This is a genomic window from Bacillus sp. FSL H8-0545 (genome assembly GCF_038006105.1).
Classification (GTDB): domain Bacteria; phylum Bacillota; class Bacilli; order Bacillales; family Bacillaceae_G; genus Bacillus_A; species Bacillus_A cereus_U.
In genome coordinates this window covers 115,343-173,013 of sequence record NZ_JBBOUO010000002.1, presented here as the reverse complement: position 1 = coordinate 173,013, position 57,671 = coordinate 115,343, and the positions used below count along the sequence as shown (strand labels likewise).

Genomic DNA, 57,671 nt, shown 5'->3' with positions numbered 1-57,671 from the left:
TTGCACCAGAACCGATGCATTGCTATGGGATGTCAAGCTTACAGAATGGAAAAAATAATGAATTGAAATCCACTAGTTTAGATACTAGCGGATTAAATCTCTGGTTTAATACTACAAATCGTACAAACTTACCTGAGACTATAGTCTCAGGTGTTTTTTTGTTCGTTGAGTTCGTTTGTTTTGTTACCCCTTATCATCCCTTAACAACAAATAAGACGCTAAACCGATCACGGCAGCGCCTAAAATAGTCATTCCTATATACATGTATGTTATAACCTCATCAAATGTCCATTTTGTTCAGTTTCACATTCATTGTGTAATTTCTATAAAATAAAAACAAAAGCACCCGAATGGATGCTTTCATTTTTAGTACATATAACCATCACTATTGAAGTAATATTTTCCCCCGTCAATTACCCTTGATTCACTTGTTGCAAGTCCATACTTTCCAGGAATCCAATACATCCATTCCGCATTCGTAGCAGAACTTTTAAAAACAGTAATGTAAGTTCATTATTCCGAAATTGCAATTATATGTAAAAAAATATCATACAAATGATCTGTATATCAAGAAAGAATTGATGTGCAGATCATTTGTATGAGCAAACTTTAAACAAGAAAAAGAATCCCAGAAATCATAAGGGATTCTTTTTTATTTCATTCAATTTTTTTCGAATATTACATCATCCTTTGTTAAACAGATAAACAAGGAATTGCAAAAGGCTCTTATTCATTACGATTCATCGTTATATAATTAAACGAATTTATTTTACTAATAATGAATATGTTCCCTTTCCATTTTCCTCTTCAAAAAATGAAACTAAGTAATACTTCCCAGGTTTCGCTTCAAAATTCCCTTTTATATTATTTCCATCCGCTTGGCCCGTAATGACAGGATTTCCTAGATCTGATTCGTGAAATACATCCCATTGTATCCCAATTCCCTGTTCATCTATAACAGAAATATCTACTTCTTTTGGAGATGTGACATTGAATGTGTGCATATACGCCATATTAGGACGATCCATATTTCCTTTTGAAAGCTTATTAAAACGAATTACCTTTGCATTTTGATAGTTATGACCTGCTGGCTCATCTTTTTTTACGGTAACCGTTGTTTGACCTCGGCCCACTTTTCCTTTATTATCTTTCACTGTTAGCTTTGCAGTATATGTTCCCTCTTTTCCATATACATGCGTAGGATTTGCTTCTGTACTTGTTGTACCATCCCCAAAATCCCAGAGATAAGAAACAATTTTTCCACCTGTACTTTCTGTACCATCGCTATGAAACTCAACTTTTTCATTTAATATTTCATTGTACGGTCCATTCATATTTACTTTAACAGTCTGTTTTTCTTCTACTCCCGTTGCAACACCATGGAATACAACATCATATTCAAATTGATTTTTCGCATTCACACGATAATTAACAAAATACGCTGTAACTGTTTTGTAGCCGCTCCATTCTTTTTGCGCTATCTGTTCTAAAGATTGATTGATTTTCTTGCTCATCGTTTTCCAATCCTCAGATTCTCCTTTTGTTACGCCACCTGTATATGTCCCTTCTAATGTAAACGTATCAAAAAATTGAGACTTATGCTTTGTAATCGTTGCATCTTTTATCTTTGCTACATCAGTAATGTCTTTCTTTACATCAGCTAGTGGCTTTGGTGAATGGGCAGCTAAATAATCATCTGATACTTGTGGAGTATTATATGTACCCTGATTATCAATTAACTGCTTCATATAGTCTTGGTATCCTTTATTTAAATTTGGATCCTTACTTAAAGCTTCACGATATGCATCATAATTCTTCACATCATTTGCACGAATGAAATCTTGAATCTTATCGAAAGTTTCAAATTGATGAGTATATAAGTAAGACTGCAGTGCAAAAGAATAATTATAAAAGTCCCATTTTTCGTCTCCTTCTCCTTCTCCATATTTTGAAAATAATGTTCGTTCTGCTGTATAACGTTTCGCAGGATCAGATGATAATCCACTAATTATACTTTTGCGCGGAACAACATTATTCGTACGAGTAGATCCCGCAAAAAATTCTGCATTTCCTTCTTCAAACCAAGTCAAACGTTGATCTTGATACATTTCTCCTTGTCCCCATGATCCTGGAACTTCGTATCTTCCCTGTAAATAGTGTGTAAATTCATGACGGAACAATTCTTCCAAACTATAACGACTTTGCTGCGGTGTACGCTCAAATGTAAAGAACGTTCCGATTCCTTCAATGTAAATTCCACCATTATTCGTATCATATCCATATAGTTGGCTATTTCGTTTATATTCATCTGGATTATTATAAATGACGATTGTCAGTACATCATCAGCTTTCCCTGATTCTAACGCTCCATCTTTTCCAATTACACGATGATACTGCGCTTTTACTTCTTTTGCAGCCCAATATAGTTTCTTAACCTTTTCTTCCGTTACTTTATCTCCTGTTTTAAATACAATAGAGCCGTCATCGAATGTATACGTTTTTGGTAAGTACTGCTGCTGGCCTTCTTCACGTATTTTCTTAAAATCTACTGTATTTCCGTTATAATCTTTTCCACCATAGTTTGTTGAAATTTGCTCTACCGCATTAAAATAAGCCTCACTTAAACGAGGGTACATACGCATTGCATGTGTAAGTACTTCTAAAGATTTATTTGGATTACTATGGAAATTCCCTAAACGACCAGTATAATAAATACCATTATTAATTAACCATTTATTTTCTGTTGTTACATGGTTCAAAAGAGCCATTCGACTAACTTCATTTATGTAACCATCAATTTTCCCATACCATATTGTTTCATCCGCTTTTTTACGTGTCTCAAACAAGTAAGACTGTATATCATCATCAATCCCTTGTATAAGCTCATACACGGCGTCCCCTTTCTTCTTGTCACTTATATATGTGGAAATATTATCGTTATATTGCTTTAATATATTCGCCGCATATTGAACTGTTTCAGCATCACAAGAAGCGTTTCTAATTAATTTACCGTATGCAGATACCACTGCATCCTGTTTATCTGTACCAAATTTAAAATTCGGATTTTTTGCAATTGCTTTTAATGCAGGTAAACATTTATCATGAAAGCTTCGTTCATTTAAATAGCTTATCTCTTTATTATTAAAGCCTACATAAGATATGGAACGTAATACTTCAGCAAACGTCTCAATCCCTTTTGTATCATCTTTTGTAAATGTGCTTCCACGACGACCTAATTCATCAATAATAACCTGTATTCGCTCTTTATTTTGATAAAACTCTTTTGTCTCTTGATTAAATTGATCTAAATCTGTAATTTGATTCCAACTAATACTTGCCAATGTATCGATGAATTCGTCATTACTCATTCTATTCAGCTCTGCTAAAGAATACTTTTGCTGAAATTGTTTTGCCGCTGCTCGTTTCACGACCGGGGCTGGACGTTGTGAAAAATCGCCTACTTTTAAACGTTCTTCATAAGACAATGTTTCGTCTGCTTTTGTAGAATGTGCAATTTCATCTGTTGAAGTTTCTATCCCAATTGGTTTCTTTTGTAACACATTATAAGGTGTGTTTTCTTCCGCTGATACTTGTGTTTGGATACTTCCAAATGATAAGGCCATTGTACTAATACCGAGCATCATTTGGGTAAACCTTGATTTCTTGTTCATAACATTTCCCCCATTTATATATTCCATTCAATAAATAACATATTATCCCGATGAAATAATGTAAAATGTAATATTGCATATTCTTTCTTTGTACATTTCTGTACACGGTAATGTCCCTTCATCCCAAATTAAATAAACCTTCTTATTATATTCATCGTAACAACTATTCAAATATGAAATTATTCATCAATTGTATTTATTTCAATGCACTGAGTTATTTTTGACCATTCAATACGTCCCCCTTGTGTAATAGAAAAATTAGTTTCAAAATTCATAAGAACCATTTCTTTTTCTTCTTTAGATAAGATTCTTATATTCTGGCCCAAAGTTTCAATACATTCCTCTAACAATGTTCCCATACTATCACCTACTTGTTTAAATGATTTAATAATGATATATAAGTTTCTTCGTTCCCCTCAAGTCGAACCTTTTTATCTGGTTGTAAAGAGATATGAGGAAAAGGGAGTGAAATAAATAATCGTATACAAGCACTCTCTTATTATAGATATGTTCTGTTTGTGAACATATAAAAAGGGAAAAGAATTATAAAAATTCTTCTCCCTTTTTACCTACTGGAACTTTCATAATCATTAGCTTTGCAGTACATCGAGAAATGCTGTAGAATTTACCTTTTCTATTATAACAATATAAGCCGTCTTTTCATATGAAATATTGCATATTAAAATAAATTGCTATTTATATAAGCGCTTACTATAATGAGAGTATAGAAATTCATAATATCTTAATATTAAAAAGGAGGAAATGATTATGGCAATCGCAATGGCAGTTTTGAAATTTGTAGGTGGAGTACTTCCATTCGTTCAAGAACTTTTAAAAGCATTTATGTAAGCTTATCATTTAGCAATTATTTATAAGAATTATCATACAAATGATCTGTATATCAAAGATGAATTGATGTGCAGATCATTTGTGTGAGCAAACTTTAAACAAGAAAAAGAATCCTAGAAATCTGAACTGTACCCCGAATCATGGACACTTAAAAAAAGCCCCATGATTCGGGGTTTTTGTGTATTTTTATCAAAAAACCTCGTTATAATGGAACCAACGATAGAAATGAGGTACGGAGAATGAGTAAAATTATTTTTAACGAAATTCAAATGAAACAGCTAGAAAAAAATAAAAATGTATTAAAAGCGTCGGACCGTTCGATTAGCTATTGTTCAGATTTCAAAGTAAGAGCGGTAAAAGAAAATCAACAAGGAAAAGGTCCTAGCCAAATCTTTTTAGAGAATGGGTTTGACTTAGCTGTGATCGGTGAGAAGAAACCAAAACAATGCTTGAAACGTTGGCGAAGAACCTTTGAACAATTTGGTGAGGAAGGCTTTTATACAGAACGCCGTGGGAAAGGAAGCACGGGACGCCCTTCGGAAAAACCCCTCTCTTCTGATGAAAAATTAAAGAAAGCGGAAGCACGTATTGCGTTTTTAGAAGCGGAATTGACATTCCTAAAAAAGTTAGACGAACTCGAAAGGCAGGCGTTACAGAAGAAGCGTTAACACCACGAGAAACATACACACTGATTGAACAAACCATACGTCGATTCCAATTCCCACGTATGGTGCGTTACCTTTGCACACTGACTGGGGTAAGTCGGAGTGGATACTATGCGTGGCTTCATCAGACAGATAAACAGCTGGAAAAAGAACGCAATGATGAAACAGATTATGAATGGATCCAAGAAATTTTTAATCGAAAAGGGAAAACATGTGGTGGTCGTTCTATCAAAATGGTGTTGGAAAAGACAAAAGGAATTTGTATGAATCTCAAGCGTATTTACCGTATTATGCGTAAATATAACCTTGTGACAAAGATTCGCCGAGCGAATCCTTATAAACACATCGCAAAAGCGACACAAGAACATAAAACATGTCCGAACCTTTTAAAACGCCAATTCAATCAAGAAGAGCCTGAAAAAAGTATGTTAACGGATATTACCTATTTATTTTATGGAAAAGGAAAGAAGGCTTATTTATCATGTGTAAAAGACAGCGCAACACGAGAGATTTTAGCCTATCATGTCTCTTCCTCTTTACGAATGGATATCGTCTATCAAACATTAGATAACTTGAAAGAGAGATTAGGAGAAGTCATTCATCCTGAAGCGCTTCTACATTCAGACCAAGGTATTCATTATACACACCCTGAATTTCAGAAACGTGTAAGAGAAATGGGGATCAGACAATCTATGTCCCGTAGGGGCAATTGTTTAGACAATGCACCAATGGAATCCTTTTTTGGTCATATGAAAGATGAATTAGATTATAAAGATTGTCAAACCTTTGAATCCCTTGAGCTCAACATAAAGGATTATATGGAGGAGTATAATTATAATCGTTATCAGTGGACATTAAAAAAGATGGCTCCGATCGAATATCGGAACCACCTTTTAAGTGCTTGATTTTTCAGGGCTTTTTTATTAAACTGTCCATTTTATAGGGTACAGTTCAATCATAAGGGATTCTTTTTCCTTATGTAATTAAGGCTATAACATTTTTTCTATCGATAATGATGCGTTTAACTGGACTTGTATAGTATATTCACTTAAAAAATATTACCTGGGGTCCCGCCACATACCCATCAAGCTAAAATTTTATAGTACCCCCAGAACGAAATTTTGTGCTAACTTGTAACATAAAATGTCGTTCTGGGGTAATTCCGAATTCTTAAGTTGATGGGCATGTGCCCTTTACCCCTTTATACTTTATTTGTACCAATAACCCATTACTTCACCTTTTCTAAAACCATAAAGAACGTACTATCCGGTAGCGCAACCGCATTCCCAGACTCATCTTTAAACTCGATTTTCTCGCTAAGATGGCTTGTATATCCATCCTGCAAATAGTTAATAGCTTGAACAATGGTTACTTTATCCCCAAAGATACCCTTTACGAAATCATTATAGTCGTTTGGCGTAAAGATTCCAAACTGCTCCTGTACCTCATGAACGAAGGAATCCTCGCCCCAGGTATACGTATATAAGAACTCCATCGCATCGTTAACAGGCATTTTGACTGTATTGTCTGCAAGTACCTCATATTGGATTATACGACCCTTAAATTCATGGACATACTGCTCTAAGAACTTCATTCCGCCCGCATCTTTAAAATGAATCACACGCATTAACGTTTTATCTTCGGTCATGATGCCATCACGAATGATAATACGACCTCCTGGCTTTAACACCTCGTAGGCACTCTGCAGACCCTTTTTAATTACTTCATGATTGAATTTCTTACCTTCATACTCGATATAAGAGAATAGTTCATGAAGGATAGAAGAATATACAATCGTATCAACCGATCCTTTATCAAACGAGCTGCTTAAGTTGATTGCATCCCCTTTAATGACGTCCCAAGAACGACCCTCGTTCTGCTTCTTCTTTTTCAACGTATCAATCACGTTTTCGGAAATATCGATACCGTAGATTCGTTTATCCTCGGTCTCTTCTTCAATCATGTCTAGCATGACACCACCACCGGCTCCGACATCTACAACCGTATCTCCCTTTATATAATCAAGAATAATTCGTTTATCATCAGCCGAACTATTCATATGCTCCAGATATACTTCTTCGTTATGGAATCTATCATACGCATCCTTACGTAACCCGAAGAAATCAAACAGCAGCACATTTGCCCGAGCATGCATCATATCTACCTTTTCCGCCTCTACACAGAAGGTAATTAACGCCTCACCTACAGCAGAAAACTGAAACGACACATACGCAGTCTTCATATCTTCATCGACTTTAACCTCAAAGGAAACATGCGTTGTATCCGGCTTCTCGTTCTCACGGTACTCCCGTAGATACTTCTCAATAACCCGTTTACGATACAAGTTGTCCTTCTTCTCGCCTTTGAAATCATAGTGCAACTGCTGCATCAATTTCTCGAAATGGATATGCTGAACCTTTCCAGTGCCTATCTCGTTCTTTAACATAACAAAAACTGTCCAAATATCCTCGAAGCTAAGAGCATGCATAGACGGTTCTACATACCACAAATCCTTATCAGATAAAAAGGTTTGAACGCCACTCTTCTCGCTCCCCATAATTATATCTTTTTCAAATGCTGACTCCTTATGTTTTGGCGTGAGTCTATGTATGCGAGAAGTAAATGGCTCCACATAGCCATCAAACAGACCATCAATTGTAATCTTCACATCGTCCTTTACTTCACTCCACAAGGATTTTGATACGCCCTCAATAATACATTGGTTAAGATAGTATAGAATCTCCTTTAACCTACCCTCTCCGTACTCTTCTTTATACGTGTTAATCAAATCAACATGAGAGTCCAAACGAGCCTCCCCGCGGATATACTGCCCGATTAATCCATGTGTTCTAATTAAATCTCGAACAAACAAATACTCAGTAGAGTTTAAGTTTGTCTCTATACGTTCGATAAACTGAATATCACTAAAGATATCAGCAGAACCTTCGTTATGTACCAATAGGTTAATCCCGTTTTTCTTCCATTGCTCCCGCTGCTTTAAAGAGCCTACCTTTGCAAGCTCACTATACGTTAGTACCTTTTCAATAATGCGATACGCTTCTTCATCTAAAGACAACCCATCTAACACTTGCAGCGTACGGTGTACATAGTACAACACCGCATCAGTTTTTAATGCACCAAGTACCTGTACATTCTCATAGTTTTGATGTATCTCCTCTGCCTCGATTAGATGCTTTAACCACGTAGGGAGAGCATCAGAAAACCCTTCAATGTATGTATTTAGAACTTCAATGTTTTTCAACTTATTTACCCCCATATATAATCAATATCCTCGTATTACCCTAACGCCCGTAACACATTAAGTCCATTCTCTGTTAGCTTTACCGCACCTTTTGGACAACCCTCACAACCTGTACTTTGCATTTAACCGTTTATTAAGCAGCGATTGTACCGTTTGTTGGGGCCCCATAGCTCAGCAGGGAGAGCGCTACCTTGACAGGGTAAAGATCATGAGCCCGAGCCACCGGAGTCATACAACTACTTTTAAAACAGTTTATAACTTTTAAAGTATAAGTTACATTCTAATATTTTATTGTTGATAACTGAAGGTATCATTATACAGCTTATTTAGAAGAATCATGTACATTTCGAAGAAGTTCTTCAATAAGTATTGTTTTTTCATTCACCTTTGTGGCATATGTGAAATCACCATAACAATATGGATACCTAAAATTATTTTTATTTCCACCACAAGTGTACATCGCTGGGTTTTGATCAACTTTCATCTTAGAAAACTTTTTGGCCGAATCTTCCGAGTGTTGTTTAACTTCTTGACTGGCAATAAAATCAATATACCCTGGCCCCATATTATAGCTTTGAATAATTGTATCCATGCTAACATCTTTTTCCGTTCCATATTTGTACATTTTAGCAAAGTGTTTTACCCCTTGTTTAATGCTCAAGCTTGTCTCTTGAATTTCATTTGGCTTTAATCCAAGTGATTCAGATGACTGCATAGGGTCGTTTCCCTCACCTCTACTCTCTTGGTACATAATTCCTAATAAAACTGCTGTTTTCCCTCCTAAATTATATTTTTCTAATTCTTTTTTCAAGGTAGGCTCATATTGCAATACACGTTTTTCGGTAGCGAGCGCTTTATTTTGTTGAATATTAGTTTTATGATTAAAATATAGTATTCCAAGCATTGTTCCTAAACCTAAAATACTAATAAGGAATACTTTAATAATTTGTTTTTTACTCATATCCTTCATATATTTCTCCTCGTATAAGAAATTCAATTTTTCAATGACGGTTGGTTATTTACAAAATATATAATAATCATCTATTTCTCTGCCCCTTTTAGACTCAAATTTATTTCTTTTAGGTTTTAAGTTTAATATAGAAATTTAAAAATAAGATAAAGATAAGATAAAGAAAATATAAAGTGCATTTTTTAGAGTACTTTAAAAAGATATTGGTACAAACGAATATGTGGGACAAGTTGTAGATATGAATGGATATAGTGATAATCGAGAGGTTATCATACAAGTTATTAATTATGGAGATATCATTCTAGAAGAAGTTTTACCCTATCTTTTTAATATACTTTATTACCATTTCATAACTTACTTTAAATTTACTTTGCTCATTTACTGCATTCTAACAATCATCATCACACATGACTTAATATATTATTGAAAAGAAAAAAGCTCTGCACTATGCAGGCTTTCTTTATGATTTCACAGCTAAATTATTCATAAAACTTTCTATAGAATTCGCCTGAAATATACGTAAATGATGAGATTGAACGTCGTAATGTTTGTCAGTAATGATAAGGATTGAAGGAAAGAATTTAGAACCTTTCGGTTGCCAGGATTCATTGTGCCATTCTTGGCTATGGAAGTATAACTCGTATCTGTTTATCTTATCTTGCATTATTTTTTTACTGTACACTGACTTTTGAACTTCAATAAAGAATGGTGATCTACGCCATATAGTAAAAGCATCCGGCTCCATATATTCTTTCCCATACTTTGGTTCAACTTTGAATAGTTTAGGATTTTCATAATGAACGAGTTGTTTGTATACGTGCACAATACCAAGGAAATGAGGAATTTTTTGACTTGTCTTTCTGATAGAACTTGGCTGCGGAAAATAAATGTATGGGTGCTGCAATACGTTAGCATCAACATAGCCGTCTCTTCTTAATCGTTTCATAACCGTATTACAACAAGTTACCGCATTCTTTAAGCCTTGAAAATGCAAGTCAATAATATCGTCACGGGACATGCATCTAAATCGCTTCAAATCATTCAAAATTCCTTTATCTCTACTCTTCATCATCTAACACCCCAAATAACGGAATTTCTTCTTGCGATGAATTCTGGAGTATTTTCTCCTCTTTAGACATGCGATATGGTTCAACAATCTGTTTCGCCTTACTTAATTCCAAATAAGGGGCTTGCACTTTCTTTAATCCATTTCGTTTTAAAATCATTTGGCCTGATTGCTCTAAATGCTCTGAACCAGGAGTACCCATGATATTACTATTAATTGCACTATCACATTTAAAGCCAATTCTTACGGTCATATTGAGCTTTAACTTACCATCTAACACTTTCGCATCTGGCCGCTGCATACTAAGCATAAGAAACACCCCAAGTGATCGGCCGACTGCTGAAATCTTTTCAATTGTAGTCATACACTCTTTTTCATCTTTTAGCATGGCCACTTCATCGATAGCAAGTAGAATATATGATTTTTGATAATTAGGATTTAATTTGTTGTACGCATCAATATGATCAACTTCATATTCTTCCATAAGTTTTCTTCGTTCTCTGATTTCCTTCCATAACTTTTGAAGCATTATTTTCATTTCAATTTCTTCCATACAAACTTCTTTCACATGCTTCACTCTACGCAAAAAATGAAATTCAGAGTTTTTTAAGTCACCAAGGTACAAATGCAACTTTTCAGGAGACATATATTGAATAAGTGTGGATAATACAACACGTACCATACTACTTTTCCCGCTTCCCGTTTCTCCTGCTATTAATAAGTGTGGTGTATTGGAATCAACCATATCATACGTAATCGTTTTTCCGAATTGGTCCCGGCCAACCACAACAGGAAGACGGTATTCTTTTAATAATGGCTGCCATTCTTTATGACAGTAATTGTATGGTTTTAGTCCAGCATCTGAACGGAATACATGTAGTACAAACTTTTTCACATCCCCTTCAATCGTAATATTCCGTCCTAATATTTGCTGAAAACAAAACCACTTCTTTTCAATCTTCTGTGGATCTAATCCGTTTGGTATGGTAAAAACATACCTCACGCTTTCTGCTGAAGAAGAAACATTATGTACCTTTGGATAAATAGGCACTTTCCCCCCACGGGTTTGATGTTCCGTATATAAACCTGCTTTTCCGAACACCTCCATAAGCTGATTCCTTAACCTTTGCGTACGAAGCCACTCCTTTATAATCCCCATTACTCCCTTCCCTCCTTAAAACATGATTACGATACGAACAAATACATATCCAATCAAGCAAACTCCACCAATTCGCGTGCCGTGATAAATACCTTCGCTTACAAATTTAGCTGCTGATATATAGTCATGTCGCACCAAGTATTTTTCTAACATGACTGCTCCGATTAAAATCGTTCCCATAACTCCTAATGCAATGTAAGTATGTAATACCTGATCCGACATATGAAGGAATGCGAAAGGACTTAATGAATTGTATTTACGGATTTTCTTTTCTTTATCTTTGTATGACCGATCCATAAACTCTCGAAAAGGAATTGTTTCTTTCCTAACACGCATTTAAATACCCCCTTTATAAACAGAATGAATAAACTTGATGAAATATAGGGTTTATACACTTATTACCTTGATAGCATTACTTTGCTAGTTAACGTGGTAGGTACTTTACTAGTACACAGGCTAGTTGATTTGGTATCTACTTTGATAATAAGTTTGCTAGATACTTTGATAGCGACCTTGATACATCATATTGTGGACGGCTTGTACATTATTAACACTTTTGTTTAAAAAAAATGAGCCTTGGCAAAGATAGAATTACACAAGTATAAAAGAATGGGAGTGTAAAAGGTGTTCGGATTAGGAAAACCTTCATCAAAGTTTGGAAAATTTCTTAAGAGGAATGAAATTACTCAAACAGAATTAAAAGAATGGAGCGGAGTAAACCAGAATACAATTAGCCGCATTACACGTTCTAATGAGAATAGGCCATCATTAGGTAATGGCCAAAAGATAATTAGAGCTTTGAAAAGAAAAGGATACCGCGTAGACTTTGAAGATTTTTGGATGTAAGAATCAGCTCGATAAATCGGGCTGATTCTTTTTTTGAGAAATTTATCATCCTTTTTGATTTTTTCAACACTTGTTTCTCTGTTATAAATAAAAGGGAAAAACAGAGAGGATTTTTTAATACAGATTAAATTCAATACTAACGGGAAGAAAATCAAATTCCATGCAGAGGTAAACAAGCCAACGTTTAAACTTAAACAAAAACACTGGTTAATGTTACTGGGGGGTTCGAAATAGATTCCTTCTTTCAATTTATTCTCATCATGATGGTTATAATTTTTACAACTTTTATGTTTTTTACATTTTGTCATAAAATTTTCTCTCCTTTCTTCTTTGATTTGGGGTGTCGTAGTATAAATATATGAAATTAGATTCATTTTTCTTGTATGCTTGTCCAACAAAATTTATGATATATACCATATTTAAACTAAAAAAGAGTCCTAAATTAATAGGACTCTTTTTTTACTTTTCTCGAAAGTAAACTTTAAACTATTAGTTTACTTTCATTTCCTTGATTTTATTGAATTTATCTCAATTCATCCATTAATTTAAAATTCACCAAAAAGTATACATTCGAAACATGATAAATAAAGAGATTAAAATACATATGAATCCTAAAGAACATAACTTTAATGTACAATTCATAATGAAACAACATATTTATACAATGAAAGTTTATAGATTTTGTCTTATTTTCCTCAAAAGAAACTGTTTTTCAGGTTCAGGTATACCTTCAATCAGTCTTGCAGCCATCACAGGCAATAACCACTTATCTATGCTTTCTCTAGAAATATTGGTTAACTTTATATAAAAATTTAAATAATATCTTGTAAACAATTTTCTTACGATTTGGATTAATAATTTTGTTACTCTTGGCATATCTGATGGAAGATAAGAGTACCGCATAATAATTAAAGTTCGTGCGACATCAGCACATGGATTCCCTGAAGTACCAGTCATCCAATCAAGTATCTTAGCTTGACCATCCATTAGCATAATATTGTCACTATGATAATCACCATGACAAACTTTATTATCTCCTGATAACTGTGATAAATGGCTCAAAATGAGTTCTTTTTCTTCTTTTCTTAACAAATTAGTTCCAGAGATATTTCTAGCAAGATATTCTTTTTGTAAAGGTAATTTATCCGTTCTCTTTTCATGAAATGAAACTTGTAATTCCGCGAAAATATGAGCATTTTTTTTTAATAATAATGGTTGAGAGGATAAAACTTGTGTAAAGCTTCTACCAGTTATTTTTTCATAAATTATCCCGCACGTATTGTCTATTTCCATAAATTCTCCAACATTAGGCGATGGAATACCTAGATGATTTATCACTTTACTTGTTTTATGCTCTTTTTCAATATATTCAAAAGAAATTTGTTCATAAAATAGCTTTAATACTTCCTTATCACTTAATTCAAATACTTCAGCTGTATTACCTCTACCAATTAACTTTCCCAATGACATTTAATCACCGTACTCTCTTTTTTGTAACTTTAATAAACTTATATTAACACGTCGTCAATCCATATAAAGGAAAAACCAAAACACGAATACAATGTTTATATTTGTACACATAAAGTTTACATAACACCACTTATCGGTATTCAATGTATCTAGAAACCTAGAAAAGTACCTTTAGAAGATCTGAAAGTACTTTTCTTTTACATAATCAGTATTCACATATATTGAATTTTGAGAATCTCTTAGCATATAAAAACGTTAAAATATGCGTTCTATCCCTTATAATCCTTAAGTTTCTTATCTTCCCTCTCGAATAAATCGTACCGCATTTAAACCGATCATCTGGGCAGGCATGGAAGTGTTGCCATCCGGTAAAATAGGAGCGACGGAAAGATCAGCCACTTTAAGATTTTTGGTACCAAAGACATTCAAAAAACCATCAACAACTCCTTCTTGAATATTCCTCCCCATTCTACATTGCCCTCCAAAATGGTCAAAATTTGTGTAAGAAGCCTTTACATAAGCAGCAATCTGATTTCTCTTTTCTTCTTCATTCGGCAAATTAAAAATATTTTCAGGAGGGAATACAACCTTATAAATGCCATCTGGATCCAATTCACGAGCTTTCTTCATAATATTAAAAGTTTCAATATATTGATCTACTACAAAATTTAGGTCATCCGGATTTTCGAGTGGATTGAAGTTAATCGACGGATAAGCTTCAGGATCGCTATGTGCTGCCGTTATCGTGCCCTTGCTTTTTGGGTTTAGGTCGACAATTGCGATACTCATGACATTGCTGGGTTGTGCCGGGTTAAATTGCCAGTGATTAATAAATACTTCTTGAATTGGAACAAAGTTGGATACTGGAAATCCTACTAATTGAAGGCGACGTCCAGGTCCATCTCCTTTTTTAAAAGCACCTAGCGTTACTGGTACAGGGTCAGAAGATATTACCTGTAAAAGTCGGTTTGTTTCTACTTCTATTCCCATTCCAACAAAATACTGAGTTTGAAAGTTGTGACCAACATTTGGGCTTTCTACCAAAGTTGGCACCCCAATTTTCTCCAAATCTATCGAATTGCCGATTCCTGAACGTTGTAGAATGACCGATGAAAAAATACCTGCTGAGACGATAATCCCTTTTCGAACAAAAGATCGTTGTGTCACTCCGTCTTTCACATATTCAACACCCACAGCAATCTTAACACCCTTTTTATACCCAAAAAGAATTTTATTTACTGTTGATTTGGCGTATATAACCAATTTCCTCCTACCAACCCCAAACTCATCCGGATCGGACTCATCCCCTTGTGTTACAATATTTTCATTTAAATAACCAGTTGCAGTAGACGATCGAATAAATATATCATCTTCTACTTCTTGTTGGAGAAGTTGTGTTTTGAAAGATGTAACATCTCTTATACCAGTATTATAATCCTCTTCAATTGGAATCCCTAGAACATCAGATGTTGCCTCAACTAAAGTCTGGATGAGCCCATTACTCGGTATGTTTTGTTGCCTAACAAAAATAGGCCCTTCTGTTCCCCTCTGATTAGGGCTTTGTGACGCTCCTCTATAAGTTTCATTTTTTTTAAATAAAGAACAAATCTTGCTGTAACTCCATTGATCACCAACAAGGGCTGCCCACTCATCATAAAGTTCACGGCTCCCACGAACTGCAGCCATAAAATTATGTTGTGAACTTCCACCAATTACTCTCCCTGCTCTTAATCTAATTTGACGTCCGATATTTTCTTGCGTTTGCGAAAGAATATTAAAAGACAGTTCATTATCATTCGCTCGAGCTTCTGCTGTTGCAATAGAAGGACTACTATTCTCCATATTTGTTCCCGCTTCGAGCACTAGTACGGAAGTATGTTTATCATCTGTTAACTTTTTTGCGATTACCCCTCCGGTAGTTCCTGCACCAATCACGATATAATCAAATTCATTTTCACAATGTGAAGACAAAATCAATAACCTCCTTTATTCATGATAGTATATTCAATGTGAAATAGACTGTTTTGCTTGTATGTTTATCTATACTTGTCCAACATAATTTGTAAACATGTCTTGGTAACAGTTCTTGCGGAGTTTTGTATATCGTATTCATGTGAAGTTAACATAACCTATCATTACAGGATGAAAAAAATGTCACTTTCAAAATTTAAAAATAAGCCCAAAGAATTCTATATTTCTTTGGACTTATTTTTTGTTCGAAAAGGTATACCTTTTGATGTGCGGAGTGCATTTTTTTCTAATTTAATTTCGAAATAATTTTTAGAATATTCCCAACTTGCGGTATTGCATTTTGACTACTTTTTATATAGATGTACAGTGACAAAAAAGTTGTTTAATTTACATTAAAGTCGTTTAAAAAATAATAAAGTTATTTAAAGAATGCGAGTCATTCTATTCAACAATCGGATCATTTAATGGAATAAGGTAATGTATAATACTCCACTTTTTTATACAGCAATGCAATGATAAAGAGTTAATAAACGCCGATCCCTGAATCGTATGTGGTTGTGGTTTTATTATGAAGGAGAAGAAAATATGGATATTGTATTTGCAAAAGAGAATTAACAGTTTCAGCTATTGTATAGAAGTAGAGCATATTCTTCTTCACAAAGGTATGGGAGTTACTTGAAGGTATTATAATCCATTACCTTTGTTTTCTAATCTTTTCTCCCAATCCCATTTTTAATGAATGATTGGATATCATTTACGAATTTTAAAGTTCAAAAAGAGCATAATAAAAGTAGGATTATTTTATTAAAAATTAAATAAGAATTGGAGGTAATTAATTTGTTTGGTTGGAGTGTAAATCTATGTATATACATAGTGCCCGGTTCCCAGGCGGAACAAGGGGATAGAATTTTTAACCATGTAAGGGATGCATCAAACATTTGGCAAAAGTGTAACATTACTATTTGCATTAAAAAAATACAATTTCTTACAGGTGCATTTCCTAATATAAATGCGGTAAACATAACTAATACAATCACACTGCCCAATGATTTCGTTAACTTATTACGTAACAATAGACAAGATTGCAATGAGGATGACATTGCTGTATATTACATACCTGGTAATGTTTACAATCCCCCTGGTGTTAATCCTTTAGATCAGCCTCAAGCTAGTTTTCATTTTACAGCTACACCACCAAGCGAAGTCCCCACTCAACATTCCATTATTATGTCTGACGGAGCAGTAGGAAGGGTATTGGCCCATGAATTAGGGCATGCTTTACTTCTACGTGAACGTGGAGCTCCTTGCAGTAATTTCCACATAATCCGAGATTCTAGGGGAAGGGAGATAGGACAATATATAGGATGGGGTAACGATGAACCTGACCCTAATAGTCGTGCTGCGGATTGTAAACATCATACAGACCCAAATAACTTAATGGAGCCACACGTAAATCCAGGAGAAACGACAATTACAGATATGCAAAGGGATATTGCTGTTCAAAGCCGCCTAGCTAGACATTACCCTTCAGATTTTAGAGTGGAATTTCAAATGATTGATGTTCATTTTGTTAACGACGGTTTATTTGATCAAGAACTTGAAAGCAATTGGATATTTAATGTTTGGCGCTTAGATGCCGGTAATCCAGAAAATGCAATCCTTGTAGGAACAGAAACATGGGATGAAGATCATTTAAACCCAAAAAGATATATAGTAGATAAGTCAATTCCTTTCTCTGCTGATATAGCGTCTGATGTTATCAGAATTGAGGTATTCGGCACTGATACAGATACAGTCTCGGATGATCCAATTCCAAGGATTGTCCGGGATTATGATTTTTCGACTAATTGGGGTAATTGGGGTGTTGGAGTAGGTAGTACAATGGAACCTCTGGAAGGACCTATTCGTGCAAGTAATGACCAGTTAGATTACAGCCTTCATTACAAAATTTTTAGTGTATAGATAAAAATAGAAATGTACATTATGGGGTTCTGGTGCAAAAAAATGATAAATAAAAAAGAATCATGGATTCCTAACGGAATCAGCTGTTAAGCAGTTAATCCAAACAGCTGGTTGATAAAAATATTCTGATTTTGGACAGACTGGTCCTGCAAATCAATTTGTTCTTTTTTGAGCATATGCATGGCTTCAACACCACTCAATATAGAAGCTGATGTTTTGTATGATTTAAATCCCAACATAGAGCGTATACGTTTTTTAATAAAACGAGGCTCTTGTTCTACTATGTTATTTAAATATTTTATCCTTCGGATTTCGATGCCTATTGGTATCCTTTTCCTTCCTTCAACTGTTCGATAGCAATTGGATAAGCAGGATTCTTATCGACTGTTATAACACGAGGCTTTGAAACATGAAAAGACTGCAAAGCTTTCTTGAAAAAGTGCTTTGCAGCCTTATGATTTCTAGATTTACTCAAATAAAAGTCAATCGTGTTTCCTTCAGAATCAACGGCACGATATAAATACATCCATTGTCCTTTTACTTATATATATGTTTCGTCCACTCTCCATGAGTTATTCGTTTGTTTGAGATGACGCCGAATTCGTTTATCAAACTCTGGCCCATATCGATATACCCATCGCATAATAGTTGTATGAACCAGGAATAACCCTCGTTACTCCACCATTTCCACCAAATCACGAAAGCTTAAGTTGTACCGTAGGTACCAACGTACAGTTAACAAGATGATGTCTGGTTGATAATGTTTCCACTTAAATAAATTCTCCTTTTCCATACTGATTACACACCTTTTATAGAGTAGTACTATTAGTATGTCCAAGATTTAGAGATTACTTGCAATTTTCCTAGAGCTTTTGCACCAGAACCCTTTTTCACGTGTTTTCAAGAAAAAAATGATATGCCACAATTCAAATCTAAAAAGAATAAATTTGTGTTTTCAATGGATTGGTGCCTCTAATCAACAATTCACTAAAATATTCAATGGTGCGAGACCAAAAGCTTTTATTTACATAATTACCTTAAACATCATATAGAATCAAGTTTATCTTATCTATACTATAATAGCTTAGTCCCTCACAACAAGAGAGGATAGCATTTACATTTCTCTTGTTTATTTTACCACTTGAACAGATACTGGTTTCCAACCCTGATTCTCTACCCAATCAATATCAACCTTATATTTTTTATTACTTTGCTTATCTCGTACATTACCGTAGGCTTTATTATTACCATTATTCCCAATAAAATCAAAAATCAATTGACTCTCTGGAACATCAACAGCATAAGAAATTGCTTTTTTCATCTCATTCCAATCTACTGTTCCTTCTTTAAATTTCATTGCAGGTTTTGCTCCTTGCTCTGTACCAATTGCCTTCCAGGAAGGATTAGTTTGAGAACCCTTTTCTTGAGATATCGTTTTTTCTCCCTCTTTATTTTCATTTCCGTTCGTTTTTACAGGCTCTTCTACTTTTTGTTTCTCTTCTAAATGTGCTGTTTCTTTATCTTTGTTTTTCTTTTCTTCTATCTTTGCTGCTTCTTTATCTTCGTTTTTCTTTTCTTCTATCTTTGTCGCTTCTTTATCTTCGTTTTTCTTTTCTTCTATCTTTGCCGCTTCTTTATCTTTGTTTTTCTTTTCTTCTATCTTTACTGCTTCTTTATCTTCGTTCTTCTTCTCTTCTATCTTTGTTGCTTTCTTTTCTTGAGCAATTGCTTTCTTTGATGTATCAGAAGTGAAAAACAACTGATACGTCACTATGCCAACTGTTACTAATACCACACTAAATGCGATATTAAATATCCCCTTATTACGACGATTTTGTTGTTTTTCTTGAAACCTGCTTCCTTGTCCCATTTTCCAAACCTCCGTGTTTATTTTCGCCACTAATCTTTACGTATTGTTCCTAAGAATCTTAATATTTTTATTAAATAATGAAAATATTAAGGTTTGTGCGTTTTCAAGTATCTGACATATGTTATTCAAAAATAGTTTAATAAATTAAAGATTAATAAGTTTCTGTACTTAAGTATACTTATTAACAAATAAGCCTCTTCTTCACCGATTTATAATTTTTAAAATCAACTGTCCTCTTTAGTTTGCGCTTTCTAATGGATATGCCGTGAAACCAAAAAAAGATTTCACCTTCTTTTCAGAATAACTTTCGTCACTAGGGAATTCTATTATTCCTAATCTAACCTTTAATTCGCTTTCATGACAACATGAATCTTTATGAAGTCCCCTTATCTTTTGTATAAAGCGCTTTTATTTTTTTCAATATAGAGCAATATTTCTTTGTTTATAACCTTCTTAAAAGCTTCTTCTCTACTGTAAAAGTTATTTAAACTATACAATCCATATCATTTAATATGTAACGTTTCTATTAATTCCACCTCATTTTCCAGACAATACTATTATTTCTGAATATTACATTTACTACGAATACACATTCCGGCTTACTTGAATTATAAATTGCGCTTATCTATAATACATTTTATTATTAATAACTTCAATACTACATATGTAGTATTGAATGGATGCAAAAAAAACATGGAAATTTAATTCAAGCCCTATCAAAATGAAAATAAAAAACATCTGTGATATACACAAAGTGCTTTTCTCTTGTCAATTTATCTATTTTCTTTTTATAACTCAACTCCTTCGAATCGTACTTTTCTAGAGTTTGCTGCAATTCATTTTGTTCATATGGAATACGTTTATCTGTCTGTACATCTTCAACATCTTCAACATTTTCTCCACCTGCTAATAATCTCCTGTACTTAAAAGAGTGCCCTGTTAATAATGGTGGAATCATTTTGTATGGCCCTCCTTTTGTTTGATTACTTGTATCATAAAACAAGTATCTGAAGTTGATATGTAGTCTACTTTACTGATAAAACTAACAAATAAAAAAGGAAACCTGCATGTTCGTTATAGTGATTTTTAAGTTATATATATATTCATACAAATTTATTAATATGTAATATTACATATTAGGAGTTTCCTGTATCTTCATGATATTGATGTATTTATAATACTTATATCTTCATATTTAGAAAGGAATAAAAAATGAAAAAAATCACATCAACACTATGTATAGCTGGAATGACTTTAACTATTTTAGGAGTAGCTCCTCAAAGTAGTTATGCTCATCTCGATCAAATTGATTTAACTGAGAATGATCCTATTACCGCTCGATGGTCTGCAGAAGCACCGTATCATTCTGATAAAAGTACACATTTATGGATTGCAAAACAAGCTATTGAAATTATGAAAACAGAATCTAATGTTGAAGCAAATAAGCAGGCTGTGGACTTCTTAAATTATCCGCAATATAAAGATCTATTTTCTAAAGGATTATATGATGCAGATTATAATGCAGAATTTAACGATGGTGGAACGGGAATAGGCGGCGTTTTTAAAGGTGGATGGAAATCCCATTTTTATGATCCTGATACTAAAGAAAATTATAGAGGAGAAACAGATCCAACTGCTCTTACACAAGGCAAGAAATACTTTTATGAATCTGGAGAACATTTACGAAATAAAGACTATGAAAAAGCTTTCTATTACTTAGGGGTAGCCACGCACTACTTTACAGATGCGACACAACCTATGCATGCAGCAAATTTTACCGCAATTGATATGAGAGCTATAAAATATCATAGCTATTTTGAAAATTATGTTACAACCATTCAAGATCTATTTGCAGTTAATAATGGAGGGAATTATAACGACTCTCTATCTACACCTGAAGAATGGATTGATTATGCAGCCCGAGTAGCTAAACCTGAAATTCAAAATATTGCTAATGATAAAACATTTGCGTATTACAATAGCGGTAAGGCGCAATTGTGGCAAGAAATGGTTACCCCAGCTGTGCAGCGAAGCTTAGGAGAATCTCAGCGTAATACAGCAGGTTTCCTAAATCTTTGGTTTAAAACGTTTACTAAAAATGTACAAGCTCCAAGTTTAGAAACTGCACAAATCTATGATATAGCAGGAAATGTTATAGAAGCAGGGAAAAACTATTATATCGTACCAAGTGAATCTCCTTTTCAAGGTCTAACGTTTGAATGGTATGTAGCAAATCGTTACGATTATGTTTTACTTGCAAATAAAAAGAATGATATACAATCTGGTACACCTATAGAATTTGTATTTTACAAAGATAATGATGCAAAGCTACACCACGGTGAAAGCGTATACCTTCGCATGAAGCATTCTAATTATGATCAATATCAATATTTAAATTGGTCGAAATATTCTAGTTGGGTTCACCTTGCTGAGAAATCTGATAGTTTAGCAGACTTTAAAATTCAAATTAACCCGGATAACCCTACAGAATATAATATTTTTACAGATGGTTATCCATTAAATTATGAGAATATAAATGCAGAGAAAAGTTGGATTGTACTAGGGGGAAAAACACAAAAACCTAGCTCATGGAAGTTTGTACCTTTCAAATAACCTAAACACACTCGTTCCTAATCAGAACGAGTGTGTTTTTTGTTTTGAGGTATTTGCTTTTCTTAAGGTAAATAAGGATCAAGGTTTAAGAATTAGCTAGTAATTGTTGAAGTCTATTATACGTTGAAAAGGCGGAGTCTCTTTGAAGACTTCACCGTTGTTTATATAGGGCATGAATGGTCTCGATACCTTTTATCGTACATGAAGCATGGCGAAGATTTTGAAATCCTGCAGATTTGGCAAAACGTCTCTTGACATGCCTATGATTCTGGTCAATAAGATGGCTAAAATTTTTGATTCTACAATGGATTGTAGTTTGATAAACCGAGAGACCCTTTAGAATAGAAATCACTTTTGACACAAAACAATGATTTTATATGGTGTAGTTTGAGCTGGTATACTCATTGTCGTAAAACCATAAATAGCTATTAAATTTCGATTTACAAGATTACCTGTAAAGAATTGACCATTTGTTAATAAAATTTGAGTAGAAGGAGAAATATTTAATTTTAATTTTCCATCACTACTCTCCAACTGTTCATTAAAATAGTCTACTTTTACATTTTGATGCGGTGTATATTTTGCCATAACAATCGCTTGAAATTGTGGTGGGAAAATAAGAGGAGCAGGAGCGTTGGCATCGTAAAACCCAGTTACTTTATCTCCTACTACTACCGTTGCATAGTCGATAAAATACGTATTTGGTTTCACTACAAAATTTATTAGATTCCCATAACCATTATCTACGGACATTAATTTATTACATCCTATATCTTCGTTTGATCCTGTTACAAAATCGTTAATCATAGTTATTGTACCATCAAATGATTGAAATTTTTTCATTCAAATACCTCTTTTGTTTATATAATTAAACCTCTATCGTTACTCTATAATTTTTAAAAACATGTAAATGAAATAATCCTTCTCGTATCAATTCCAAAAATAACCCAAAACCTACCGTTCCATCTAAAACCAGCAACAGACCTTGGTCCTACAAAAATTGGGAAATACCAAAACTGTTCACCATTACTAAGCCATATATAAGTATTTCGAAATAAACATAATGAAATTGCTCCTGGATCAACAGCAAATGGTGAAGCTGTTGATTGTTGAGGAATAAATGATGGGGGGGGAGATGTTGGAGCTTGTGAACTTTGCTGTCCTGGAAAACTTGGTACACCCGGAAAACCTGGCATTCCAGGTATACCTGGAATCTGAGGACCAGGGAATTGACGATCGAAGTATTGATCATAATTTATATAAGGATAATATATTGACTCATTATACATTTAAAAACCACCTCTTTATTTTTAAAACCTTCTAAATTATTAATATGTAATGTGGTTCGTATAGGAAGCTTATTCGCTTCCTATACGAACAATATTTTAAACAAAACAAATATCAAACAGGAAAGTATACCCATACCCTTTGTTTTCCAGTATGAGGTAAAGGCTGGGGGGGAAATGGAGCGAGGGGCTAGCCTCTCCTAATGTCATAAAAAAATAAAGAGTGAGAGAAATTCGTCACACCTGAAAATGTCCTTCTTTAAACTAATTTTCTCTGATAGCTAAATAAGAAAGAAACGAAGTCACAGACAGATTTCAATTCATCATAAAAAAACGGTACGACTTTATTTCAAAACTACACTTATGACTATTTGGTTGAGTGATCGATACGTCAATATATCTTAAAAAGGAGCTCTCTTGATAAAGAGAGCTCCTTTTCTTATTTCTTCTTCTTTTCTGTCGGTTGGCTTTGTTTAGCGAAATTAGACGAATCATCGAAATTCGGTTGTTTTTTACCAGCATTATTACTTCTACCTTTTCCCATATGTAATGCACCTCCCCTCATCCTTACTATTCCCAATAAAAAAATCCTCTTGCATCCAAGGTAATTTTTTATTAGGCTCTTATTAATAATGTCCAAGTGGTGTATACTTATCTAAAAATCTAAGGATTCATATATATGGCTAAAACAAAAGAAATGGCTGAGGTTTTTAGGATAGGATTACAAATTGGTTTATTTTCAAAAAATGAGGAAATAAATTTAGCCGAAGATAATATATATGGGAATCTAGAAGATATTAGCCAAGAAATAAAAGAGTTTTTATCTATTTATAAAGATTTTAGTATGTGTTTTCATTTACCTTATGGTGTGCTAAATGATGAATAAAAACAACAGGTCTCAAAGACTCTTAGAACTTCTTGAAGCAAATAGAAAAAAGCACAAACCTACTTATGGTGCTTTATATGACGAATGCGTCTGCGTGTTAGGTGCGGAAACTAAAGAATTATCCCCTGGAAGAGGATCAGAAATATACAAATTATTAAATGACTCTTACCCTTTTGAATGGTGGGGACGAATCAATTGGAATATGGTTGTCCTTAAACATGCCATTGACTCCATGGATCAATATCTCATCTTATCCCATTGGAAAGTAAAATCTATATCCTATAGAGTACTGGGCCTGCTCCCATTCTCTATGCAAATTCAAACGATATATTACGTAATATTGACGATGTTACGGCGGTTGGTAGCGACACTTATCTTTTTTGTCCAAATAATTTTGTTATAGAATTTTACCATGAAGGTGAAATCATCATTGGTTTTGGAAAAGACCGTATTTAATAGCCAACATACAAAGAAAATTGAAGGGATTTTTTTGTTTCTAGATATATTGATGCTGATAATGAGGTTTTATGTAAACTTAATATGAATACCTTATGCAATCAAAATACCTTTCATCATCTATATTCTTGATGTGGTACAATCTGGATATAAGGTAGAGGGAGATAGACAATGGAAGAAATCATTAAAGAGATTGTTTCCACAAGCAAAGGATACAAAGTTCAAGTTATCAAACGAAATGATGGTTTTTACACTACAGAAGTTTTTGCGTGGTTTGAGGATTACGGATATGAGTATTGGGCTCCTATTAAGCAGGGGTTATCGTTAATTGATACAGAAAAACATGCCATATCCATAGCAATGGAACACTTAAAAGTGTATTCAGGTGAGAGTGATTAGTGGGGGGCAGCCGAGATTTATTTCATTTATCAAGGTTCACTTTAGTAAATGAACAGGCCAGTTAGCCCTTATAATGGACTAACTAGCCTGTTTATTATTTTTTCCTTTTCACATATGTTTCTCATGCAATTTCCGTTCAGAGAATTCGATAAATTCTGCTAGCTTTTGTTTTTCTAAAACCGATACGAAAATATAAACTAACTAAATTTTTACAAAAAGGAATGGAATGGAATTGATTCTATTTTTGGTAAATATTTCTTTAAATATTACGATACATGAAATTACTATATTAATTTTAATAAAAGTCCCTTGAAAGGAGCCACTTATTTTACAAGGTACTGTTCTACTTCTTTTATTAATAGTTCTGCACCTTCTGGACTTAATGTTATCTTACCGTTTGCTAATGATATGTTACGATTTGATACCTCTCCTGTTAATGCACAAACACCACCGGGCTGATATTTCTGTAAAACAATGTCTTCACCTTCTACAAAGATCTCTAATGGTGATTTTTCTTTAATACCTAGCGTATTTCTAAGTTCCTTTGGAATTACCACACGCCCTAAATCATCTACTTTTCTAGTCACTCCGGTTGCTTTCATCGTGGAACTGAGAAGCTCCCACTTCAAGCCTTGCTAAGTGGCGAGTAGTTCACTACTCTACTTTGTTAGTTCAAGAAGAAATTGAGAACGTTGTTTTCCCTCATAACTTTTTGTAAACATCTGCGTAAGCTACTTTTTTATTTCTTATTAAATAATTTGATAAGAACTCCATAAACTAAACTTACTTGTATCTCATAGGAGTGTATTATTCGTGAAAAAAATTTGGATATTCCTCTTTTTTCTAATCATTTCTTTTTGTTCCACACCAATAGCCATATATGCTTTTACAGATAGTCGTAAGGCGTATGAAAAAACAGGGAAGGTAATTTGGGAAGTAAATACAAAGGAAAAAATAGTTGCAATAACATTTGATGATGGGCCTCATCCTGTTTTTACCCCTCAAATACTTGATATTTTAGCTAAATACAATGCGAAAGCAACCTTTTTCGTAGCAGGTAATAAAGTTAAAAGATTTCCTGCTATTTTAAAAAGGCAAGTAAAAGAAGGACACGAAATTGCTAATCATACTTATAATCATATATATGACAGAAATATTACTACCGCTAAATTAACAGCAGAATTAGATCAAACGGATAAAATTATCAAGCAAATCACTGGCTATAAACCAACTCTCTATCGTCCAGTTGGAGGCCTTCACAATGATTTAATTATTAATACAGCTATACAGAATGGAAAACTTGTTATTCTATGGTCATGGCATCAAGATCCTCAAGATTGGAGAAATCCAGCAGCTAGCAAAATTTCTAAATATATAACAAAAGGTGTGAAGCCTGGCAATATCATTCTACTCCATGATTGGAATGGCAGCGAATTTTCTCAGACATCTCAGACAGTTGAAGCATTAGAAAGTATCATGAGATATTTATACAGAAACGATTATGAATGTGTGACAGTATCTGAAATGCTCTATCGTTCCATAAAAATAATCCCCTCCCCTTTTGATCCTTTTTATCAGTGAATCTAGACTTATTTACTATCTATTTTTTTTAACGAATTCCTCGAAAGAATTCTCCTTCCTCAAGTGCGTGAAGGGCGTAGCCCAGCGGTAGATGGGAGATGCATTTCGGTTTGGCGTAGCCAAAAGGCTTTGCTTTTTAATGACAAAATTCATCAATGCTTATAAGAGTGCAAGCTCTCGACTCATTAAAAGAGATTTTCCACAAGTAAAAAAGAAACTTTGGAAAGAGATGTTTTGGTCAAGAAGTTTTTGCTTACTAACTACTGGTGGTTCACCAATAGACGTGGTAATGAAGTATATTGAAAATCAAGGTAAAAAGTGAGGTGAAATGATATGACAAAGCATAATAAAGCATATAAATTTCGTTTGTATCCAACAGAAGAACAAGCATATCTTATGCGTAAAACCTTCGGTTGTGTACGTTTCGTGTATAACAGAATGTTAGCAGAACGGAAAGAAGCGTACGAAAAATACAAAGGTGACAAGGAACAACTAAAGAAACAAAAGCTTCCAACTCCTGCGAAATACAAAGCAGAATTTGAGTGGTTAAAAGAAGTTGATTCATTAGCTTTGGCAAATGCTCAACTAAACTTGCAAACTGCCTATAAGAATTTCTTTAGTGGTCAAAATGACTTTCCAACATACAAAAGTAAAAAAGACAGAAAGTCTTATACAACGAATGTAGTAAACGGAAATATTATGTTGCTAAATGGTCATATCAAATTACCAAAACTGAAAATGGTACGTATCAAACAGCATAGAGAAATACCACAAGACTATATGATCAAGTCATGTACGATCTCCATGACACCTACCGGTAAATACTATGTGTCCATCTTGACTGAATACGAAAAAGAGATTGTACAAAAAGAAGTAGAAACAGTTGTTGGATTAGACTTTGCGATGGATGGATTATATGTTAGTTCTAAGGGTGAGAAAGCCAATTATCCTAAGTTCTATCGTAACATGTTAGACCGATTAGCAAAGGCACAACGAGTATTAGCAAGACGCAATAAAGGTTCTGAGCGTTGGAATAAACAACGTATTCGTGTAGCTAAGTTACATGAGAAAGTAGCTAACCAACGTAAGAATTTCCTTCATCATGAGTCTAAACAGTTGGCTACTAATTTTGATGTTGTAGCTATTGAAGACCTAAACATGAAAGGAATGTCGCAAGCACTTCATTTTGGAAAAAGTGTCGCTGATAATGGGTGGGGAATCTTCACTTCTTTTTTAGCTTATAAACTATACGAACAAGGAAAACAACTTATGAAAATAGACAAATGGTTTCCTTCCACAAAAACATGTAGCAGTTGTGGAAATGTAAAAAATATGTCATTGTCTGAACGAGTATATTCTTGTATATGCGGTGTAAATCTCGATAGAGATTATAACGCAGCTATCAATATCAAAAATGAAGCAATACGTCTATTAGCGTTAGCATAAATAGCAATAAAATAACCTTTGGAACAAGGGAGTTAGCTCGGCTGTCTTAAGACGAATTCGTTAGCTATCAAAAGTAACGACTAACCGAGAAGCCCCCACTTCAAACGGTCCGTTAGGAAGTTAAGTGGCGGGTAGTTCACGGTCTATCTTACTTACGGAAATTTATGAAGGTTGTCTCGAGGATAATTGTAGCTTTGAAATAAAGTTTGATTAAAAATACCTCACAAACCCATATTTTACGATAAAGAAAAAGAATCCATTTTGAAAAAAGGTGATATGCTCCACTTTTGAGATTGACTATTTATCTTTCATAAAAAAAGTTTGATCATTTTTGTGATCTTTCCTCCATTAAAGCGCCCGATTGCGGAAGATCAAGAAAATGATTATGATTGCTGATTATAGCTTGTTGAACTAACGCACCCGTTACTTTAAGTGAATTGATTCACAATCTTACTGGGAATTTACCTAAAAAAGCTGAATTAACTTAATAAAAAAAGGACTCCCTTTTTGGGAATCCAATTCATTCAGTGTCACTTTGGTTAAAGCCTAATCTTCTCGGTTCGCAACACTGTCATTAGCCTCATCGGCACCTTCGCCGACTTTGTTACCCATCGCTCCTCCTGCAACAGCTCCTGCAACGGTACCAAGTGGACCAAGAACAGAACCCAAAGCAGCTCCAGCGACAGCACCGACACCAGTTCCTACCGCTTCGCCAGCATCATTATCGACACGGTTACGTTCGTTTTTATCAGCCATTCATCTCACTCCTTATTTAGAATAGGCAAGTGCTTTCCAGCACAATACCTTACATATTTTGCCCTATAAGGACAGATTTATGTGAGGTTTAAATCTGTCCTTAAAACTTTGTAATTTTCACTATCCTTCACGTTGTACAATAAGAAAAGCTGCCATAATGACAGCTAGATCTTAAACTATTGCAACCTTTAGTTCAAGTAGTACTAGTACAACTTTTATTTATTCATCTACTCCTGCATCTATTTTGCAACTTCCGGATATAAATGATCTGGCCAATATGATATGCGTTATGAGTTGACACATTTCCAAGTATTGCCCACCATTTCACGTGTCCAGGATAACCATTAACCTCTCTCTCAACTTTTTCTTCAGATAATAACTCTTGCCAACGTAAAAGCACCTCTAATAGTTGTTTTTTTAAGGCAGCAAAAGTATGATTTTCAGGAATAATAAAGCTGTTATTATTATTCCCTATTGAAGGCACAGCATCAACGTGAGATTTTTGGTACCTTGTTTGCCATGTTTGATTCCAATATAGTAGATGCTGCACAATTTCAGCAATACTATTACTTTCTTCGTTTGGCGTCCAAAATGCATGTTCCTCAGACAATCTTTCTACTGAATCTGAAAATGGTAGGTACCAACTTGGATCATTAGCATTTGCCAACAACTGATCCGATAAAACATCTTTTGCATGAGCCATAACCAACACTCCTAATTGTATCTTTATAATAAAGTTTGATCAAAAATACCTCGCAAACCCATATTTTACGTTAAATTAATAGAACCCGTTTTGAAAAAAGATTGATCAAAACGGATTCATTCTATCCTCCTTACAGCCATTTCCGAACGAGAAAGCCCATCGCCTTTAGGCATGGGATGATAGTGAAGTTGGATACGGAGTACCATTAAAAATCGAAAGGTTTTTGGTACTTTAAATATCCAAAGTGTTGGTATCTTTTATTTTTCATCCTTTTTGTTGCAGTTAAATAAATAAACTGATACAGTATAACCATGATAAATGATTATAGAAGAACTAAAACAACCGTATCATTCATTAACTATCATTTTGTGTTTTGTCCACGATACAGAAGAAAGATTTTTCTAAACACAAAAGTAGAAGAACGTTTCAAAATGTTGGTTCGAGAAATATGTAACGGACTGGATATTGTTATTATCGCAATGGAATGTGATACAGACCACGTTCACTTGTTTTTAAATACAATGCCAACACTTAGTCCCGCCGATACAATGGCAAAAATTAAAGGGGTGACATCAAAGCGTTTGAGGGAAGAATTTCCTCACCTTATGCACTTGCCAAGTCTATGGACACGTTCCTATTTTGTTTCTACTGCTGGAAATGTATCAAGTGAGACAATAAAACATTATGTTGAAAATCAAAAAACACGGGGGTGAAACTTATGTCGCAAACCATAACAGTTCAAGTTAAATTGCTTCCAACAAAAGAACAAATCTGTTTATTGGAACAAAGTAGCCACGAATATATCAGAGTCATTAATGAACTTGTATCTGAAATGGTTGAGTTAAAGAAAAGCACTAAGAAAAGTACAAAAGATGTTCTCGCTAACCTACCAAGTGCGGTTAAGAATCAAGCGATTAAAGATGCGAAAAGTGTGTTTTCTACAAAGGTGAAAAAAAGTAAATACAAAATCATTCCGATTTTAAAGAAACCCATTTGCGTATGGAATAACCAAAATTATTCATTTAACTTCACACACATCTCGATTCCATTTATGGTGAATGGAAAATCAACTCGTTTGAAAATACGTGCTTTATTAGTAGATAAGAATAATCGTAACTATAATTTGTTAAAACACAAGTTAGGTACACTCCGCATCACAAAAAAATCTCACAAATGGATTGCTCAAATATCTATTACAATTCCTACAACCGAAAAGACAGGAACAAAGATAATGGGTGTCGATTTAGGGCTAAAAGTTCCCGCTGTTGCAGTAACAGACGGTGACAAGGTTCGTTTCTTCGGAAACGGAAGACGAAATAAATATATGAAACGTAAGTTTCGTAGTGTCCGCAAGCAGTTAGGAGAAGGTAAGCAATTGAATGCTATTCGCCAAAATAATGATAAAGAACAAAGATGGATGAAAAACGAAGATCACAAAGTAAGTCGTAAAATTATTGATTTTGCAATATATAATAATATTTCTGTCATTCGATTAGAACAACTAACGAATATTAGACAGACGGCAAGAACAAGCCGTAAAAACGAAAAAAATCTACATACTTGGTCATTTTATCGTTTAGCACAATTTATCGAGTACAAAGCGACATTAGTTGGTATTAAGATCGAATATGTGAACCCTGCTTATACAAGTCAAACCTGTCCAAAATGTTCTGAAAAGAACAAGGCACAAGACAGAAAATACAATTGTATATGTGGGTTTGAGAAACATCGTGATATCGTTGGGGCGATGAATATTCGCTACGCAACTGTGATTGATGGTAACATTCAATCAGCCTAAGCACCTATATGGTCTGGTTTAGGAGGGGCAATGAGATGCCCTCATCTTGAAGGCTGTTCAAAACAGAAATGGACTGCGAACGCTTAGTCATTCAAGAATCCCACCAGTTAATCCGTAAGGATTAGGGCTTGCGACTTCAGTCGTGGGAGTCTCAATAACTACATGACCGTGACTAATATTGATCCATTGAATTGTTCTATGTTATGTACAGATGCTTTTTATAACAGGATTACTCTTAAATTTATGGATGTTGTTGATGCAAAAATAAAAATAGAGGGTCTACCATACTTGGGAAGATCCTCTTCTTATTTCACATATGCAGAGTCCTAATCTTTATCAAATGTCTCTTGTTATTATATATTCTTTAATAAGAATTCTGTAATCTCTTCATTTAGTTCATGATGAAAATATTCTCGATTAAAGCCAGGTGGATCTTGTGATGGAAGAAAAGATGCATTCATCATTTCTTTTGGAAATGGGCTAAGAAAAGAAAAATGGCCTGCATTCTCAACTATTCTATGTTGGATTTTAGTATTGTCAGTTATCCCGTTAAATATAATTTCTGCATGAAAATAAGGTGTAAATTGATCTTTCTCCCCAACAAGCATTAAAATGGGGATGTTTATGCCTTCCAAAGCCCCTTTTGTTTTAAACCAAACTGAAGCTGGCGCTAAAAGAACTAACGATTTTATTCTGTAATCAGGTGTAACATTGATAAGATGAGATTTCTCATCAGAAGACTCATAAGGGAAAGAGGATGGTATTCCTCCTGATGCCGCCAATGCTGTGTACCCTCCCATAGAATGTCCGATAACTGAAACAGAATCAGGTTTTAAAAACTTTGTAAAATCTTCACTATTAAAGAACCAATCAATCGCCATAGAAATATGTTTTGGCCTAATAGTTAGATTATCGATTGTACCTTCCAATGTATTGTCGTTTCGATTATTGTATGGATGCTCAAGCATTCCCACAACAAATCCGTTACGAGCCAAGTGACGAGCAATCGTTCGATAAACTAATGGTGAACCACCAGTACCATGAGATATTAAGACCAATCGAAACACACCTTCTTGGGGTACAGCATTACTCGAAACATTCAAATGATAAGGTCCAATTTTTTCTAACTTTTCAGGAGTAATTGTTGGATACATAACAAACATAGGAAATGTTATATCTAATTGTTCATCAAAAAGCTCCACTCTTCTATAACCTGCGAACATTACATCATTCCTTCCTATTTCTTTATTCATTAAATTCCTCTCCTATTAAACTTAAATTTTTTATCCTTATAACCTTATTTGATAATACAGTAGCAATTAGTTAACTTACAATTCCAAGTTGAACTATCTACTTTTAACTCCAGAATATGGCCCGTTTGCCTAGCAAAAAAACAGCAATCATTAAACAATCCAATATATTGTTATACCACTAGTCTTAGGGTTCCTTTTATAGAGAGAACCAGTATGGTAGAATTAATGTAGATGATTTTTTTATTTGCTTCTCTAAAACGTTCTGTCTCCCAATGGTACGTTTTTATTTCTCAACAAAATTAACTGAATATTCAACCTTCTTTACTATCATTCTCAATGAAGCTCTGATAAAATATGAATTACATAACGAAATATCCCTTATTTGACACCTGTGCCTCCCCGTACAGGTTTTTTTATTCTATTTTGAGTTAGATGCTCTTCTTCATATGCTGGTAATAATAACATCCAACAAACAGCTTTTCCCACTGTTTCACAAGTCTAGAACTTCCTACAAAATAAATTTCAATGTCGTCACTTAAGAGTCGTTGCATTATTGTATTCCATTTAAAAAATCTATCTGCCTGGGAAAATTTCTCTAACTGGACTTCCTGATCTGTGAATCCTTTTCTCTTAGGATAGGGTACGATTACTAATGCTTGTTCGTCCTTTTTAATATCTTCCTTACAGTAGACGCATTTCGGAACTATCAATGCCACATTAATCCCCTCTTTCATCAATATAACGATTATATTTAAAAATCTCTTGTAGTCGATCTTGACCTTTAGTGAATTCCTTAATGGGGTACCGCCAGCATTTTGGAAAAAACCCACGCTAAGCAAAAAATACAATAAGCTGCCCATATGGACAGCTCATTTACATAATTATCGAAAGCGGAAGTTAAAAGTTTTTAGTTTCTTGCTCAATTAAAGCACCCGTTAGTTAAACAACAGAAGGTTTCTTAATCAAGAACCGCTCCAATCGTATTACGGTATTAAATTACCTATCATAAGGTTCGAGCTTCAAAATAAATTCTTCAACATCCTTGCCTCTTGCGTTGGAAAAACCCTTATCTTCAGAGATGATTTTAAACCTGCATTTTTCCAATACCCTAATGGAGGCGAGGTTATCTTTAGCGGCACGAGCATAGAGCGGGCGTACCTTAATATACTCCAGAAACTCTGACAACGCTTTAGTTGCAATACCATGACCCCAATATTCCTTCCCAATCCAGTAGCTTACTTCGGGTTCGCCGAACTGTTCAAAGTTCGAGACGTGTCCAGTGACAATGCCATTGAATAATATAGTCTTAATTGTGATAGTCTCGTCAGCGATAATTTTTTTCCAATGGTCAAAAAATGCGTCCTTATCAGTGGGGTCTTTAGCTGTAAAGGCAGCCATATAGTTCGCCGTTGAATCTAGTTGTTGTTCGAAAAAGATAGGAAGATCTTCCTCTGTGATATCTCGTAGCTTCACTTCGCTTTTGCTAATGGATTCCATATAATTCACAAGCTCCTTAACATATTTTTGAATATAAATTCTTCCAAGTTTAGAGAAATTCCTTCTTCAACTAACCTGCCACTTTAGTTGAAGAAGGAACAGTGTATATCCTATACACGTTAGGTTAACATAAAGCATCATTATCAGCAGTAACCAAATCCTAGAAAGCCATTCATACCAATAGTTTGTCAGCCTTCCGTTCCTTCCGCTGTATGCAAGATTTCATACAGCCCTGTCACAACAGCATTTGGCAGTTCAAACCGTTCTCGTAGCCTGCATGAAATCCTGTATATCCTTAGCGTATAAAATCCACGTTTTGTTGGCGAGACCTCAAAAAGAAGCGCGAAACGCACTTCTTTTCTTTGTAATCACTACACATCACATTATTAATATGATTACGGACAAGCCTTCTTGTTACTAAATAATGTTTCTTCAATTTTTGTTATCTAACCCACTCATTTTTCATTACTTTAAAATACAGCTTTTCAAATCCCCTAAAATACTTACTGTAAACGTCTAACGTTTCAATATATGTATTAATAACCTCGCCTAAATCAAAATGAACACCATCTTTAGCTAAGTCATAGCTATCATCCAGACTATATAAATCAAAATATTTAGCTTCCCAATACAATCCCCTGTTAACTAAAAGTCTAGTGGTACATTTAATTGATTCTTCAATCGTCAGTTCTTGTTTTTTTAGTTTTTTATGAATGACGGAAAGAGTTAATTTAACAGTGTATTCTTCATCAACTGTGCTACTAAACTCAAATAACTTCCCTTCAATATCATCTATCTTTGCTTTAGACATTAAGGATATCTCAATTATTTCATATGGCGGACTGTCACTTGCTTCAATCAATTTATCACACCATTGAATTACTTCGGCTTTACTCCACAACCCACAGCAAATCCCTAAGCCATAAATACGAGTTAATTTTCGAATTAAATCCAAAGTTTCTCACCTACAATTTTTCATATACATTTTTGTTTAATTTTAATAGATTATTATTCATTCATCAATTTATATATAATAAAGAACAAAGCACCCATTATAGGCGCTTAACTTTTCTATCGTAAAACAAAGTCAACGTCATCATCTTCATTAATACTTTAAAGTTCATCATACTCATTTCAGTAAAATAGTTTCAAAGTCCTTCATTGTAATATAATGGTACCTTAAATGCATTTTTACTTTATTTGGATATGTACTATTACATGAAATTATGTATTATTTCGTCTAAAAAAATCTTTTCATGTCGATTCATGTAGATTAAACTTTAAATATGATGGTTTTATATTTTTGATTCCCCCTCCTCATAGGAGAAATAAAGGGTTGTTGTCATTTTCATAATAGTAAGTGCTTATAAAATATCCAATCATTTCGATATGTAATATTTCATAAAACATTGTAGGTTTATTTTTAAAAATATTCAGGGGAAATAGACGAAATTCAACAGAATAATTTATCAGACGGGGAGAAAATGATTGTATGTATCCAAAATTTATTGATAAAATGGCGTTTTCGAAAGCGCATAAGGAGTTATTAATTAAACTGTATAATAAAGAAATTACAAGAAGCGAGTATAATCAATTGGTAGATGCTTTTTATCGTCCACAACAAAAATAAATATGAAGTACGTGTTTATTGTTTTATGTCTTTTATAATAACAAAGTTCGTTTATATCATTTTTGGGCAAGCTTTTTTGCTAGGCTGATGGGCATATGGCGGTATTCCTTCTTCAATATGTTATCTCAAACTTTTTGACACATTGTTTTTCATAGAAATCACACCATATCAAAAGGTGTACCCTTTGATACGAAAATAATTTACATGAAATTATTGTAATTTTATTTAAATTATTTAAAATATAACATTTACATATTAATGATAATCAATTAATTTTAAAGGATTCACAATGGTGATATTCAGTCTTTGTACAATTGGATTATGAAGTAATGTAGTGAAAATAATGAATGGCACAGCAAAAATATATAACTATGTATTATTTATATTTATCTTACCAGCAATAATTTATTCTTTATAAGCTTCTTATCAACAAGGAAAAAACACTAGCTTAATGACAGTGTTTTTTCCTTTATAATCTATCGGGCAATATATTTTATTTAACCCAAAAAGAGGATATTATGATTAAAAAAAATAGAATAGGTACAATTATATCGATTTTAATACCGGTTTTATTGATTTTGTCCATTGTTAATGTTGCATACAAATTTATTTTAACTGAATTTTTTGGAGTCTCTATATTTTTACCTGTATTTCTTTGTCCAATTGGATTTTTCCTAGCTATTTTTTCCTATCAAGTAGATAAAAATATTAGAGCGAAAATCGGGATAATATTAAATGTGGTAGTATTTTTGATTCCTTTTATTTGGGTGATCGGAAGAATTATGTAGTTGAAATGTAATCCGGACATATCTCCTATATCACTAAATCTATGAAGAAATAAAAAAGGAAGAGAATTTTTATAATTCTCTTCCTTTTTTATTTACGAGAAATTTCGTTTTCAATTGTTGTTTAGTATTTCGAAAAATGCTGTAGAATTTTTCTCTTTCATTATAACAGTATAAAAGTTGGTTTTAAGATGCAATATTGCATATAGAAATGTATTGATATCAATATAAACGCTTACCATTATGAAAGCATAAAGCTGCATCACATCTTAACACATAAGTAGAGGAGGAAATAATATGGAAATGGAAATCGCAATGGTAATTTTAAAATTTGTAACAGAACCTTTAAAAGCAGGAATGTAAGTTCATTATTACACAATTATTAGGAATAACTTTTCATACAAATGATCCGTATATCAAAGATGAATTGCTGTGCAGATCATTTGTGTGAGCAAACTTTAAACAAGAAAAAGAATTTCAGAATCTTAAGGAATTCTTTTTTTATGCGTAATTATAAATTTAATATTTTTTACAAATGATCTTAATTTTATTAACTAAACAAAAAAAACATACTACGTATGCCTTATTGTTTAGTTCAATATTGTTTGAACAGTAAGTAACCTTTCTCTTAACTATTTTAAAAAAAATAGCATGACTTAATCATTTTCATTAAGAGGTACAGCCACATATCAATCAACTTAAGATATATCTTTATATAAAGGTAACGTTTTTTAAGTAGTTTTTCATTACCTTTTACGGATATTTTAAATTAAATTCCACAGATGTAGATAATGTTATTTTTTCTAAAAAATGTTATCATTCTATTTGTCATAAAAAACTCACATTTAATGTGATAAAAAATTGAGGGGTTGGACTAACATGATCAGTGACTTAAAAAAAGAAGCCTTATCTTCAATAAGGGGCAATTGGGGATTAGGAGTAGGAGTAACGCTTCTTTATTATGGAATTCCTGCAATTGGTATGTTTATAATTGGATGTTTAATATTTATGCTGTTTAGCTTAATTATTGGAATGATAGATCCCGATAGTTTTGTAGAGTACTCGGTAACAGGAGAAGCAATAGCTGACTCATCAGCCGTCTTTTTTCTAGGACTTGCTACTGTAATTATGTGGGCTATTATATTTATTATTTATATTGCTACACAAAGCATTATGGGTTACGGCTATAATAATTTCACTTTGCGTTTAGCAAAAAAAGAATCTACTACAATTAGTGATTTATTTGAAGGATTTAAGAAAAATAATTTATTTAGATCTTTGAAGTTAGGTATCTTGCAGACTATACTTATCCTTTTGTGGAGTTTATTATTAATTGTTCCAGGTATTATAAAATTTTTCTCTTATTCTATGGCGTACTATATTTTAATAGAAAATCCAGAATATACAGCAAGTGAAGCGATTAAAAAAAGTAAAGAAATGATGCAAGGACATAAATTAGATTTATTCATAACATGGTTGAGTTTTATCGGATGGTTTATTTTAGGTTCTTTGGTAGGAATATTTACACTAAATATCCCATACCTTTGGATTAATCCATATTACACTACAACAATATCGCACTTCTACTTAAATTTATCTAAAAGGGAAAATAATATGGAAGAACTAAGAGTTAACTAGAAGCATCTGTTAGTTTGAATTAATTTAGAATTAATAATAGCTTACATATCTTCTCTAATGGAGTAGCACCACATATCCATCAACTTAAGCATTTTGGTTATTCTTAAAGTTAAAGGCAAGTTAATGTTCTCTTATATTAATAAGAATATTAACTTGCTTTTTAGATTTCAGTATAAATTATTTATGGTTTTATTGTATTGTTAGCTTTATAATATCCAAATTTATCACCTAGTTTTATAATTCAAGCACCTATTAATAGGAAAAAAGAATATTTTATACATTGGTTTTCTTCTAGAAATCCATTTAGACTAGTCATGATGAATAATCCTTTTAGTATTTTGTAATTAATTTACAGAATAAATAAAACATGAATTTTGCCCATGTTTTAAACCATATGTATGTTGGAGGAAGCTAATTTGATTTTTTCAAAACTCATTGATCGATACGCCTTGTATGATTTGCATAAAAAAAGAAGTGCAGAGTTTCAGTATGCTTCTCTTTCTAACACCTCACTAAGTGTAAAGGACATAGATTCCTTTTATAAAGTAACACCATATGACATTCATTTTGACATGAAGCATTCACAACAGGAAAAGGAATACTTAGTTGGACACTTCAAATATAAAAGTTCAGTTCAATCTGGTGATTCACGCAACGACTCTGTAACTGGAGAAGTATACTTACATAAAAATGAAGATACACCTCATGTCATCTTTGTTCATGGTTGGCGAATGGATTCTAACGAACGTGTAAAAAAAATATTTCACGACCATATGAACAGCTTGAGCTGGAATATGTATTATTTCACTCTACCCTATCATTTTGAAAGAGAACCTGAACAATCCCTTTTCAGTGGAGAATACATGGTAAGTGCCCATATTGAACGAACTGTACAAGCAACTAGACAAGCGGTAGCTGATTTACGAACTTTGATCAAATGGATTAAAGCAAATAAAAAAGGTCCCCTGATTCTAATAGGAATCAGTTTAGGTGGGTTTATTACTAACCTAACAGCTCTTGTTGAACCAGAGATTGATGTATTAGCATCCATTTTCTACGCGAATCGACTTTCTTATTCTATTTGGAAGACAAATCCAGGTAAATTTATTAAAGAAGACTTGGAACACCATGGTGTAACTTATGATGATTTAATAGATTATTGGAAAATCACTGAACCGAGTCAAGCATTACCAAAAGTAAAAAAAGAAAATATTTTATTAATTTCAGGTAAGCACGATCTATACGTACATTCTGAGGACACGGACTACTTGTGGAAATCCTGGGAAAGACCTACGCGATATATTTATACATGCGGACATGCTGGGATTGTTCTTAAACGTAAAAAAATTGCGACTGATACTATCAATTTTATTCAGAATCGATTGAACTACTCCCACTTACCTGCAAATTCACCCTAAAGTGGGAGATGAATAAGTACAGATTTTATCGGACTCTCTTTCATTATACTATCCCCATAATTCCTACGTTTAAGAGACGATTAGCTTCGACTCTTAGGTTTAGTTCAGTGTTAATATCTTTGTCTTGATATTTACTCCAAGAAGGAAAATCCCACACCAAATGATGTTATTTAAGGCATTCATGTTAAGTATTTTCGGCCTTCAAAATATTGTGTAGTTTTTCAGCAAACTCTTGATGAAGCTCTGAATTGTAGGCCCCATGATGCCCAGGAAACTCCACAAACTTTGTTCCCAATAGTTCTGTTAGTACGGCCGAACACCGGTAAGCAAAAAATTCTCGTGAGGCACTTCCGCCAGCTGGAAGCACTTGCATAGGTGAAGATTTTAATCTAGCCTTCAATGCATCAATGGCTAGCGAATAGTTTATTATCCCCGGAATTTCATGCTCAACAAAGTACGTTGAATTACTTAAAAGACGCTCTGTTTTCCCATTCTTCGAGTGGCCACAATTGTTAGTATCCACTTCTGAAATTGATAGTAACTTTATAACCTCATTTCGATGATTCTCCTTAAGATATTCCAAGAATTGTTTTGCCTGTACAAGCTCATTGTCATATAAAAACTGCAATAAAACCGGTTCGTGTGGGATAATCATCCGAATCTGTTCTGGATGTCGTATGCATAAATCAAGTCCGATGACAGCACCAGAGCTACTTCCAAATACGTACGCTGGTTCATCGGTCAGTTTAGCTAGTAGGCGGTGAGCATCATCACTGTGTGTCTCTACTTGATAATCCTCAGTTCGATTAGCGAGATTGCTACGAGAATGGCCACGTCGATCGTAAGTAACAACAGTATACCGGTCAGCAAGATGATTGGCGACATTATGAAACTTATCAGCATCACCACCTCCACCATGGATTAAAAGAAGGAGTGGACCTGCACCTCGTACCTCATAATAGATGTTTGCTCCAGGTACTTGCAATGTTCCATTTTTTACTACGCTCATTTGTAGATCTTCCTTTCTTCTGTCATCTCCCTTAACCTTACACGATTGGCGAATGGTATAAAATATAAGGATTAACTATGAAACAAACTCGCCATATGAAAAGGCGTTACTCATCATTTCACCAGTGGCTCCTTTTTATTGACATAAATTATTGTAGTTTAAAGATTAACCCTCCTTATGCAATATTACATATAAAAATCTTTATTGGGTCTGTTATAATTTTAAGAGTAAATTATTCATCCATTAATTTACTCTATCCATATCTATAGTTATGGAAACCCTAATTACATATAAAAAAAGAGAAGGACATTGGTGAGTTCTTCTCTTTTTTTATTTACTAAAGATTACTATTCAAAGTGCTTATTGCAATTGCTTTAAGCTGAATTTTAAATTATAAATTCTGATTTTCATACTTCTTCACGAGTCGATAAAAAGAAAAGAGTATCTGCTCCTTCAAAAATAAGTTATAAAAGAGTTTTGTTTTCCTGTAACACATTATTTATCCTACTATTCGCAATCAGTACGCTCCCGTACTGATTAAAGTTTCACTTTATAACCTGTTGGCAATATTTACACGTACCACGCCTCCGATAATAGTAAGCAATCGTAGCACCAAACAGAGCCACTCCCCAAATTGGCCATAATAACTCTGGACCTTCCAATGCCCATCCCCTATGATCTAGACCCCCTTTATTAATAAACCCCCGGATGTACATCAAACCTGCTGAAGTAACCATAATGGAAACCAGTGAAGCAGGAATAATTGCTAATGACAGAGGTACACGCCTACCAGCAATAAATGGAAACCAACGCGGGAAAATTTCTCCCCAGGGCTGAATAAGTCCCAGCGTAAGAATTGCCCCTCCGAGCGCTACGGTAGCTAAAGATGCGCCCATTAACCAAATTCCGGGTGAATCACGTTCAAAGGAATCAAGTAATTCTTTGGTAGTTCCCAGTGGAATGCCTAGCGCCCAACACCATCTTGTTATGGAATAACAGATAGGAATTATTATGGCAATGTAAGTGCACCATTTCCCCCAAGATGCTGCCGAGGATTGTGATGTCCATTTAGAGGGATTACTATTTCGGCCACAATACGGACAAGCATTTCGTGTTTGACGTTGATAGACTAAAGCAGTCGCACTCCATAGAAATGCTCCTAGCATACTAATATATTGATTTATAATCGTCCAATACATCATCTGTTCAAAAAATTTCACTCCATGCGGAAAATCAAATGGCGCTCCAATCAAAAAGATAAATCCATATGCTGCAGACGCTAAAACACGGTAGTCAATAACTGCAAATAATAGAATCGTTACTAACATATACACAAATATGAGTAATACTATTCGTAACAGGCCCTTGCCCCAGCCACGAATCATCATGACAGCTACAATGATCCCAATTAATCCAAAGCCAACCATTATAGGTGCACCAGTCTCAGGCCTCAAACCAGCTAGCATTGAGTATTCAGATTGTGGATCCCCTATTCCAAATGGAAACCCCTTTCCTCCCAACGCCCAATACTGACCTAATATCAAATACATCAACGACCAAACAACCGCCGTATAACCAATCCATTTGGGCCATAATGATAACCATCTAAAAATATGAATTCCGTTTTCGCTTTTCTTCTCAGTATTTGACATCGCGAAAGAACAACTCCTTTTTTTAGAAAGTGATAATGCTAGAACCTTTTACAATATTTACACTGCCCTCGCCTCCTTTGACAGTAAGAAATAGTCGCTAGCCCTAATGCTATTCCCCATGGAAGCCAAAATAGTGAAGGCCCTAATTCTCCCCAATTTCCAGTATTGATGGAACCGTCCAATATTTTTGAAATGATAATCGGACTTATTTTTAATCCTGCAAGAATAAGGAGAACAGATGCACATGTTGCTGGTATCACCGCGAACCAAATAGGAACACGTTTTCCACCCAAATAATAGAACCAATGAGGAAATTTCTCTCCCCATTTTTGGATAAGTCCCAATGTCAAAATGGCACCGCATATAGGTAATCCACCAAGAACAGCCTCTGTCATACGTTCTGAAAGTGACTGGCTACTAATTGACATTGCTGCCGTATTACTCATTCCCAATGGAATCCCTGCAGCCCACGCTAAACGGACAATCGCATAAGGAAGTGCCATAACGATAGCAATATAGGTCGCATATTTCCCAAATCTATTTCCGGAAATTGATATATCTTGAGTCTCTTTTTGTCGCCCACAATTCACACATGCTCCCCGGCTCCGCCGCTGATAAGCCAATGCTGTCGCTCCCCATAAAAATCCTCCTACCATACATAGAAGTTGATTTATTACAGGCCAATCGATTAGTTGAAAATGTAGCATGAATGAATAAGCGAAATTCTGTAATACCCGGACATCGGGAATCACAAACACTAGTGTGATACACATTATCCATGCGAAAATGAGCAGGATTGCACGTGGAATTATTTCTCCCCACATTCGGATTGTAGCCAATGCAATGATTGATCCAAGCCACCCGATGCAAGCGATTGTTACTCCTCCCACATCTGATTGTATATTTGCTAAAAATGATCCCATCATAAACCCTCTGGGATCATTTTCACCAAAAGGGAATCCTACGCCTCCTAAAGCCCAATAAGCTCCCATAAACCCGTAAGATATGGACCAAACTGCAGTTATATAGGTAATCCACCGATACCAATTTGATAGTAAAAAATTCCGCTTTTCCACCCTGTCTTTCAATGTACCTTGTGAATCGTGATCTTTCGGCCGTCGTATATGATTTAACTTAAAAACCATATTCTTCAACTCCCCAGTGTATATTGATGAATAAGTTCATATTATGATAAGAAAGCTAATTTGAAACGAATCCACAGAACTGTTTATAAACAGTTCTGTGGATTCGTTTAGTGTAGAAATTCCATAATCATATTTGTAAGGTAACAACCTGGAAATATTGAAAAATAAAAATACCAATTCCGCATAATGGAATTGGCACAAAAAATCTTCTAATCTATATTAATAATTTTTTTCTGATTCGGACGCATAAACCCTTGTTCCCAAGCAAAAACAGCAGCTTTCGTCCGATCAAGCATATGCAGCTTACTTAGAATGTTACTAACATGACCTTTAACTGTCTTTTCACTAATGAAAAGCCCTTCAGCAATTTCAGCATTCGTAAGCCCTCTAGCAATCAACCTTAATACTTCTAATTCTCGTTCACTTAGCTCAGAAAATGGATTAGGAGATGCCTGTTTCGTAGCACGAATCTCATTAACCACCCGTGCAGCAACCCGTGGATGCATAATTGATTCACCTTGTACGCCTCTCCTTACAGTTTCAACCAATTGATTAGGCTCAATGTCTTTAAGTACATATGATATTGCACCAGCACGTAATGCTGGAAAAATATATTCATCCTCATGATACGAAGTCAACACAATCACTTGAGAACGAGGACTAACTTGCTTAACTCTTCGAATCGCCTCTACACCATTAATACCTGGCATCACTAAATCCATTAGTACGATATCTGGCACAAGTTCAGTAGCTAGAGCCGTAGCCTTTTCGCCATCTTCTGCTTCTCCAACTACATGAAAATCAGGTTGAATTGTGAATAGAGCATTCAATCCTTGTCTTACAATGGCATGATCATCAACAATTAAAATCGAAATCAGATCTTCCTTCCCCATTATCTATCACCTCTTCTGAATTGCAATTGACATTCGGCTTGTTACCTTCTTGAATGTCTGGTTGCTTACACTGAACAGTAATTTTCACACCTTTCTCCATCTCACTTTGGATATCAATATAGCCCTTTAACATATGAATCCGTTCACGCATAGAAGACAGACCTACTCCTTGCCGATCTATCCTTTGAATATCAAACCCGCAACCATTATCATAAATAGAAAGAGTTACAACTTCTTCACACTCTAGATAAATCATCACCATATTTGCCTGACTGTGGCGTGCAACATTATTCAGTGCCTCCTGTGTGATGCGAAAGAATGTCTCTTCAATAATGGGTGATACTTGTCGCTGTCCATTTATCTCCAAATTAACTATGATACTAGTTTGTTCTTGCCACCTCGCCGTATAATCCTTTAATGCATATGCTAAATCCTTCCCCTCAAGTGCAACAGGACGTAATTCCTGAATCAATGCACTTAACTCGCGCCGGGTTTGATGTAACACATTCTCTGCTTTTAACAAATGCTCTTTAGCGTTGTCTTCGTCTTTTCCGATAAGGGATTTGCTAGTGTTCAGCCAGATTGATGTAGCAAATAGTTGCTGCTTAATACTATCATGTAGCTCACGAGCTAATCGATTGCGTTCCTCTAGTGTTGCTAAATCTTGACGGACTTTAAACAAAGTACGTAGTTGTTTCGCCATCTGATTCAGCTTACGTGCCAACTGCCCCAATTCATCCTTTGAAGGATCTTGTACAAATGTTGTGAAGTCTCCATGACTCCATTTATCTGTAGAATTTAATATTTTTCGGATACGACGAACGAGACTTCGAGACGTAATAATTCCAAAAGTAATACCAACAATTGCTGCACCAATAAAGAAAGCCAACATACTAAATCCAAAAAATTGAAAAGTAGCCTCCCAAAAATCAATGAGAGAAAAATGTATGTTTTCTGCTTTAACCACTAATACCCCACGAACATCCTTCTCATTTGCTAATGGAGCAACAATATATAAAATCTCATCCTTATAGTAACTATATGTTTTAAATTTACACGCTTCAGATGGTTTCAGTGACAACGCTGTATATATATGCCGAGAAACTTTCGAAGGAAATTCTGATTTAAAATCAATAAACTGGGGAACATCCTCTCCAGCACTTGCAAGTAAATTCCGATTAGAATCAATGACCGCAGAAAATCCATCAAATTTAGTTCCTACTTCAATGGGCCAATCATCTAATGCTTTCTTCAGTTGATTTTGATTAATAAATGGTCCGTTAAAGTTAGAAGATATATTTTGCGCTTGTATACTTATCTGTTGTTCAAACATTCGGTCCGCATTATATTTCACTAAACTAAGTGATATAAGAAATCCCATCACTTCAAGTATCAATAGTACACCAATGGTTGTTAAAACATAAAATAAAGTCAATTTCCACTGCAAACGGTGGAAATGTCGGACAAAACGAGATAGAGATGTCATGTTCTTTCCTTCCTAATTGAAAATGTAATGACCATCGTGTCGTTCAACTTTTACTAACCTCTCTCCCTTACTATATGATATGTTTTGTAATTTAATATTCCTCCCCTCAAGTGGCTTCTGTATATAATGCATTTTAAAATTAATTTTTCTTGATAAATCAAAGTTTTCCTGGAATACTCTTAAAAATATTTGTGCACAAATATAATCTCTCCGTAAACGTCCAGTAACTCCAAAATATACAAAAATTGAGAAATATAAAAAAGACACTCTTATGAGTGCCCTTCTTAACAACTAAATTCGCTGCAGCTAGATCCAACTATGATTAATAAGATAAAGAGCACAACCAGTAATGCGAATCCGCCACCAAATCCACAACCTCCGCTGCAACTACCACCATATCCCATATGAATCTCCCCTTTGAGTAAGAGGAAAATTTTAAGTTCATATTTAATTATTAAAATAAACCGCACCAAAGTTTTCATTAAATCTTTTACACCAAACAGAAACCGAACCATATACACTTACATCTATCCCTTCAGGAATTTCGTAGTTTTGGTCTCCTTTATTTCCCTTTAATTTTCCTAATTCAATATACTGATAGTTTTTCACGTCTTCATTATTTTTCAAATGGTTTGTAGGAACTAATACAACTCGTACATCTGGTCCATTAGATGTTGTAAAATCAGAAAGTCGCAAAACACGTTTTCCATCCGCTAATTGATGAATTTTTGCCGTTCCAGTTGTTTCATGGACACCGTTTTGAAACTGTCCTTCACTTATTACTCGATCACTTTGTTGCTTTGCTTCAGTTGATTGTACCTCTGTTTGTGGCAATGCTTCATTCACGTGCTTATCAATAAATAATTTCTCTGGTCGGAACAATGACCATAAAATCCCCAATACAATTATCAAACCACCTATAAACCATACATATTTTCTTTTCATAAAGTAAAAAACCTCCTGTAACATACTGTGTAGTAGTATGTTAGCAAGAAGGTCTTTCACTTTTATAACATAAATGTTACAAAAGTCTTTCAGCCGTCTTATTTTTTTCTGATACGATGGGAAGCGTAATCCAAAATTCACTTCCCTGCTTGCCGTCTGCGCGATCCCTCACACCAATTTCCCCTTTGTGCATTTCTATCAATGATTTTGCAATAGCTAATCCAAGTCCGGATCCTCCAGATTGCGAACTTCTTGATCGATCTGTTCTAAAAAAACGTTCAAATACGCGTAATTGATCATTTGGAGAAATTCCCATTCCTTCATCCCGCAAAGTGAATTGGACCTGTTGAGTTTGTTTATTTTCTTCTACAGTCAATTCAATTGTTCCAGAGATAGGAGAATATCGAATTGCATTATGTAATAAATTACCTATGACCCTTTCTATTTTACAAGGCATAATCAAAAGTCGAGGTAATGTATCAGGAACATCCAATTGCATATGGATTTGTTTGTCTCCTAATAAGACAGAATGTGACTCTAATACATCTAATAGGACTTTATCTAAATGTGTGAAACTTGGGTGAAAATCTACTTGCTCAAACTCTAACTTTGAAAGATCAAATAAGTCGTTAATTAATCCACTTAATCTTTCTATTTCTTTTAAAATCGTCGCTAAGTATTGCTTTTTCATTTCAGGATCTTCAATCAGGTTATCTTGTAATGCTTCTATCATCAATTGCATGCTAGCCATAGGTGTTCGTAAGTCGTGTGAGATATTGGTAATTAACTCCTTTCGGGATTTTTCCTCTTCCTCTAACTTAGTAAACCCTTCTTCTAACTTTTTTGCCATCTGTTGAAAGGCTGTTGCTAATTCTTTAAACTCCCGTGGTTCTTGCCCAATTATATACATCGTTTCAAAGTGTCTATCACTAAATTGTTTCGTCAATTTTATTAAATTTTGTATAGATCTCATGATAGGACGTGTCATTAACCAATAAATAAACGTTGAAATAATGAATGCCACAAATGCAATTACTGTTAATAACCGCGTTTGTTCCGGTTCAAGTAACATTTTCGTCTCACTATACCATATAGCAATTACCATAATACTGGTACTTAATAAATTCATGAGTAACAATTGAATACGTAACCTCATGCTTCATTTCCTCCATTTGGCTCAAAGCGATATCCTATACCCCAAACTGTATGAATCCAACGATTCTTTATTGTATGCTTCTCGAGCTTTTCACGTAAACGACTCACTAGCACAGTAACTGTGTTTGATGCCCCTTCATGTCCAAAATCCCAAATTAGTTCAAGAAGCTGCGAGCGAGAAAATACTTGTTTTGGATGCTTTGCCATGAGATAAAGTACCTCAAACTCTTTCACCGTTAACTCCACTTCCTTATCACAAACAAGTACATATCTTGTCTTTGGATATATTTTCAAATCTGGAAATTCTATCACTTCCAATAGGGATTCTTTCGCTTGTATCGGTACCTGGCTTCCTCTTCTTAGTATAATTTGGACTCTTAATACTAATTCACGAGGGGAAAATGGCTTTGTTAAATAATCATCTGCCCCCATTGTTAAGCCTAAAATCCGATCCCTTTCCTCTCCCTTAGCAGTTAACATAATAATAGGGACATTTGATTGTTGACGAATTTCCTCGCATAATTCCCATCCATCTTTTTTCGGCATCATTAAATCTAATATAATTAAATCTGGTTGATGCGTAAGAAATAAATCCCAACCTTCTTTGCCATTTACAGCGGTATATACTTCATATTCTTCTCTTTCTAAATACCGTTTGCATACTTCTCGAATATTTGCTTCATCTTCTACGATTAAAATTCTTTTCTTCATATACTATCCTCACTTCTTTTTCACCAATAACAAAAAAATTTATTTTTTCTATTATCCAATAAATATATCTTTATAGGTAAAGATGTAAAAACTGATCGCATCAATAAATCAGAATTCCAGATTTCGGCCTCTAAACGAATGAAAATTCAGAATAATGTTTATGTAATTCAGATAGTAATCTTAACATTTGATTACTTATATGACTAGATAAGCATTTAAAATAGTAGTATCTAAATCATATAAATTAAAAGGAATGAGTCCGATTCAATATCGAACTCATTCCCTATTAGTAGCCTAAATTTTTGTATCTAACTTTTCGGATTCAGTTCATTACCGGTTCTTTTTTCAAACTTAGCAACAGAACTGTTACCTATTATTGAGCTCTTGATAGATTCCATGCTATAGTATCAGTTCCATTCTCTCCATTACCATATTTCATATAATCGATTAAATATTCTACCTTTAACTTGTTACCATTAGATAGTATGTTCCATTGCTTATGGTGTCCAGTGAAGTTCTTTGGATATGCATGATTAAATTTAAAAGTACTTGCGTTCTGTTTTTGATCTAAATGGATATAACTATCTTGAAGTTTTAAATATGCATAATCTGAATAAATAGGACTTTGGAATTTAATTAATACCTCTTCATCCTTTTTAATTGGTTTTCCAGGTTTAGGTTGACCTACTCTTTCAATAATTACATTCACTTTTTCATCGCTAGATTTCTCAGCCCAAAGATACTCCCATTTATTCCCGGCGTGATGACTTCCCCAATAAGCTGTATTTCCATATGAAGCTACAGTATAAGGAACTCCTTCTGTAACAAATTCACCTGAATTATCTACTACATAATCTTCGAATTCTTTATTAACTTTAATCTCTGCATCAATCTTTTGTGTAGGCGTTAGATTGTGTGCGTCATTAATTTCAAATGTAACTTTTCTGTGCGCTGCAATTTCAGATTTAATAGGGTGTATATTTTCTCTAGACTCATATGTATATCCATTCTCACGTTTAACTAGTGTTACTGTTTGTGAAGGAGCATTCCATTTCTTGCTATAAGTAGTAGGGATTTCTTTGCTCACACCAAATAAACCAGGTAAGATTGATGCCCGAATCTTTTGCGTAACAGGATCATAACTACCCTCTACTAATGTTGGTTGCTGTAGTTTTGCAAAAGCACCGTGTACAGAGTCTTTATGTAAATAACTGCGATCCCCCTGCCCCGCTTTTAAAGCGTTCAATGCATCAGTTCCATTATTATCTGAAACCACTGATACTTGATTATTACTTTTAGCCTTGTTTACAATATGTTTTACTTTATTCGTATCTATATTAATATGCTGAAAAACTTCGTTATAGGATAAGACTGGCTTATCAGCAAGGGATTTATCTTTAGGAGTATATATCCTAAACTTTGGTATATTTCCTATATCTGTTTCTAATTGTTCTGTAGCTGCATTTACTCTAGATTCATATCTCCCTGAATCTCCTAAATGCATTACTTCTTCACCTTTTTCGATGGATAAATCCATTGTACTTGTAGGTAAAACTTCAATCGAAAGAAGTTCCCCTTGTTCAACAGCTTTCAATTCATCCAATGATAAGACAATATTCGCATCTGCTTGTCCCTCTAAACTGTCAATTACTACTTCTGTTTTATTCCGTCCACCTTTTTCTGTACTTAAATAGTTTGCCTTATAACGATCTTGTGTTGCCTTTACAGTATTAATAATTTTGTTTCCTAAACGAATATTAAAATGAGGCGAAACATTTTCAGCGGATGCTGTGCCTACATTCTTATATTCCAAATGTACCCGTAATTTTGCTGCGTTCGCTGTATCCACAGTTGTTGCGGTAGACCAATCAAAATTATTTGTATAACTCTCCGTTTCAGTAGTTGTTTTTGAATATCCGTATCCCACGTTTGCTGAAACACTTCCGGAAGGAACAGGACCGGCTGCTGAGCCTTCTACACCACCTGAACCACTTAGACCTACATTAAATGAATGTTGTGTAGATACGCTTTTTTCCCATCCTCTGCTAACTGATCCGCCATTATTATCCGTAATGGTTGCAATAGGAATCACTTCAATTCGTTTGACACCAATTTGTAAATTTGGCATATTGGCAACTATCGGATTGAAATTAGTATCAGAATCATTATTATAATTCTCAACCTCATACATATCAGTAAAAGGATCACCATCCGTATTTGCATTCATAGGATTCGATATAAATTTTGGTTTCCCTTTATCCTTCTCGGGATCCCATGCTTTCGCTTCATTTTTCCCAGTTTGTGAATTGAATTCAATTTTATATCCATTAATCTCTAAGTCGTTAGAAATACCATCTTTGTCCCAATCGTTGTTTGTCATTTCAATGTTTTGTGTAATGAGCGAACCTATTTCCCCATCAGATCCGAGCATGAAATTCTTATCTTCTTTTTTTGCATTTGCATTCTCTTTGAATATTTCAACTGTACTTCCTGGATTCGGCTGTTTTACATCTGCTAAAGCAGGAGATGCTAAAGTCAGTGCCATCGATACACTACCTAATACACTAAGTGCTGGCTTCAATTTTTTCATTGTTATTTTTCCTCCTTGGTTTCTAGGTGAGTTAGAACACCTACTAGTAAGATTAATTTCATCATATATAACAAATCTTTCATTTCTCTCTCATAATTGTTAAAAAAGTCTCTCGTAAATATTACAAAACACTTACAGAGCTTTGTAAGGCTATATAATCTGTATATGAAACATCAAAAAGCAGTAAAATGAACAATCAATTACAATATATACAAAAAAGCAGCTAGCAAAAGCTAACTGCTCACTAACAATAAATTTAGTTTTTGGATGTGCCTTAACTCGATAATCTTCTAAAGTGTTTACCGTAGCAGAAATCTTTTGTTGCTCATTACTCATGTTTATTCACAATTCCATTCTATAGTTTCTTATAAAATTTCAGTAAAAGAATGTATTAATTTTGAAATGTACAAATAGGGAGAGTGACTTCAACTATTGTTCCCTTATTCACTTCACTCTCAATAAATACCTTTCCCTGATGTGTTTCGATAATTTTATAACAGATCATTAATCCTAAGCCAATCCCCTCTTCCTTAATACTATAAAAAGGTTCTCCGAGATATGGTATACGTTCTTTTGGAATCCCGCACCCTTGATCGATAAAACGAATGCTTATTTGATCATTTTCAAGTTTATCAATTTGAATCAGAATTTCCCCTCCCGTTGGCATGGATTCAATTGCATTTTTTAAAATATTTACAAACACTTGTTTTAATTGATTTCCTTCACATGGAATCAAAGGAATACCAGTTGTAAAATCGATGCGAATTTGTATATTATTCATCATTGCTTGAGGTTGCAGTAGCATCAAAACGTGATCCATTAGCACACTAATATCATTGGGTTGTATCTTTACCACCTGTGGTTTAGCTACCGCCATAAATTCATTTGTAATACTTTCTATACGCTCAATCTCTGATGATACTATATTTATATAACACTGATTATTCTCATTTTCCGTTGATTTTAGTAATTGCATAAACCCTTTCATTGCGGTTAATGGATTATTAATTTCATGTGCCATTGCAGTCGCTAATTGTCCTACGACAGCAAGTTTTTCAGATTTTCGTAGTAATTCTTCTGTTTTTAGCCGTTCAGTGATATCACGAGAAATACTTAGGAAAACTTCTTTACCATTTAAGTTAAAAATACGGACACCAAACTCAGTTGTTATTATTTTTCCTGTTGGAAAAGCATATTCATCTTGCAAAGTGAAGGAAGTTTGTCCCTCTCTAATTTTTTCTAACAACCTTACAATCATTGGTGAATCTTGTGGTACAGCATATGGAAACGGTAACGAGAGCAGTTCTTCTCTACTATATCCAAATCTTTTACAACCAACAGGGTTTACCTCAATAAATCGACTTGGAACACGATCCTCATTCAGCTCTACTACATATACTGCGTCAGTTGCTTGTTCGATTAGTGCACGGTACTTCATTTCACTATCTCTTAATTGTTGGTGTAATCGATGCCGTTCTCTTTCTGCTTGTTTTCTTTCAGAGATGTCTCTACATATTGCTGATAAAGCTATCACATTTCCTCTTACATCCAGTATAGGAGAAACCGTCAGACTGACATCAAGAAGACTTCCATCGCTACGTTGTCTAACAGTTTCTAATCTAGTAACTATGGATTCTCTCGTTAGAATTTCCTGAATATTTCTGAGTGATTCATCCATTAAGAAATCTGGTACACAAGGTAATCTCTTACCTATGATTTCGTGTGATGACCACCCAAATATATTTTCATAAGCTTTATTGGCTTGTAAAATATGCCCTTCTCGATCAGATATGGTAATAGCATCTACATTATGCTTGATAAATGATTCCAGTAATTCTTTGGTAGCTCTTAATTCTGATTCTACCTTTTTCCTTTCGGTTATATCGACTGTAGAACCAACAACTTCAATAACTTGTCCATTTCGTTTAATCGGCCTAAGCGCAATAAGAATAATAGTTTTATCATTCGGCCAGGGTAATTCAAATATAATTTCTTTCCCTTCCCACGCCTGAAGATAATACTTCATTAATTGTGGAACTAAATGGGGAGGAATAATAGAAGCATCAATAGTACGTAAACTTTTTCCTACCACCCGTTCAGAATAAATTCCGTTTTGATAATAAAACTGTCCATCACACAAAGTGTGTATAAAATGTTTATCCACTTTTTTAAATTTAAAGATACCCCCTTGAAGCTCATGTAAGGTATCTTTGAGTTCTTGCTTCGTTTTTTTTAATTCCCGATTCATTTTAGATAAGTCCTGTGTTAAATAATACAATCTCTGGTAGGCTTCCATAAGAAATAGTCCAATTAAAAGTCCTAAAGCTATATATAATAAGCCTCCAGTGTAAAGTAATGCATTATTAAAGAATACACCAACTAACCATTTTATTCCGACAAAAACAGAAAAATATAAAGATGCACTTTTAAAAGGATGAAGGTTTTTAAAATATGTTTTAAAAGTAGCAAATAAGATACCCATACCTAAATAAGCAATCACAGGAGGTTCCCAATACCCTCCAATGTAAAAGATGCGCATTATAATAATGCTAATTAACGTAATCCAACCAGCAATGCGACCAAAGTAAATAAAAGATAGAATAAGAGGAACAACTCGAAGATCGTAGGAAAATCCCATGTACGGAAAAGAAAAGAACATCAAAGTAACTGCGATGATCCCCCCATAGAATTTTTCAAAATATCGCCTGGAATGAATCGTAAACACTTGAATAAATATTGCTGCGCTAACAAGTAAAGAAAAAATAGAAAGATTGATGAAATAGTCTTTAATAATCATGTAATGTCCCTCCTTGCATTAAGTATATTCGACAAAAAAGCAGAAAATCCTACAAATAGTATAAACGGTTCAGGTGCAAAAAATTCAAAATACATGTAAGTAATCTCTAAATCTTGGACATACTGATACTGTTACTCTAAAAAGATGCGCAATCGGCATAAATATTGAAGAATTTGTACTTCTTACAAAGATATTCTCCTTGAAGGATATCGACATGAGATTAACATTTCGCGAAAAAGTATCAAAATGCAAACCTAAACTGAAATTAACATATCAACAGACATTAACATGTTAACCTTCAAAAGAGTAAAAATGTTAACTTCATGTCACCCCTTGATACTAAGGATAACAAGAAACTAATACTACATGGATAAACCATAGGTTTATTAGAACAGAATTGAAATATAAAAATTTATAGAGGTTAAAAACATCAATAAATACAATGATTCCCTATTAAAATATAAAGAATGTTTCTCCATATTTTAATAAAGTATTTCGAACAAAAGGTTAATAGAACATATAGACTGTAAAGCAAAATTACATCCATTGTATCGGACCATATTTAATAAAGTAATATAATTAACATATATAGTTTTTTGTAACATGTAACTTAGAGATCTCCAATCCACTATTAGATATACAATTAAAGATTTAATACTTCTTACAAATATATTCTTCTCGCAGAGTATTGATATGAGATTGACATTTCGCGAAGCAGGATCGAAATACATAACAGGAATGAGATTGACATATCGATAGGTATTAACATGTTAGCAAACAAAAGAATAAGAATGTTAATCTCATGTTGACTATACTTAGCAGTAATGAAAATAAGACATTAACAAAACATCAATAAAACTATGGCTTTATTAGGACGAAAATTGAATTGAGAAAATCCACACTAGTTAAGAATTGCGCTTTATAAATTACTAGAAGTTTCAAGTAGAAAAATCACTAAGAAATACAGACTATCAAACAAAGCAGCGCTCATTATAGTTAATTCAATCAATAAAATAATATTAATATGAGCAAAATTACTTTGTAATATACGGCTTAGAGGTTTCGAATCTACTCTTGGGCGAATAATTAAAGGATCGTTATTTTAAATGTAGAAATCCTTTCTGTAAGTATTAACACGAGATTGACATTGTGCATACTTGGATCAGAATACTCATCATTAATGAGATTAACATATCAATAAACATTAACATGTTAATCCTCAGAACGATAAGATTGTTAATCTCATATCAAATATTCTTGATTATTGTGATAACAAGACATTGACAAAACATCGATAGGTATATGTCCTTATTAATAAAAGCGTTAATAAACCAAGATTCACAGCAGTCTTTATTGCTTATAATTAGAGACTGAATAGATCCTTCTATAAAAACTTTTTTCTTTATCGCAAACACTTAGAAATTAAGCATTACAGTTATTCAACAACAAAGCGAATGGGACCTTGTAGTGTTTCGAACTACTAATAGCCAATAACTCAACTAACTATTAGAATTTAACGCTCATATGAACCTATAATAGTTGTTATCTAAAATTACTTTACTAGTCTTGGAATCAGTTAAAAAGAGATACTACACTCTATTAGTCAAACAGGTATCTGTTATATATTCTCAAGTGTTATCTATGGAAAAGGCTCATACTACAATTATTAATAATATGGACCCTTTTAATCATATTTATACCTATTTTTTTGAAAGTTTAATACTATATCCTCATAATTTATTTACAAATCGGTTATATTTACTTATCATTAATGTTATGTGAATAAAACTGTCAATCTCATAGCAACCATTTAAAAGGATATGGGTGACAAAGGTACCTCATTAATCCTATATAACATTGATGCATTTCAAGTCCCAGTTAACAAAACATCAATATTTGGTGCGGATAGATAACGATCTGTTAATGTTCTGTTAATACTTTGAGTATAACATGTTAATCTTATCTTTCATGTTAATTTCAGATAAGAAAGGGATTCCTATTAGTACCGTCGAAAAACACTTAACATATCAATCTCACATTTCATGTTAATGTCATTTATCAGCGAAATTACATACTGCTAAGGAGGTAATACTATGATTAAGCAGGAAAATTACTCAGAACAAACCATGGTAGATGATGAGAACTCATTACACGAAGACGCTTTTGAAAAGTCCTGGCGAATAACAGAGTTTTCTAAGTTAGTAGGTAGACACCATAATACTGTTTATAATTGGTTTAATACGTTAGAAGAGAAGGGATTGCACGGGACTCTTAGAACCAATAATACAAATGAAAAGCTATATAATTCATTAGATTTAAATATAGCTCTTTTCATAAAGCAGAAAAGGGATGAAAAGTGGTCTTTAGATGCCATAATCGAACTTTTACCGCATCAATTCGAACTAAGGCCAGTATCTCCTGAAAACCACTCTAACGAAATATTATCTCAATTTGATTTTCAGGACGCAGCTGAGACAATCGAGAAATTGGTGGAACAAAAGGTTCAAGCACATTTACAAAACATCGAAATACAATTTCAAGAGAAATTTGAAAATGTATTAAAAGCATTACCTCAGCCTGAAGATCCAATTGCTATGAAAGAACGCCAAAGACAAGAAAGACTGGATAACATAATAATTGAACATAGAGCTCGTAAAGAATTAAGAAGACAAGCTGAAAAACTCTGGAATGAAAAACCTGAGGAAGAGCGTATGAAAAAAGTTGGTTGGTTTAAAAAAGAGGAAGATTTAGCAAAAAAACACCTATTTATAGAGAATTATTTAAACGAAAATATGATAGAGCATATGAAATCTATTATGACATCCGAATAAAAAAGAGGCCCGGGATATTAAAATGTACCCTATAGAATAGACACTGAAAAAAAGTCTATTCTATAGGGTATTTCTTGTATAATGAGAGAAAATTGGGATCGGAGAAAGTTCAAAATGACAAAAAAGCTATTTACAGAAAGAGACATTCAAATTCTATCAAATAACCCCTACATAAAATCTGTAAGTCAGAAAGGTATCACTTATACAGATGAATTTAAGCGTATTTTTATTGAGGAAAATGAGAAAGGAAAACTACCTCGAAATATTTTTGAAGAATGTGGTTTTGATATAGATATGATTGGAATGAAACGAATTATGTCATCAGGAAGTAGGTGGCGTGCTGCTTACAGAAAAAATGGTGTATTTGGTTTGCGAGATACACGCACCCAAAACGCGGGAAGAACTCTTGAGAGAGAGCTTACGTTAGAAGAGAAGTATGCTCGTTTAGAAGCCGAACGGAACTTACTAAAGGCAGAAAATGAATTGTTAAAAAAGATCAAACTTATGGAAGGGAGGATGAGAAGGAAATAACGTTATCACCTAGTCAGAAA

At 34.0% G+C, this 57,671-nt stretch carries 47 protein-coding genes and 7 pseudogenes (1 of these 54 cut by a window edge); 20 read left to right on the top strand and 34 right to left on the bottom strand.

Annotated elements, in window-relative coordinates; translation table 11 throughout:
* Positions 1–764 precede the first annotated feature (764 nt).
* Positions 765–3,671: a collagenase ColA gene (gene colA / locus MHI07_RS26830; protein ID WP_340827008.1), complete on the bottom strand. Its 2,907-nt coding sequence runs from the start codon at positions 3,669–3,671 to the stop codon at positions 765–767.
* A 179-nt stretch (positions 3,672–3,850) separates the two neighbouring features.
* The gene (locus MHI07_RS26825; RefSeq protein WP_215582737.1) at positions 3,851–4,030 is read right to left on the bottom strand and encodes a CDI toxin immunity protein; all 180 of its coding nucleotides are present in this window, start codon (positions 4,028–4,030) and stop codon (positions 3,851–3,853) included.
* Between the two features lie 729 nt (positions 4,031–4,759).
* On the opposite strand from MHI07_RS26825, the gene MHI07_RS26820 reads away from it, so the two are divergent.
* Positions 4,760–6,090, top strand: a protein-coding gene (locus tag MHI07_RS26820) for an IS3 family transposase (RefSeq protein WP_340822743.1) whose coding sequence is annotated in 2 segments (ribosomal slippage) — positions 4,760–5,147 and positions 5,147–6,090 — 1,332 coding nt in all. Because the reading frame shifts where the segments join, the coding sequence is not laid out codon by codon here.
* Between the two features lie 323 nt (positions 6,091–6,413).
* On the opposite strand, the gene MHI07_RS26815 is transcribed toward MHI07_RS26820, so the two are convergent.
* On the bottom strand, positions 6,414–8,462 hold the full coding sequence (locus MHI07_RS26815) for a class I SAM-dependent methyltransferase (protein ID WP_340827006.1): 2,049 nt from the start codon (positions 8,460–8,462) through the stop codon (positions 6,414–6,416).
* A 307-nt stretch (positions 8,463–8,769) separates the two neighbouring features.
* Positions 8,770–9,417: a lysozyme family protein gene (locus tag MHI07_RS26810; protein WP_000654275.1), complete on the bottom strand. Its 648-nt coding sequence runs from the start codon at positions 9,415–9,417 to the stop codon at positions 8,770–8,772.
* Between the two features lie 217 nt (positions 9,418–9,634).
* On the opposite strand from MHI07_RS26810, the pseudogene MHI07_RS26805 reads away from it, so the two are divergent.
* Positions 9,635–9,757 (top strand): annotated as a pseudogene (locus MHI07_RS26805) (vancomycin resistance histidine kinase VanS); the annotation flags it as partial.
* A gap of 120 nt (positions 9,758–9,877) precedes the next feature.
* Here MHI07_RS26805 and MHI07_RS26800 read toward each other — a convergent pair.
* From MHI07_RS26800 to MHI07_RS26790, 3 genes are read right to left on the bottom strand one after another with little or no spacing between them, the layout of a single operon-like run.
* The gene (locus tag MHI07_RS26800; protein WP_070178880.1) at positions 9,878–10,453 is read right to left on the bottom strand and encodes a replication-relaxation family protein; all 576 of its coding nucleotides are present in this window, start codon (positions 10,451–10,453) and stop codon (positions 9,878–9,880) included.
* Positions 10,454–10,475: 22 nt separating this feature from the next.
* Positions 10,476–11,642: an FtsK/SpoIIIE domain-containing protein gene (locus MHI07_RS26795; RefSeq protein WP_340827005.1), complete on the bottom strand. Its 1,167-nt coding sequence runs from the start codon at positions 11,640–11,642 to the stop codon at positions 10,476–10,478.
* Positions 11,643–11,657: 15 nt separating this feature from the next.
* Entirely contained in the window at positions 11,658–11,978 is a 321-nt protein-coding gene (locus MHI07_RS26790; RefSeq protein WP_340827004.1) for a hypothetical protein, read from the bottom strand.
* 288 nt (positions 11,979–12,266) lie between these two features.
* On the opposite strand from MHI07_RS26790, the gene MHI07_RS26785 reads away from it, so the two are divergent.
* Positions 12,267–12,488 (top strand): helix-turn-helix transcriptional regulator, encoded by a 222-nt coding sequence (locus tag MHI07_RS26785; protein ID WP_340827003.1) that lies wholly within the window; start codon positions 12,267–12,269, stop codon positions 12,486–12,488.
* A 672-nt stretch (positions 12,489–13,160) separates the two neighbouring features.
* On the opposite strand, the gene MHI07_RS26780 is transcribed toward MHI07_RS26785, so the two are convergent.
* A complete protein-coding gene (locus MHI07_RS26780) occupies positions 13,161–13,952 on the bottom strand; it encodes a phosphotransferase family protein (RefSeq protein ID WP_340827001.1) in 792 nt (263 codons plus the stop codon).
* Positions 13,953–14,252: 300 nt separating this feature from the next.
* Complete coding sequence (locus tag MHI07_RS26775) at positions 14,253–15,929, bottom strand: GMC family oxidoreductase (RefSeq protein WP_340827000.1); 1,677 nt, start codon at positions 15,927–15,929, stop codon at positions 14,253–14,255.
* Between the two features lie 873 nt (positions 15,930–16,802).
* Here MHI07_RS26775 and MHI07_RS26770 point away from each other — a divergent pair.
* A complete protein-coding gene (locus tag MHI07_RS26770) occupies positions 16,803–17,891 on the top strand; it encodes a hypothetical protein (protein ID WP_340826999.1) in 1,089 nt (362 codons plus the stop codon).
* 86 nt (positions 17,892–17,977) lie between these two features.
* Here the strand turns inward: MHI07_RS26770 and MHI07_RS26765 are convergent.
* From MHI07_RS26765 to MHI07_RS26750, 4 genes and pseudogenes are all read right to left on the bottom strand, one after another.
* Positions 17,978–18,684: pseudogene (locus MHI07_RS26765) on the bottom strand (IS6 family transposase).
* Positions 18,685–19,020: 336 nt separating this feature from the next.
* Positions 19,021–19,761, bottom strand: coding sequence for a YrrS family protein (locus tag MHI07_RS26760; RefSeq protein WP_002162072.1), 741 nt, complete (start codon positions 19,759–19,761; stop codon positions 19,021–19,023).
* A gap of 282 nt (positions 19,762–20,043) precedes the next feature.
* Positions 20,044–20,258 (bottom strand): annotated as a pseudogene (locus MHI07_RS26755) (sodium:proton symporter); the annotation flags it as partial.
* 209 nt (positions 20,259–20,467) lie between these two features.
* A complete protein-coding gene (locus MHI07_RS26750) occupies positions 20,468–20,719 on the bottom strand; it encodes a hypothetical protein (protein ID WP_340826998.1) in 252 nt (83 codons plus the stop codon).
* Positions 20,720–20,973: 254 nt separating this feature from the next.
* Between MHI07_RS26750 and MHI07_RS26745 the strand changes: the two genes are divergently transcribed.
* Positions 20,974–22,374, top strand: a complete 1,401-nt coding sequence (locus MHI07_RS26745; protein WP_002162074.1) for a zinc dependent phospholipase C family protein — start codon at positions 20,974–20,976, stop codon at positions 22,372–22,374.
* A gap of 85 nt (positions 22,375–22,459) precedes the next feature.
* Here the strand turns inward: MHI07_RS26745 and MHI07_RS26740 are convergent.
* From MHI07_RS26740 to MHI07_RS26730, 3 genes and pseudogenes are all read right to left on the bottom strand, one after another.
* A pseudogene (locus tag MHI07_RS26740) lies at positions 22,460–22,699 on the bottom strand (DDE-type integrase/transposase/recombinase); the annotation flags it as partial.
* A 23-nt stretch (positions 22,700–22,722) separates the two neighbouring features.
* Positions 22,723–23,217, bottom strand: a complete 495-nt coding sequence (locus MHI07_RS26735; protein ID WP_002162075.1) for a hypothetical protein — start codon at positions 23,215–23,217, stop codon at positions 22,723–22,725.
* A 53-nt stretch (positions 23,218–23,270) separates the two neighbouring features.
* Positions 23,271–23,663, bottom strand: coding sequence for a hypothetical protein (locus MHI07_RS26730; protein WP_002162076.1), 393 nt, complete (start codon positions 23,661–23,663; stop codon positions 23,271–23,273).
* 676 nt (positions 23,664–24,339) lie between these two features.
* Here MHI07_RS26730 and MHI07_RS26725 point away from each other — a divergent pair.
* The 4 genes and pseudogenes from MHI07_RS26725 to MHI07_RS26720 all read left to right on the top strand — a co-directional run bounded on the left by MHI07_RS26725 (position 24,340) and on the right by MHI07_RS26720 (position 25,401).
* Positions 24,340–24,546 carry a hypothetical protein gene (locus MHI07_RS26725; RefSeq protein WP_340827148.1) on the top strand — a complete coding sequence of 69 codons (207 nt, stop codon included), beginning with the start codon at positions 24,340–24,342 and terminating at the stop codon, positions 24,544–24,546.
* Positions 24,536–24,733: pseudogene (locus tag MHI07_RS29455) on the top strand (hypothetical protein); the annotation flags it as partial. The gene MHI07_RS26725 and the pseudogene MHI07_RS29455, both read left to right, overlap by 11 nt.
* A gap of 116 nt (positions 24,734–24,849) precedes the next feature.
* Positions 24,850–25,002: a CDI toxin immunity protein gene (locus MHI07_RS29450; RefSeq protein ID WP_435868787.1), complete on the top strand. Its 153-nt coding sequence runs from the start codon at positions 24,850–24,852 to the stop codon at positions 25,000–25,002.
* Between the two features lie 171 nt (positions 25,003–25,173).
* Positions 25,174–25,401, top strand: coding sequence for a hypothetical protein (locus MHI07_RS26720; protein ID WP_070139016.1), 228 nt, complete (start codon positions 25,174–25,176; stop codon positions 25,399–25,401).
* Between the two features lie 323 nt (positions 25,402–25,724).
* Here the strand turns inward: MHI07_RS26720 and MHI07_RS26715 are convergent, their stop codons facing one another.
* Complete coding sequence (locus tag MHI07_RS26715) at positions 25,725–26,003, bottom strand: AbrB/MazE/SpoVT family DNA-binding domain-containing protein (RefSeq protein WP_000648339.1); 279 nt, start codon at positions 26,001–26,003, stop codon at positions 25,725–25,727.
* A gap of 211 nt (positions 26,004–26,214) precedes the next feature.
* On the opposite strand from MHI07_RS26715, the gene MHI07_RS26710 reads away from it, so the two are divergent.
* From MHI07_RS26710 to MHI07_RS26700, 3 genes and pseudogenes are all read left to right on the top strand, one after another.
* The gene (locus MHI07_RS26710) at positions 26,215–26,982 is read left to right on the top strand and encodes a polysaccharide deacetylase family protein (protein ID WP_340826996.1); all 768 of its coding nucleotides are present in this window, start codon (positions 26,215–26,217) and stop codon (positions 26,980–26,982) included.
* Between the two features lie 139 nt (positions 26,983–27,121).
* Positions 27,122–27,304 (top strand): annotated as a pseudogene (gene tnpA / locus MHI07_RS26705) (IS200/IS605 family transposase); the annotation flags it as partial.
* A gap of 11 nt (positions 27,305–27,315) precedes the next feature.
* Positions 27,316–28,428 carry an RNA-guided endonuclease TnpB family protein gene (locus tag MHI07_RS26700; RefSeq protein ID WP_340826995.1) on the top strand — a complete coding sequence of 371 codons (1,113 nt, stop codon included), beginning with the start codon at positions 27,316–27,318 and terminating at the stop codon, positions 28,426–28,428.
* 546 nt (positions 28,429–28,974) lie between these two features.
* On the opposite strand, the gene MHI07_RS26695 is transcribed toward MHI07_RS26700, so the two are convergent.
* Together MHI07_RS26695 and MHI07_RS26690 are read right to left on the bottom strand one after the other, a co-directional pair.
* On the bottom strand, positions 28,975–29,184 hold the full coding sequence (locus MHI07_RS26695) for a glycine zipper domain-containing protein (RefSeq protein WP_000764044.1): 210 nt from the start codon (positions 29,182–29,184) through the stop codon (positions 28,975–28,977).
* Positions 29,185–29,407: 223 nt separating this feature from the next.
* Positions 29,408–29,887, bottom strand: a complete 480-nt coding sequence (locus MHI07_RS26690) for a DinB family protein (protein ID WP_215598474.1) — start codon at positions 29,885–29,887, stop codon at positions 29,408–29,410.
* 311 nt (positions 29,888–30,198) lie between these two features.
* Here MHI07_RS26690 and tnpA (MHI07_RS26685) point away from each other — a divergent pair, with 311 nt between their 5' ends.
* The 3 genes and pseudogenes from tnpA (MHI07_RS26685) to MHI07_RS26675 all read left to right on the top strand — a co-directional run.
* Positions 30,199–30,600 (top strand): IS200/IS605 family transposase, encoded by a 402-nt coding sequence (tnpA, locus tag MHI07_RS26685; protein WP_340826994.1) that lies wholly within the window; start codon positions 30,199–30,201, stop codon positions 30,598–30,600.
* Between the two features lie 5 nt (positions 30,601–30,605).
* Positions 30,606–31,685, top strand: coding sequence for an RNA-guided endonuclease InsQ/TnpB family protein (locus tag MHI07_RS26680; protein WP_340826993.1), 1,080 nt, complete (start codon positions 30,606–30,608; stop codon positions 31,683–31,685).
* A gap of 150 nt (positions 31,686–31,835) precedes the next feature.
* Positions 31,836–32,015, top strand: a pseudogene (locus MHI07_RS26675) (hypothetical protein); the annotation flags it as partial.
* Between the two features lie 23 nt (positions 32,016–32,038).
* Here MHI07_RS26675 and MHI07_RS26670 read toward each other — a convergent pair.
* The 4 genes from MHI07_RS26670 to MHI07_RS26655 all read right to left on the bottom strand — a co-directional run bounded on the left by MHI07_RS26670 (position 32,039) and on the right by MHI07_RS26655 (position 35,390).
* Positions 32,039–32,938 (bottom strand): alpha/beta hydrolase family protein, encoded by a 900-nt coding sequence (locus MHI07_RS26670; RefSeq protein ID WP_340826992.1) that lies wholly within the window; start codon positions 32,936–32,938, stop codon positions 32,039–32,041.
* Between the two features lie 428 nt (positions 32,939–33,366).
* Positions 33,367–33,798 carry a hypothetical protein gene (locus MHI07_RS29445; protein WP_445661762.1) on the bottom strand — a complete coding sequence of 144 codons (432 nt, stop codon included), beginning with the start codon at positions 33,796–33,798 and terminating at the stop codon, positions 33,367–33,369.
* A 136-nt stretch (positions 33,799–33,934) separates the two neighbouring features.
* Positions 33,935–34,435: a GNAT family N-acetyltransferase gene (locus MHI07_RS26660; protein WP_154709164.1), complete on the bottom strand. Its 501-nt coding sequence runs from the start codon at positions 34,433–34,435 to the stop codon at positions 33,935–33,937.
* A gap of 442 nt (positions 34,436–34,877) precedes the next feature.
* Positions 34,878–35,390 (bottom strand): protein kinase, encoded by a 513-nt coding sequence (locus MHI07_RS26655; protein WP_340826991.1) that lies wholly within the window; start codon positions 35,388–35,390, stop codon positions 34,878–34,880.
* A 1,193-nt stretch (positions 35,391–36,583) separates the two neighbouring features.
* Between MHI07_RS26655 and MHI07_RS26650 the strand changes: the two genes are divergently transcribed.
* From MHI07_RS26650 to MHI07_RS26640, 3 genes are all read left to right on the top strand, one after another.
* Complete coding sequence (locus MHI07_RS26650) at positions 36,584–36,853, top strand: hypothetical protein (RefSeq protein ID WP_215582673.1); 270 nt, start codon at positions 36,584–36,586, stop codon at positions 36,851–36,853.
* An 876-nt stretch (positions 36,854–37,729) separates the two neighbouring features.
* Positions 37,730–38,488 (top strand): DUF975 family protein, encoded by a 759-nt coding sequence (locus tag MHI07_RS26645; protein ID WP_070142950.1) that lies wholly within the window; start codon positions 37,730–37,732, stop codon positions 38,486–38,488.
* A 401-nt stretch (positions 38,489–38,889) separates the two neighbouring features.
* Positions 38,890–39,906: an alpha/beta hydrolase gene (locus MHI07_RS26640; RefSeq protein WP_340826989.1), complete on the top strand. Its 1,017-nt coding sequence runs from the start codon at positions 38,890–38,892 to the stop codon at positions 39,904–39,906.
* Positions 39,907–40,090: 184 nt separating this feature from the next.
* Here MHI07_RS26640 and MHI07_RS26635 read toward each other — a convergent pair whose 3' ends face one another.
* The 11 genes from MHI07_RS26635 to MHI07_RS26585 all read right to left on the bottom strand — a co-directional run bounded on the left by MHI07_RS26635 (position 40,091) and on the right by MHI07_RS26585 (position 54,289).
* Positions 40,091–40,915 carry an alpha/beta fold hydrolase gene (locus MHI07_RS26635; RefSeq protein ID WP_340826988.1) on the bottom strand — a complete coding sequence of 275 codons (825 nt, stop codon included), beginning with the start codon at positions 40,913–40,915 and terminating at the stop codon, positions 40,091–40,093.
* 545 nt (positions 40,916–41,460) lie between these two features.
* On the bottom strand, positions 41,461–42,567 hold the full coding sequence (locus MHI07_RS26630) for a hypothetical protein (RefSeq protein WP_340826987.1): 1,107 nt from the start codon (positions 42,565–42,567) through the stop codon (positions 41,461–41,463).
* A gap of 38 nt (positions 42,568–42,605) precedes the next feature.
* Complete coding sequence (locus tag MHI07_RS26625; RefSeq protein WP_215582668.1) at positions 42,606–43,712, bottom strand: hypothetical protein; 1,107 nt, start codon at positions 43,710–43,712, stop codon at positions 42,606–42,608.
* A 209-nt stretch (positions 43,713–43,921) separates the two neighbouring features.
* Positions 43,922–44,605, bottom strand: a complete 684-nt coding sequence (locus MHI07_RS26620; RefSeq protein ID WP_215582667.1) for a response regulator — start codon at positions 44,603–44,605, stop codon at positions 43,922–43,924.
* Complete coding sequence (locus tag MHI07_RS26615) at positions 44,568–46,091, bottom strand: sensor histidine kinase (protein WP_340826986.1); 1,524 nt, start codon at positions 46,089–46,091, stop codon at positions 44,568–44,570. The genes MHI07_RS26620 and MHI07_RS26615 overlap by 38 nt, the downstream gene beginning before the upstream one ends.
* Positions 46,092–46,375: 284 nt before the next feature.
* Positions 46,376–46,495, bottom strand: a complete 120-nt coding sequence (locus tag MHI07_RS26610) for a YjcZ family sporulation protein (protein ID WP_215582665.1) — start codon at positions 46,493–46,495, stop codon at positions 46,376–46,378.
* A gap of 43 nt (positions 46,496–46,538) precedes the next feature.
* Entirely contained in the window at positions 46,539–47,036 is a 498-nt protein-coding gene (locus MHI07_RS26605; protein ID WP_097905109.1) for a DM13 domain-containing protein, read from the bottom strand.
* A 76-nt stretch (positions 47,037–47,112) separates the two neighbouring features.
* On the bottom strand, positions 47,113–48,192 hold the full coding sequence (locus MHI07_RS26600; RefSeq protein ID WP_215582660.1) for a sensor histidine kinase: 1,080 nt from the start codon (positions 48,190–48,192) through the stop codon (positions 47,113–47,115).
* On the bottom strand, positions 48,189–48,902 hold the full coding sequence (locus MHI07_RS26595; RefSeq protein ID WP_215582659.1) for a response regulator transcription factor: 714 nt from the start codon (positions 48,900–48,902) through the stop codon (positions 48,189–48,191). The genes MHI07_RS26600 and MHI07_RS26595 overlap by 4 nt, the downstream gene beginning before the upstream one ends.
* 373 nt (positions 48,903–49,275) lie before the next feature.
* On the bottom strand, positions 49,276–51,492 hold the full coding sequence (locus MHI07_RS26590; protein ID WP_340826985.1) for a binary toxin-like calcium binding domain-containing protein: 2,217 nt from the start codon (positions 51,490–51,492) through the stop codon (positions 49,276–49,278).
* Positions 51,493–51,883: 391 nt separating this feature from the next.
* Positions 51,884–54,289 carry a PAS domain S-box protein gene (locus MHI07_RS26585; protein ID WP_340826984.1) on the bottom strand — a complete coding sequence of 802 codons (2,406 nt, stop codon included), beginning with the start codon at positions 54,287–54,289 and terminating at the stop codon, positions 51,884–51,886.
* A gap of 2,093 nt (positions 54,290–56,382) precedes the next feature.
* On the opposite strand from MHI07_RS26585, the gene MHI07_RS26580 reads away from it, so the two are divergent.
* Complete coding sequence (locus tag MHI07_RS26580) at positions 56,383–57,120, top strand: terminase gpP N-terminus-related DNA-binding protein (protein ID WP_340826983.1); 738 nt, start codon at positions 56,383–56,385, stop codon at positions 57,118–57,120.
* 114 nt (positions 57,121–57,234) lie between these two features.
* Positions 57,235–57,671, top strand: a protein-coding gene (locus MHI07_RS26575; RefSeq protein ID WP_340826982.1) for an IS3 family transposase whose coding sequence is annotated in 2 segments (ribosomal slippage) — positions 57,235–57,616 and positions 57,616–57,671 — 1,308 coding nt in all (it continues 870 nt past the right edge of the window). Because the reading frame shifts where the segments join, the coding sequence is not laid out codon by codon here.

Bases quoted from the DNA above. Each gene is read 5' to 3' on its own strand.
- colA (WP_340827008.1), bottom strand. From the start codon at position 3,671: ATGAACAAGAAATCAAGGTTTACCCAAATGATGCTCGGTATTAGTACA.
- MHI07_RS26815 (WP_340827006.1), bottom strand. From the start codon at position 8,462: ATGGGGGTAAATAAGTTGAAAAACATTGAAGTTCTAAATACATACATT.
- MHI07_RS26745 (WP_002162074.1), top strand. From the start codon at position 20,974: ATGAAAAAAATCACATCAACACTATGTATAGCTGGAATGACTTTAACT.
- MHI07_RS26625 (WP_215582668.1), bottom strand. From the start codon at position 43,712: ATGGTTTTTAAGTTAAATCATATACGACGGCCGAAAGATCACGATTCA.
- tnpA (WP_340826994.1), top strand. From the start codon at position 30,199: ATGATAAATGATTATAGAAGAACTAAAACAACCGTATCATTCATTAAC.
- MHI07_RS26715 (WP_000648339.1), bottom strand. From the start codon at position 26,003: ATGAAAGCAACCGGAGTGACTAGAAAAGTAGATGATTTAGGGCGTGTG.
- MHI07_RS26735 (WP_002162075.1), bottom strand. From the start codon at position 23,217: ATGAAAAAATTTCAATCATTTGATGGTACAATAACTATGATTAACGAT.
- MHI07_RS26795 (WP_340827005.1), bottom strand. From the start codon at position 11,642: ATGGGGATTATAAAGGAGTGGCTTCGTACGCAAAGGTTAAGGAATCAG.
- MHI07_RS26585 (WP_340826984.1), bottom strand. From the start codon at position 54,289: ATGATTATTAAAGACTATTTCATCAATCTTTCTATTTTTTCTTTACTT.
- MHI07_RS26700 (WP_340826995.1), top strand. From the start codon at position 27,316: ATGACAAAGCATAATAAAGCATATAAATTTCGTTTGTATCCAACAGAA.
- MHI07_RS26680 (WP_340826993.1), top strand. From the start codon at position 30,606: ATGTCGCAAACCATAACAGTTCAAGTTAAATTGCTTCCAACAAAAGAA.
- MHI07_RS26650 (WP_215582673.1), top strand. From the start codon at position 36,584: ATGATTAAAAAAAATAGAATAGGTACAATTATATCGATTTTAATACCG.
- MHI07_RS26730 (WP_002162076.1), bottom strand. From the start codon at position 23,663: ATGTATAATGAGTCAATATATTATCCTTATATAAATTATGATCAATAC.
- MHI07_RS26605 (WP_097905109.1), bottom strand. From the start codon at position 47,036: ATGAAAAGAAAATATGTATGGTTTATAGGTGGTTTGATAATTGTATTG.
- MHI07_RS26580 (WP_340826983.1), top strand. From the start codon at position 56,383: ATGATTAAGCAGGAAAATTACTCAGAACAAACCATGGTAGATGATGAG.
- MHI07_RS26725 (WP_340827148.1), top strand. From the start codon at position 24,340: ATGGCTAAAACAAAAGAAATGGCTGAGGTTTTTAGGATAGGATTACAA.
- MHI07_RS26695 (WP_000764044.1), bottom strand. From the start codon at position 29,184: ATGGCTGATAAAAACGAACGTAACCGTGTCGATAATGATGCTGGCGAA.
- MHI07_RS26810 (WP_000654275.1), bottom strand. From the start codon at position 9,417: ATGAAGGATATGAGTAAAAAACAAATTATTAAAGTATTCCTTATTAGT.
- MHI07_RS26720 (WP_070139016.1), top strand. From the start codon at position 25,174: ATGGAAGAAATCATTAAAGAGATTGTTTCCACAAGCAAAGGATACAAA.
- MHI07_RS26600 (WP_215582660.1), bottom strand. From the start codon at position 48,192: ATGAGGTTACGTATTCAATTGTTACTCATGAATTTATTAAGTACCAGT.
- MHI07_RS26760 (WP_002162072.1), bottom strand. From the start codon at position 19,761: ATGGGACAAGGAAGCAGGTTTCAAGAAAAACAACAAAATCGTCGTAAT.
- MHI07_RS26595 (WP_215582659.1), bottom strand. From the start codon at position 48,902: ATGAAGAAAAGAATTTTAATCGTAGAAGATGAAGCAAATATTCGAGAA.
- MHI07_RS26635 (WP_340826988.1), bottom strand. From the start codon at position 40,915: ATGAGCGTAGTAAAAAATGGAACATTGCAAGTACCTGGAGCAAACATC.
- MHI07_RS26610 (WP_215582665.1), bottom strand. From the start codon at position 46,495: ATGGGATATGGTGGTAGTTGCAGCGGAGGTTGTGGATTTGGTGGCGGA.
- MHI07_RS26620 (WP_215582667.1), bottom strand. From the start codon at position 44,605: ATGGGGAAGGAAGATCTGATTTCGATTTTAATTGTTGATGATCATGCC.
- MHI07_RS29445 (WP_445661762.1), bottom strand. From the start codon at position 33,798: ATGGGCAGCTTATTGTATTTTTTGCTTAGCGTGGGTTTTTTCCAAAAT.
- MHI07_RS26825 (WP_215582737.1), bottom strand. From the start codon at position 4,030: ATGGGAACATTGTTAGAGGAATGTATTGAAACTTTGGGCCAGAATATA.
- MHI07_RS26790 (WP_340827004.1), bottom strand. From the start codon at position 11,978: ATGCGTGTTAGGAAAGAAACAATTCCTTTTCGAGAGTTTATGGATCGG.
- MHI07_RS26630 (WP_340826987.1), bottom strand. From the start codon at position 42,567: ATGTCAAATACTGAGAAGAAAAGCGAAAACGGAATTCATATTTTTAGA.
- MHI07_RS26590 (WP_340826985.1), bottom strand. From the start codon at position 51,492: ATGAAAAAATTGAAGCCAGCACTTAGTGTATTAGGTAGTGTATCGATG.
- MHI07_RS26690 (WP_215598474.1), bottom strand. From the start codon at position 29,887: ATGGCTCATGCAAAAGATGTTTTATCGGATCAGTTGTTGGCAAATGCT.
- MHI07_RS26615 (WP_340826986.1), bottom strand. From the start codon at position 46,091: ATGACATCTCTATCTCGTTTTGTCCGACATTTCCACCGTTTGCAGTGG.
- MHI07_RS26750 (WP_340826998.1), bottom strand. From the start codon at position 20,719: ATGATTCCACCATTATTAACAGGGCACTCTTTTAAGTACAGGAGATTA.
- MHI07_RS26670 (WP_340826992.1), bottom strand. From the start codon at position 32,938: ATGAATAAAGAAATAGGAAGGAATGATGTAATGTTCGCAGGTTATAGA.
- MHI07_RS26645 (WP_070142950.1), top strand. From the start codon at position 37,730: ATGATCAGTGACTTAAAAAAAGAAGCCTTATCTTCAATAAGGGGCAAT.
- MHI07_RS26660 (WP_154709164.1), bottom strand. From the start codon at position 34,435: ATGGAATCCATTAGCAAAAGCGAAGTGAAGCTACGAGATATCACAGAG.